Raw genomic sequence first — 57,671 nt, forward strand, 5'->3', positions numbered from 1 at the left:
GCTGGAATAGTTTTAAACTGGCTGTATTTCCGCTCTTAATCAATTCCTTGAGAAAAAGCCGGACAATGGGTCTGGCTGTGGAAAGCAAAGGCTTTAGTAAAATGGCATGGAAAGAATACTATCAAGATATGAAGTTAAAAAAAATGGATTGGTTTGCAATCGCCTTCACCATTATCTTCTTTGCTGGTGCCATCTATATTCGATTCATCCTGGGGCTGGGAGGATCAAATTCAATCGTCTACAGCTAAATTCAGGATCCCCTTAAGAAAGGAGTGAATGTATGAATGACAATCCTATTGTTGAAGTAAGCGGGGTCAGTTTTTCTTATTCAGGCACGGAAAAGAAAGCACTACATGATATAAATATGAAGATAGGTAAGGGAGAATTTGTCCTTATCTCCGGTACCAGCGGAAGTGGAAAAACGACTTTAGCGAAATGTCTAAACGGAATCATACCCCATCTGGCAGAGGGGAATCTAGCAGGAGAAATCGTTATCAATGGAATGAATACTCAGCGTGTTCCTATGCATGACCTTGCCAGTGAGATTGGTATGGTCTTTCAAAATCCAGAGGATCAAATTTTCTCCATCCGGGTGGAGGATGAAATTGCCTTTGGAGTGGAATGTCAGGGCTGCCAGCAGGAAGTCATTCGGGAAAGAGTTCATTACGCGCTGAAAAAGCTAAAGCTTGAAGACATTAAGAAGCAAATTACCTTCTCATTATCAGGGGGCAAAAGCAAAAGGTCTCCATTGCCAGCAACCTGGCTATGCTCCCATCTATCCTTATATTGGATGATCCTACAACCGATCTGGATCCGGTAAGCAAGCAGGAAGTAATGGACATTCTAATGGAATTGAAAGAAGAAATTGATACAACCTTTATCATTATTGAACATGATTTAAATGATTTGATTGAAGCCGTTGACAGAGTAATCATAATGCACGAAGGATCTATTCTTTATAATGGGAGCCCAAGTGAAATCTTTTATACTTATTTTGATGAACTGAACAAGCTCGGAATCAGAATACCAGATCATATCAGGCTGGCTAAGTACCTCATAGAAAATGGAAACCAATGTGATTTTTATCCCATCTCAAAGAAAGAAGCATATGAATGGGCTAAAAAACTGCTTGTATCGGGAAAATTAAACCTGCCAAAACACAAGGTAGAAATAAATGATATGAATGAAGAGACTGTTGCTAAACTGGAAGCTGTAAATTTTAGTTACCAGAAAGGCAAGCAAATTCTATATGATATCAATCTTGAAGTTCAGAAAGGCGAATTCCTTGCAATTGTCGGGCACAATGGTTGTGGGAAGTCCACCTTAATGAAAAACTTAATTGGTTTGCTAAAGCCCCATCAAGGATCGGTTATCATCAATCATAAGAATACGAAAGAGCATAGAGTCCAGGATATCATATTGGATATCGGATATGTTTTCCAGAACCCCGACAACCAGCTTTTTTGCAACTCTGTGGAAGAGGAAGTGGCATTTGGACTGATAAACAGGGGCTACAGCAAAGAATTGGTCGAGGAGCAAGTCGAATTGGCCATCAGTACGGTAGGATTACAGAAAAAAGAAAAGATCATCCGTTTTCGCTTAGCAGGGGTGAAAGACAGCGGTTGGCTGTTGCCACGATGCTTGTATCGAACCCCAAAATAATTCTGCTTGATGAACCAACGACAGGTCAGGATGAGCAAAGCCTTAAAGCCCTGTTAACGCTAATGAAAAAACTTATTGAAGAGAAGGATGCAACGATTATCATGATTACACATGATATGGAGGTTGTTGCGCAATATGCAAGTAGAGTAGTTGTCATTGATGACGGTAAAATCGTTCTGGATGGGCATCCGAGTGACGTATTTTTCAACAGCTGCCAAAAGCTGTATTCACTTAAATTAAAGCCGCCGATCATCTCGCAGTTTGCTGCAGATTTATCAGAAGAGGGGTTTCCAAAGGTTACAAATTGGAATATGTTCAGCAGCAATTTTATTAACAGTAAATCTGATAAATTCGGGAAGAAATCAATAATTTAAAAGTTGTAATGTTATGAAGGACACTGCGGAGTTAACGGTGTCCTTTTTAGTGTAAAAAAACAATTAGAAGAAAAGTGGCTTAGTGAACTGCAGCCGTTTGGAGATAAAGGATATATCAAAAGTCAAAAGAGCTGGCAAAAAGCGGGATGATTTAGTGAAAAGGATATACACAAATATTTGAAAATAAGTAATAATTCACCGTGAATAAATTGATCGCAGAAGCTATAATCACTGATAGAAATACCCCTTTTTTCGGCAGCAAAATATCAAACAAAGGAGTGGCAGTGTTGGAAAGGAAAAGAATTGCCTATTGGGTTATCCCTCTCATCCTGTTCATTTGCTTTTTGGGAAGTGCTGTCTATACTGCAGGGCAGCCGGAAGCAGCGAGCGGTAAGAACCAATCCGCCCTAAAAGGGCAATATTATCTTGAAGACGTGGTAAAAATTTATGTGCCATCCACCTATGATGTTGATCAGCCAATTGATAATACTCCCTATGTGAACAAAACTTTAGAAAAATTTTCGGGAATGTTTGGAGGGGCAACAGCTGTTGATGGAACAGGTGCATGGCTGTCTGATGACGAGCAGCTTGTAAAGGAGAAAGTGACAATCGTGTACAGCTTTGCAGAGGATCTTGACAAGAAAAAGATTAAGGAAGTAGTTGCCTATGCCAAATCTTTAAAGGAAGAAATGAAACAATCATCCGTATCACTTGAAGTCAACGGAAAGATGTATTTTATTGAATAATATATAAAAAAGAGAGGCTGAAGGTGTGTATCCTTCCAGCCTCTCTGATTGCTATTTCAAGGCTAATGATTCCTTCAGCCAATTCTTTCCCTCGACAAATCGGCTGACCATCATGGCCGAAACCGTATTGCCGGCTGAATTCAGAAGGGTTGCCGGTGCATCAATGATTGTAGAGATGACCGCGATGATCGGAAGTACTTCAGGCGGAAACCCGAATACGCTTAAAATCAGCATCTCGCCAATCATCCCGCCGCCAGGGATTGCCCCCATAACAGCTCCAACAAGGAATGAAACAGCAAGAATGGTTAGAATGCTTGTCATGCTCGACATGTCTTTTCCAAACAAGCTGAACAGGAAAACAATCTTAAACACTCCGCCAAGAACAGAACCATCTTTATGCGTATTAGCCCCAAGCGGGATCATGGTCTCAGCAATATCCTGCGGAACACCCATCTTTCTGACAGCCGCAAGGTTAATCGGAATACATGCTGCACTCGAGCATGTGGCAATCGCACTGACTGAAGGAGTGATGGCATTCTTCCAGAACACCTTGACCCCATCCTTCCCGCCAGCCGCAAAGGCATACAGCGTAAAGAATCCAAAGAAGTAGATTAGCGTTAATACAAGATAAAGGACAAACACACGTACATATCCGCCAAGAATCTGCGGGCCAAGCTCACCAATGATGGTTGCGAAGTAACAGCCAAGACCAATCGGTGCATAGTACATCACAAATCCAACAATCTTCATCATGACAGCTGAACCAGAAGAAAGAAGATTTGCAATCGGCTTGCCTTTTTCACCAGACATCGCAGTTGCCAGTCCGAATAAAATCGAGAACACAATCAGCTGCAGCATATTATTTTTCGAAAACAGCATCTGGAAATCAGGCACCGTGAACGCCTGAACCAGCTGACCCAGGAACGTGACATCTTCTGCTTCAGGATCAACAGCTGCCTCCGTCATAATGCTCTTAATGGCAGAGATATCTGTGTTTTTCAGCGGATCCACAATAGAAATTCCGATGAAGCCCAGAATAGCGGAAATAACAGCCGTAATGAAAAACACAGTGAAAATTCCGGCCATGATTTTCCCGAGCCTTTTCATACCGCCCATATTCGCCAGGCTTGAAGCGATGCTGAAGAAGACGAGCGGGACAATGATCATAAACAATAAATTTAAGAATAAATCCCCAAACGGCTTCACAACCGCTGTCTTCGGGCCAAAAACCACTCCGGCAATTCCGCCGATCAGGATGGAAAGGAGCAGGAAGATGGTTAGTTTGTAATTTGAAAGAACCTTTTTCATAATGTCTCAACCTTTCTATATATTCCAACACTCTATTATATTATCAAATACTGTTATAAAAAAGGCTGTAGAATTATTTTTTTAAATTCTGTCTGATTCGCTTTTTCTGGATAAGTATTTCCATCTTTGACCAAGCACCATTTGACTTGAATCATTAAATATCTTACAGTTAAAACAACCAATAGTCGAAAGGGTGAAGAAAAGCACATGATCCTATAATCCTAGCTTTAGAGAAAATCGATATTTCAGCCTCTGGTTCAGTTCCGAAAATGTGTTGGAATGGGCTTTATTTATCGATTGTTTTTCTGAGATAGGATTAATGTGTGTGCTTTTTGACTTGAAAAGGGGCTGAACTAATCGAAAGCCTATTTAAGTCTATTTATGTGCTGCATTGCCTCCTGTCTCGGAAAAACAAGATAGGGGGCTTTTTGTTTTTGAAAAAAATATTGGTGTTCGGAGGGAACAGTATGGAATTTAAATTACAGGAAATAGATCTTGCCAGTAAAGATACAGGTCCATACGGAATCGCTGTTTCAGACAAGGGAGAGGTCTGGTTTACACAGCATAAAGCCAATAAGATAAGCTGCATTGGGTTGGATGGGGAATTGACAGAATACCCGCTGCCGACACCCGATGCAAAGGTCATGTGTGTAATAGTGTCGTCAAAAGGAGAGGTCTGGTTTACCGAAAATGCAGCCAACAACATTGGGAGAATAACAAAAGAAGGCACTATTCAGGAATATCCCTTGCCCCATCCAGGTTCAGCACCCTATGGAATTACAGAAGGGTCAAACGGAGAGATATGGTTTACTGAAATGAATGGAAATCGTATTGGGCGGATTAAGGATGACGGTTCTATCCATGAATACAATCTTCCTATTCAAGGTTCGTACCCAGCATTTATTACGCTGGGATCTGATGATGCCCTATGGTTCACAGAAAACCAAAATAACGCGATCGGAAGAATTACTGAAAATGGAGAAGTGACAGAGTATACAATTCCAACTCCAGCATCTGGACCGGTTGGGATTACAAAAGGAAACGATGGTGCACTCTGGTTTGTCGAGATTATCGGCAATAAAATTGGACGTATTAACACATCTGGAGAAATAACGGAATATGAAATTCCCACCCCGAATGCCCGCCCGCATGCCATCACAGCTGGGGCAGGCAACGATTTATGGTTCACAGAATGGGGAGCAAATAAGATTGGAAGAATTACAGACAATAATATGATTGAGGAGTATCCGATTGAAACCCCTAATGCTGAACCGCATGGCATTTCAAGCAGTGATGGGAAGACCATATGGTTTGCATTGGAGTGTGACAGGATTGGGAAAATCACTATAATGAATGATTGATCTCATTTTTTAGAGGAAATTTAATGAGTATTCAACCCCGTTATAACTATTATACGGGGTTCTTCTAATTGGGTTTTAAAAACCAAAACTAATACCCTCAAAAAATTTTCATAAGTTATTGTTGTAATTTTGAGAATATTAATTATAATAAAGTTGAGAGGTGATTCAGGTGTCAGTTAAAAATCCGACTGAGGAAAAAGTACTTACTCCAAGAGGAATTGAAACGCGTGAAAAACTGTTAAAAGCAGCTGAAGAGGTTTTTGGGCAGAAGGGATATTTTGAGACTTCCATCGTCAATATTTCACAGGAAGCCAAAGTCGCCCAGGGAACCTTCTATAACTATTTTCCTTCAAAGAAAGATATCTATGATGAATTAATCCGCAGCTACAGCCGGGATCTGCGCATTGCTATTAAGGAAGGAATGGCAGGAAGTTCTACATTTGAAGAAGCACAGCGAAATGGCTTTTTTGCTTTCTTCAGCTGGGTCAAAAATCATCCTAATTTATACAGCATTGTCCAGCAGGCTGTCGTGGTGGATCAGGAGCTGTTCCGCTGGTATTACGGGAAGCTCGCCAATGGATTTTTAAAGAGTTTGTCTCAAGGCGTAGAGGCTGGCGAATTTAAAGACCTTGACCAGGAGACAGTTGCTTATTGTTTAATGTCGATTGGACAGTTCCTCGGTATGAGATGGGTGTATTGGGAAAAGAAAGAAGTCCCTGAAGAGGCATTTGATGCTGCAATGACACTCATCTTTCAAGGACTAAAAAAGTAAAGAGGGGGAGTTCGATGAAAGGGATTGCCTATTGGATTCAGAAATGGGCATACACACATCCAGATCGAACAGCAGTCATAACAGATAACGAAAAGGTGTCCTACAGGCAGCTGGATAGAATGGTCGATTCAGCTGCCGCGAAGATTCAGGAAAAGCTGCAAGGAGGAAAAGGGGAGCGCATCGCCATTCTGTCGCACAACCGGATTGAATACATAGTCCTCCTTTTTGCCATTGCAAAGGCAGAATGTGTGGCGGTCCCGCTCAATATTCGGCTAAGTGCAACGGAACTGGTTTTCCAGCTCAACGATAGCGGTTCAAAGGTGATCTTTGCTGAAAAAGAAAATGCTGAGTTTGCAGCCTCCCTTATTGAACAAAGCGAACTCCAGAGTATGGAGTTTATGGAGGACTTATACCAGGGTACTCAAACAAGCTTTGTGAATGAAAATACGATTAATGAAGAAGCTCCATACATTATCTGCTACACCTCGGGGACCACCGGCAAACCGAAAGGGGCCGTACTGACACAGAGCAATATGTTCTGGAATGCGGTCAATAACAAACTCGCGATTGATTTAACATCAGAGGACCGCAGCATTGTGCTCCTTCCGCTGTTTCATATTGGCGGAATTGGACTATTTGCATTTCCGGCCCTGTTTTCAGGGGGAACGATCGTCATTCCCGGAAAGTTTGAGCCTGAAAAGGCGATGTCGATGATCCAGGAGCATAAGGTGACCATCGTGATGGGTGTTCCGACCATTCATCAGGCACTGCTGACAAGTCCATCATTCCAAACGGCTGATTTAAGCGCAGTCCGCTGGTTCTATAATGGAGGAGCACCATGTCCGCGTGAATTAATAGATGCCTATTTTGATAGAGGATTCCTGTTCGGCCAGGGCTTTGGAATGACCGAAACCTCTCCTACTCTATTTATGCTTACAAAAGAAGACGCACCGCGAAAGAAGGGATCGATCGGCAAGCCGGTATTATTTTCCGAATATAAGCTGATCGATTCTGACGGTAAGGAGGTTGAAAAAGGAGAAGTTGGCGAGCTTGCGGTGAGAGGGCCAAATATTATGAAGGAATATTGGAACCGGCCTGATGCCACGAAGGATTCATTGAAAGATGGCTGGCTTCTGACAGGCGATTTAGCGAAAACGGATGATGAAGGTTTTCTTTACATTGTAGGCAGGAAGAAAGAAATGATCATTTCAGGCGGAGAAAATATATACCCCCTTGAAGTAGAGCAAGTGATCAGCCAATTAAGAGATGTTGTTGAAGTTGCCGTGGTTGGGAATGCTGATCCACTTTGGGGTGAAGTACCTGAAGCGTTTATTGTCAAACGAAATGGAAGCGCTTTAACAGAGGGGGATGTTATTCAATACTGTCAGGGGAAACTCGCAAAATATAAGATTCCGAAGAAGGTTACTTTTTTAAACGGGCTTCCGAAAAATGCCACGGGAAAAATACAGAAAACACAACTTTTAGTAAGAGGGTGAAATGGTGATCAGTTATAGTGTCGGCCAGCAGGCCTCCTGCAGCAAAACCATTACAGAAACAGACTTTGTGATGTTTGCGGGGTTGAGCGGCGACTTTAACCCGGTACACATTGACGGAGAATACGCCAAAAAAACGAGATTTAAAAAGCGCATAGCCCATGGTCTCTTAACATCCAGTCTATTATCCCAGCTATTGGGTGTGCATTTGCCCGGAAAAGGATCCATTTATGTTGAACAGACCATCCGGTTTAAGGCGCCCGTTTTTATAGGCGATACGATTACCGCACAAGGAACGGTTCAGGAGATTGACAGCGAAAGGCGAATATTGACTTTGCTGACAGAATGCTTTAATCAGGATGGGACACTAGTTTTGACGGGCACAGCCAAGATGATGGTGCCTGAAGATGGAGGGGTAATCTGATGGGAATTGGCATTAAAGCAACAGGAGTTTTTTCCTCCTGAAATCGAAACGGCAGCCGATCTGGCTGTAAAGACGGGAATACCCGAACAGGTGATTATCGAAAAGTTCGGTTTAGTTCAAAAGCACGTTGCAGATGACAGCCTGCATGCCTCCGACCTGGCAATTGCTGCGGGAACGCAGGCGATCGAAGGGATCGACCCGCTGTCCATCGATGTCGTGATTTACTTTGGAAGTCCTCATAAGGATTATTATGTCTGGTCAAGTGCTCCGAAAATACAGCATGAATTAGGGGCAAAAAATGCCTATGCGTTTGAAATCATGAATGTCAGCTCCTGTTTTCCGATTGCATTGAAGGTAGCGAAAGATATGATTGCTTCAGACCATTCCATTCAATATATTTTGCTGGTTGGGGGATGCAAGGAATCACAAATTATCGATTATGCTAACCCGCGCTCACGCTTCATGTTCAACTTTGCGGATGGAGGCACTGCTGCTCTGGTCACAAGGGATGCCTCCCAGAATGAAATACTCGAAAGTGCCATCCTGACAGACGGATCCTTTCATGATGATGTCCGAACACCGGCTGGAGGGTCCAAGCACTTTGCAAGCCACGAAACAGTCGAGAAAAACCTCCATTATATTGATGTAAAAGATCCGCAATCCATGAAAGAAAGACTTGATCCTGTATCGATTGCAAATTTTGATCATGTAGTTCGCGAAGCACTCCATAGAAGCGGTTATACTCCTCAAGATATGAAACTCCTATTGCCACTGCACACCAAACGTTCCATGTTCAAAGAACTCTTACAATCACTCGAACTTACAGAAGAAAAAGCCATTTACTTAAATCACCATGGCCACATGTCTTCACTCGACCCATGCATTGGTCTGCACTTTGCACAGGAACGGGGACTTTTAAAACCAGGGGATATTGCCGTAGCTGTCAGTGCGGGAACTGGGTATACGTGGGCTGCGACTGTTGTGAAGTGGAAAGGAGAGAAAAGATGAAAAGGATAAAGGGGATAGTCCTGTTCCTCCTTCTATTTTCACTTTGGGGCGGAAGCAGCGGTTTTGCAGAATCTTCCTATAGCTTTCAGCAGGCCTGGGGAAATGAGACTGATCCCGCCAACAAGTTCAGGACGCCGGTAGCACTGGCCAAAGATAGCTCCGGTAATCTTTACATGGCAGATATGGGGAATCATCGTATAGTAAAAATGGATTCCTCCGGCAAAATCCTGGGTGCATTTGGATCCCTCGGCCATTCACCGGGAGAATTTAATATGCCTTTTGGCATTGCCATTGATCGAGAAGGGAACATTCTGGTTGCTGATACAGGCAACTACCGAATTCAGAAGTTTGATTCCCAATTCAAATTCATTAAGAGCTGGGGAACTAAAGGGGAAGGGAATAATCAATTTGGGTTTCCTAGAGAAATAGCGATAGATCAGCAGAACAATTATTACATTACAGATGAATTTAACCATCGCATTCAAAAATATAATTCCGAGGGACAGTATCTCCTTACGATTGGATCCTATGGAAAAGGCGATGGGCAGATGGCGCTTCCGCAAGGCATTGCCATAAACAATAGTGGCGAAGTTTATGTAGCGGATACGTACAACAATCGAATTCAAGTGTTCGATCAGAACGGCAGCTTCAAGCGAAAAATAGGCGGTCTTGAACCTGGATTAGGCTCTTATCAGTTTTACCATCCAAGGGGAATCAACTTTGAGCCTAATTCCGGAGCTTTATATGTAGCGGACACCTATAATAACCGAATCATGAAATTTGATGCCTCTGACCGTTTTCTCTATACAACTGGTATTTTTCCTAACTTAGTGTATCCGAATCAGGTCCTGCCGGATGAAGATGGAGATTTATTTATTACCGATACAGGCAATAACCGGATTGAAGTCTACAAGGAAATAGGATTGAGCATCTCGTATAAGATGACAATCGGATTAGGCAGGTATGGTGACAAACAATATGCAGGACCTTACGATGTTCAAAGCGATTCAAAGGGAAATGTGTTTGTTTCTGATTCCTTTAATCATAGAATCCTGAAGTATAATACAAACGGAAGTCTGGTAAGTAAATGGGGAAGTATGTACGGGACAGGCGGACCTTTTGGCTACGGCAGTTATGCAGGTCAATTTTTTGTGCCGAGACAAATAGCAGTTGACCGTTATGACAATGTATATGTGGCTGACTCAGTGAATCACCGCATTCAAAAGTTCTCCAATTCAGGAACCTTTCTGGCAGCCTACGGATCTTTAGGAACATTAAGCGGCTTTTTTCAATTCCCAAGCGGTGTGGCAGTTGACAGCAAAGGCAATATCTTTGTGTCAGACTCTGAAAATAACCGAATCCAAAAGTTTAATTCCTTTTTCGTGTATATGAAGGAATGGGGCAGAAAAGGGACTGGCAATGGCGAATTCTCTCAGCCGATGCAGCTGGCGATTGATTCTAAAGACAATGTGTACGCAGTGGACCGAATCAACAATCGTGTTCAGAAATTCGATAACAATGGCCAGTTTATTACGAAATGGGGAACAAACGGAGGAACCGGCCACCTGGATCCATTAGAGAATTGGGGCGAAGAACCGGGTGATTTGTTCCTGCCTACAGGCATTGCCATTGATGAACAGAACCGTGTGTATGTGACAGATACTTCCAACAACCGTATGAATGTCTATGATGAAAATGGCAGATTCATAGAGCAGTTTGGATCTTTCAGCGGTGAGGACGGACATTTCTTTTCACCTCAGGGTCTTGATATAGACAGCAGCGGGAATATCATTGTCGCTGACGGACTGCTCCATAAAATTCAGTTCTTTAGAAAAGAAAATTAAAAAAGGGAAGTGAAGTGTAAGGTGAAAGGCATTAAGTCTGTTTTAACTCTCTTAATCGTACTCACTCTTTTATTCATTACCGGATGTTCCGGAGACACAGCAAGTTCAGAAGAAGATACGGTTAAAATTGGTGTTCTAGCCTCCTTAACCGGTCCTCTCGAGACGTACGGAAAGCAAACAGTTGCCGGATTTGAGCTGGGGCTCGATTATGCAACCGAGGGATCCAATGAAGTAGCCGGCAAAAAGGTTGAGTTCATTGTGGAAGATACAGAAACAAAGCCGGATGTAGCAGTAAGAAAAGCAACGAAGCTGCTGGAAGAGGATGAGGTAGATTTCTTAGTGGGTTCATCAAGCTCTGGAGACACTCTTGCCGTCTTGCCGCTCGCTGAAGAATACGAAAAAATTATGGTGGTTGAGCCTGCTGTAGCAGATAGCATCACTGGACAGAACTGGAACAAGTATATCTTCAGGACAGGAAGAAATTCGTCTCAGGATGCTGTTGCCGGTGCGGCAGCAATCGCTGAAAAAAATGTGAAAATCGCGACCTTCGCACAGGATAATGCCTACGGCCGGGAAGGAATCGCCGCTTTTAAAGAAGGAGCCGAGAAGCTCGGTGCCACTATTGTGAATGAACAGTATGCAGACCCGAATTCCACTGACTTCACAGCGAATATTCAAAGCATCATAAATGAAAAGCCTGATTATCTTTATATCGTCTGGGCAGGATCCAATGCACCATGGAAACAGTTAAAGGATATGCAGCTGGAAGAGCAGGGTATAAAAATTTCCACAGCCGCACAGGACATTGCTTCCCTAAAAACGATGGATTCCTTAATTGGCATGAGCGGTTTTTCCATTTATTATCATACCCTTCCGGATAATGAAGTGAACGACTGGCTGGTGGAGGAGCATAAGAAAAAATTTGACGGTGAAATTCCGGACCTGTTTACAGCAGGCGGAATGACAGCTGCCATTTCCATTGTAGAGGCACTAAAGAAAACTGAAGGCGATAAAGATGTGGATGGGTTGATCAGCACAATGGAAAACATGGAATTTGAGACACCGAAAGGAACGATGAAATTCCGTGCTGAGGATCATCAGGCAATGCAGTCTTTGTATGCAGTAACTCTCGAGGAACAGGAAGGCGTAGATCATCCGGTACCGGTCCTGATGAGGGAATTAAATATGGAAGAAACCGAGCCGCCAGTCCGGAATGGCAAGTAAAAAGTCAAAATAGTTAGGTAAAAAGGAGGGGCCGACAAGTTGGAAAAAATACTGGAAACAAAAAGCCTATCGGTTTCCTTTGGCGAGCATGATGTCATCAAAGATGTGAGCCTGGAAATAGAGCGAGGGAAACTGACGTCGATTATCGGTCCCAATGGGGCAGGCAAGACCACACTCTTTAACCTGCTGAGCGGTCAGATCGCTCCGACAAAAGGAGAGATTTATTTTAAAAAAGATAATGTAACCAAGCTTTCGGTACCCTTACGGGCGAGAAGGGGCATCGGCCGCTCCTTCCAGCTCACCAATATTTTTCCGGAGCTGACGGTCCTGGAAAATATCAGGCTGGCTATCCAGTCATCGAGCAAAGATTATTATTCGATCTTACCAAGGCTATCTTTCATGAGCCGCCAGCAGGAGGAAGCAAAAGCGGCCATGGAGCGGTGCATGCTAAGCGGCAAGGAAGATGTGCTGGCACAGGATCTGGCACATGGAGAAAAACGAAAACTGGAGCTGGCCATGCTGCTGGCTCTTAAAACAGAACTGCTTCTGCTCGATGAGCCGACGGCAGGCATATCGATTGAAGAGATCCCTGCGATTCTGGAAGTGATTGAGAACATTAAGAAGGAAGGCATGTACACGATTGTCTTAATCGAACACAAAATGGAAATGGTCATGCATCTGTCCGATACCCTTGTGGTGCTATTCAATGGAGAGCTCTTGGCCAGTGGCAATCCGAAGGAAATTATTAAGGATCAAAGAGTTCAGACGGCATATTTAGGAGGCTTGCACCGTGAGTCTATTAAAACTGGATAATCTGGAGACCTATTTGGGTCAATATCACATTCTTCAGGGTGTGTCCATGTCTGTGGAAGAGGGAAGCATCACCGTTCTCTTCGGGAGAAATGGCGCAGGCAAAACGACAACACTGCGGACCATCATGGGCTTTAACTCATCCACCACGGGTTCCGTGCATTATCACGATCAGAAGATCAGTGGAATCCCTACCCACCTTATCTCCAGAAAAGGAATCGGCTATGTGCCGGAAAATCAGGGAATGTTCAGTGCGCTGACAGTAGAAGAAACCCTGTATCTGGCCAAGGCAAAGAGCACAGGTGAGACAGAGGAAAAAATGGAGTGGATGTTGGAGCTCTTCCCGGATTTGAAGAAGTTCTGGAGCAAGAAAAGCGGATTGCTTTCCGGCGGACAAAAACAGATGCTTGCCATTGCCAGAGCCTATATCAATGGAGATGGACTCCTGCTGATAGATGAACCTAGCAAAGGACTTTCACCCATTATGGTGGAAAAACTCATGGAATCTATTCTGAAAATGAAGGAAAAAACAACGATACTGCTTGTGGAACAGAATTTCCTAATGGCGAGTGAAATCGGCGATTACTTTTACATTATGGACGACGGAAAAATAGTCCATGATGGCAGCATGCAGGATCTTAAGGAAGACAAGGAATCCTGTCAGAAATACTTGGGCATCGCGTAAGCAGTGAAGGGGGCTGGAAATGGAAGTCTTTATTAATTTATTGGTCAATGGGGTTTCAACAGGGCTTTTGATATTCCTTCTGGCTGCTGGACTTACCTTAATCTTTGGACTGATGAGTGTATTGAACTTCGCCCATGGCGGATTATTCGTCTGGGGCGCTTTCTCAGGAGCGTGGATCTTTAAAGAAACAAACAGTTTTCTATTAGCGATAGTGGGTGCAGTTGCAGTCGGAATGGTCTTGGGCTGGGTATTGGAGAGATTCCTGATCCGTCCTGTCTATGGGAATCATGTGAGACAGCTGCTGATTACATTAGGCGGGATGCTGGTATTATCGGAAAGCATCAAAATCTTCTGGGGGCCAAACCCGATAAGGGTAAACCTGCCAGCGTGGCTTGAAGGGAGCTATCAGTTTGATGGAATCATAATCATAAAATACCGTGTGTTTGTGATTGTGGTTGGATTGCTCCTGTATCTGGCATTATGGCTTTTGCTCAGCCGTACGCAGATTGGACTTATGATCAGGGCTGGAGTGCTTGATAAGGAAATGGTTCAGGCGCTCGGAATCAATGTCAAGGGTCTTTTTACATTCGTATTCCTGCTTGGTGCTGGATTGGCTGCTTTAGGAGGAGCGCTATTGGCGCCGTATTCCGGAGTCGTTTTTGCGGAAATGGGTATGCAGTATGCCATACTGGCTTTTATTGTGGTCATCATTGGCGGAATGGGCAGTCTGCAGGGATCGGCACTGGCTTCCCTGATCGTAGGAGTAGCGGGTGCGTTTATGGCTTATTATATGCCTGATTTGTCACTGGCATTGAATATGCTCCTATTGGCCATTGTATTATTAGTAAAACCAACAGGGCTGCTGGGAGAAAAGGGGAGTGCCGTATGAGAGGGGTATTTCAAAAAATGCCGCTGTACTGGGGGCTTGCGATTCTGCTATTCCTGCTTCTGTTTCCCTTTGTTAATGACTCCCGAAGCACACTGATTTTACTTGCACAAATCTTCATTTTTGCCATATTTGCGATGAGCTTTGATATTCTTTTAGGTTATACCGGCATTGTTTCCTTTGGTCATTGCATGTTCTTTGGGATCGGCGCGTACAGCACGGCTCTCATTTTTAATAAGCTGGATGCAACTCTGCCCAACTTTTTAATAGGATTGGTGATAGGCATCCTTCTGTCCGCTTTGGTTAGCTATATCATCGGGTTGTTATCCCTAAGGCTCAAAAGCCACTTTTATGCGATGCTGACACTGGCTGTATCACAGCTGTTTCTTGTACTGGCAGAGAAGTGGAGGGGACTGACACATGGCGGTGACGGATTTACATTCAGTGTCCCAGATGTATTCAAAGACCGTACTTCCTTCTATTATATTACGCTCTTCAGTGTGGCTGCCGTTTTTATCCTGCTGAAGCTCTTTACGGAATCATCCACAGGCAAGGTATTAAAAGCCATATCCCAGAATGAATATCGTGCAGAGGCATTAGGGTATAAATCGCTTCATTATAAATTGATTGCCAGTGTAACGGCCGGAGTGGCAGCTTCCTTCAGCGGGGCTCTGTATGCTGTATCGTTAAGGTTCATCAATACCAATGTCTTTTCCATTGAAGTCACGCTGGATGCCCTCCTGATGACAATGATCGGAGGACTTGGAACCCTGGCTGGTGCCATTGCAGGAGCGGGGATTATCGAATTCTTAAGACATTATCTTTCAGAGCTTGCAATGACTTACCCCATCTTTGAACGATGGACGATTATCCTTGGGTTCTTATATATAGTGGTGCTCCTTGGGTTCCCTTCCGGCTTGGCAGGAGTTATGAAAAAATTCACATTGAAAAAGAGGAGGAAAGAGAAGAAGAAAAGGGAAATGGAGAGAGCTGCTTAGGGTACTAAAAGCCATTTTGAGCCCTTAAATAATTTAGTAGAGAAAAACGCTCGGTCATCCCAGCGTTTTTCTTTCATATTTGTATTAGATTATAGTGGTAGATTCGCGACACATAAATTAACCCGGTCTTCTTTAGGTGGCCAATTCTAAATGATGGATCAAATGCTTCATCATCATATCGATAGGACTGTTCTTAAAGCAGCTTGTAAAACTTATTTCGGTCACATATCGGTTTTAAGATTATGGGTTCTTCTAAGTGCGTGTTTCAGTTTTGGGACCAGGAGAAATGAAAAAGCCGTAACCGCCAAGTCAAGCGGCAAATAGGCCAGCATCCAGCCCCAGGCCATACTATAGCTAAACCCCTTTGGTGCTTCTGCCCAAAGAATAAGAGCTAAGTACATCCAGTTGGTTCCAATTATGTAATTGCATAATATGCTTAAAAATCCTGCAGTAAAATAGTGCTTTTGTTTAATAATTTGAGAATCCCCCACTAATTTTCCAGAAACATAAGCAACAGCCACAAAAGACAGCACGAAACCGAAAGTAGGGCTTAATAACTGGACAGGTCCCCCTTTAAACTGCGCAAAAACAGGTGCCCCTATTAAACCAACAAACATATAGACAAGCATTGCCAGTGTCCCTTTTCTGCTCCCTAATACCGCCCCGGCCAAAATAGCAAAGAGAAGCTGGAAAGTAATCGGAACACTCCCTATCATTAAAAAAGGGGATAGATTTGCGCCAATTGCCATTAGAGCTGCAAAAAGGCCACAAAGAACTAAATCTTGAGTGCTTAAAGCTTTCATATTAACCTCCTTGAGTTGTGTTAACTTAATTAGTTATTTAGTTAACAATAAGTTGAATATAATAGTCTCATATGTTAACTTTGTTGTAAATGTGGTTAACATATAAAAAGGGGGAATTTATATTAAAAGTCTCTTTATAACAGGTACAGATACAGATGCAGGAAAAACGACCGCTGCCGCTCTCCTAATAGCATTTTTAACAAAGAGAGGTACCCAGGTCGCGGCATATAAGCCTGTGCAAAGTGGAGCTGAAATCATTAATGGCAAGCTTTCAGCACCTGATGTGGAATTTTATAAACTGGCCAATCCGGAATTAACAGCTTCCTATACATATTTATTTAAAAAACCATGTTCCCCGCATCTGGCAGCAAGGGAAGAAGGAAAAGAAATAGATGTCAATAAGATAATTGAACATTATGAGCAGCTGTCAGAGGACAATGATTTTGTATTAATGGAAGGTGCTGGAGGAGTTATCGTTCCTTTAAGGGATGATGGATATAACATGCTTAATTTAATGAAAGATCTGGATGTTCCTGTTGTTATTGTAGCAAGGACAGGGGTAGGCACAATCAACCACACAACTCTTACAGCTGAGAGATTAATACAGGAGGGTGTGGATGTAAAGGGGATTATTATGAATCAGATGTCCATCGGAGATACAAAGATTGAGCAGGACAACATACAGATGATTGAACTTATGACAAAGCTGCCTGTAATTGGCATGATACCATATTTAGAAAATCCATCATCCGCAGTTGGTGATTCGGAATTCCTTGAGAACATATTTTCAAAGCTGGGCAATATAATGGAGGAGGACAGAAATGAGTGAGCAGGCAAATCTATTAGAAAGCAGCACAAAGCATCTATGGCTACCGTTTACACAAATGAAAGATTATGAGAGTGATCCGCTGATCATTGAATGCGGAGAAGGCATCATTCTGAAGGATATTTGCGGGAAGGAATACTTGGATGGCTACTCCTCACTATGGCTAAATGTACACGGCCACCGGAAAAAGGAATTGAATGAGGCTATAATGGAGCAACTTGATTTAATCGCTCATTCAACCTTATTAGGAGCAGCTAATGTTCCTGCGATTCGGCTTGCTGAGAAACTTATTGAAATTACACCGGAGGATTTGCAGCGAGTATTCTATTCTGATTCAGGAGCAACATCAGTAGAAATTGCCATCAAGATGGCCTATCAATATTGGCAAAATAAAGGAAATCAAAAGAAAAAGAAATTCGTAACCCTCACTAACAATTATCATGGAGATACAATTGGTGCAATCAGTATTGGGAGTGTCGATCTATTTCACCGTGTCTATGGATCCTTAATGTTTCCAACGATAAAGGCCCCTTTTCCGCTCCAATACCGCAGTCCTTATTCAGGAGAAGCGGAAGTTAAAGAACGGGCATTAACAGAGCTAAGAGCCATTTTTCTGGAACATCATGAGGAAATTGCAGCCATAACACTGGAACCGCTTATCCAGGGGCAGGAGGCATGAATATCATGCCTGATGGCTATCTTAAAGGAGTAGAAGAGCTGTGCCGGGAATTCAATATCCTTTTAATTGTTGATGAGGTAGCTACTGGTTTTGGCCGGACAGGAAAGATGTTTGCAATCGAGCATGAAGGCGTTCAGCCGGATATTATGACCGTTGCGAAAGGGATAACTGGCGGCTATCTTCCCCTTGCTGCAACACTTACGACAGAGGAAATTTATAAAGAATTTTATGGCGAATATCAAGAAATGAAGACATTCTTTCATGGACATTCATACACGGGCAATCAGCTCGGATGTGCGGTTGCTTTGGCCAATCTGAAAATCTATGAAAAAGAAAAACTCGTGGAACAGGCAGCAAAAAAAGCAGAAGTTATAAAATCCGAACTAGCAGCATTAAAAAGCCTAAAACATGCAGGAGACATCCGCCAATTAGGATTAATGTGCGGTATTGAACTAGTTCAGGATAAAGAAACAGGGAAACCTTTTCCATGGGAAAAGCGAATGGGCTATCATGCCACACTGGAAATGAGAAAAAGGGGGATGCTCACAAGGCCGCTTGGGGATGTAATCGTCTTTATGCCGCCTCTGGCGAGTTCTGATGATCAAATCAGAAAAATGGTTCAAATTATGAGTAATTCAATTGAAGCGGTGACTGAAAAAAGAAGTCAGTGGTTTTAGAGGAGCAATCGTGTTAATTGTAATTGAATTCAGGAGATTTGTTCTCTAAAACTTCATCTCAAATAACAATACAATTAGAACGAAAAAACGCTTGGTAATCCAAGCGTTTTTTCTTTTTACCTTTGTCACTGATTAGTGGTGGGTTATCTGCCCCTAATTTGACCGAGTCTTCTTTAAAGTGGCCCATACACCCCAAAAGGCCGTGAGCCTACCTGGCGGTTCGGCAATGGGGCATGTTTATTGAGGGTGGTTGCAGTTACAATAAACAATCCAATGGTACACATTACCTGAAATATGAACAAACCTCTCCATATTCCTCTTTAAGGAATTACAAGAGAGGTTTGTTTTATAGGCTGCTCTTGGAGAAATATTTCCGGGTATCTTCACGTATTTGATTTGGCAAGACACGATCAAGCTCTTCATTTAACCACGAAAGTGTTTTACTGCGTAGGAAATCACGCATTTTTTCTTCGGCTGAGAGCATAACTAAATTGATGGTACAAGAGGAGGGAGCCGAAGAGCAGGTATTATCTCTATACAAATAACCATTATCTTTAATGTTTTTGCATTGAAAAATCGGCTTGGGACCTTCCACTGCTTCAATTACATCCCAAAAAGATATTTCTTCTGGAGATTTAGCGAGTTTATAGCCACCCTTAACTCCAGGAACTGAACTGACTATACCGTTTTTTGATAATTTACTGAAAATCTTTGAAAGATATGTTTCGGAAATCCCTTGGAAAGTGGAGAGTTCCTTTATTCCAATGGAAGAATCCTCTTCATTATCAATTAAATATACAAGGCAGTGAAGTGCGTATTCAACCCCAATACTATACTGCATTACTAACACCTCTTCATAAATGAGATTCATTTATCTTAAGAATTTTTATTTCTTTGTCAAACAGGGTCATTGGAATCAATTAACATGAAAAGTTGTTTGACATAATAAAGTGTACAATTTATTATAGATAATATCAATCGCTGATTGATGCTATCTACAATTGAAATTTCAAAATGCGGTTCAATTATTTATTGAATCAGCTTATAAGGAGGAATTGATATTGGAACAACGAATTGATTATTACAATTTAGCACCCGAGGCAATGAAAATAATGATGGAAATGGAGAAGTATACGAAAACGACAGGTTTAGACCGTAAACTTCGTGAACTTATAAAAATTAGGGCTTCTCAAATAAATGGCTGTGCCTATTGCATTAACATGCATACAGCTGATGCGAGAAAAATGGGAGAAACAGAACAGCGTTTATATTGCATCAGTGCATGGAGAGAGTGCACATTTTACTCCGAAGCAGAAAAAGCAGCTCTTGAATTAACAGAGCACATAACTTTAATCCCGGCGAAACGTGTGCCAGATGAGCTTTATCAGCGGGTACGTGAACATTATGATGAGAAGCAATATATTGACCTTGTTTTAATCATCAATCAAATCAACAGCTGGAATAGAATTTCAATTGCAATGGGGAATGTCGCAACTGAAAAATAATATCTCCAACAGTTCGTGCCATAATAATATGTCAATTTTTAAACCTTGATTGTCTTTATTTCCTTAGATCGTTTTTTTAAAAATGAACTTACCTTCTAGTAAGTAAAAAACAGTAAGCGTTCTAGACGAAAGATAAGGGCAAAGTGATATGGCGTGATAACTGCTTAATAGGTGTTGAAACTAGCATTACAGAAAAAGTCATTGCCGGGCTCATAAAGTTTGCCCTTAATGCAAAAGCTACTTGTGGAAAAATTGAAGCCAAAAAAATACTAATCCATTATAAAAAGGGAGTTTTAAAAATGATGAAAATAGAAAAGAAATTGTACACGGCTACTGTAAATGTCCAAGGCGGAAGAGATGGGAAAGCCGTATCTGACGATAACAATCTGAATGTAGACTTGAGATATCCAAAGGAATTAGGCGGGGACGGAGCTGGAACTAATCCGGAGCAGCTGTTCGCTGCAGGGTTTGCCGCATGTTTCCAGGGAGCGATGGGCACTGTCCTTAGGAAAAAGAACATTAAAACAGATGGTATAAATATTGCTTCACAAGTTACGCTTGGCAAGGATGCGAACGATGGCTATGTGCTGGCCATTACAATGGATATCACTGTAAAGGGCGTAGAAACCAGCGTGGCAGAAGAAGTCGTTGCGGAAGCTCATAAGGTTTGTCCTTATGCCAAAGCAACTCAAGGTAATATCGAAGTAATATCCAACGTTGTTGGTTAATCAGCACAGGGATCACCTAAAGAGTGCCTATCTTTAAACAAGATAGGCACTCTCTTTTGCAGTGGGAATTAGATTTTGTTTAACTTATTTTTCATAAAATGGCTCTTAATCCATTTTATAATAAGAAGGAGCGGTAGATACACGTATACAAAACCAATTCCCGCGTTAGAAGTAAACTGGACAAGATAATCAATACTCTTAAATTCCTGAAGGTATACAGAAGCTATCATTTCAGCAATAAGCAGGAATAGTAAAGTCGCTTTAGGTGGAATTGAAAAGGTCCTTTTTACGATTCTTGTACATGCCCACAAAGAAATACATATAGGGGATATAATCACTAACAGCCAAATAAAGATAAATACATATTCAAACCTTTCCAGAAAAGAGAATTGAACGATCTTAACCATCATCAGAGTGGGCCAGGGTAAATGCTTCAATACATCCTGATTAAAGTATAAGAATGATATTAAAGTGATAACCAGGTACACAATGAAAGTATATGTATTGCCAAGATAGGCCCATTTAGAAATATCCTTGTTATTCGAACTCCTAATGAAGGGATAATACATCAGTATCCACTCGAAGCCAAGAAAAAGCAGAGCATACTCTTTAGAAGATAAAAATAGCTCTTTGAGGGAATGACTGAAGGCTGGGAGCAGATAAATATAATTCGTGTGCTTTAATGGGAAATAGATTAAAAAGAACAGAAAAGAAGGCAAAATCACTCCCCAGAAACTAAAGCCGGTAAGACTTCGGAAGCCGCTTGAGATAATATAATAAAATGTCAGTCCGAAAATGAAACATAGCTGCCATGTTTTTATGGTAGGATACACCCAAATTTGGATGACCTCAATATAAGCACGAAGGACCGTCAAAGAAGCCAGCCAGAAATAGACCAATGCCATGATAGACATAATGCTGCCAAGTGCTTTTCCAAAGCAATACTGATGAACAGCTACTAAATCATTGGTTTCCCCGCCTAGCAGCTTAAAGATCATGTAGAGTATGATTTGGGTTGTGACCCAAGTAATAATTAAAGAAATCCACGCATCCTGTTCAGCATCTTTGATCACCTGGCTTTGAAAATTCAGGATGCCAATTCCGGTTTGTGAAGAGTGAACGAGAAAAAATGTGAAAAAAGCTGAAATCTGAAATTGTTTTTCTACTTTTACGTTCACCTATTTTCCCACCCCGGTTTGCCTTACTGTAATTTTGGTAGTTACATCACATGTCATACTGGGATAAATTCGATCGTAAAAACTTAGTTCAGAATAATTTCTGTGATTGGCTTTATACCTTCTTCCTATACCTAAAGGATCTACCCCATTTGTTTGAAATTTCTTAAGGAGTGATTCAGCCTCGTTTGAAATGGATTTCTGTAAGGAGTTTTTAAACAGTTTAAGATCCTTTTCTTTTTCCGGATTAATCCACTCAGGCAAAGCATCAAGCTCTACATCTAAATTAAGGCTCACATTTACCTGGTCCCTGAGATTTTCCCTGGTGATTCTGATTTTATGTTTTCCATTGATCGTTCTGACCCCAATATTTGCTTTGTGTCCATTCATGTCGAGGTTAAAACTGTAAACCCCTCTTTTATTTGTGTCCGTCATTAATTTTAATAGGAAGGTTTCTTCTTCCGAAATCCTGAGTGCCAATTTATCATCTTTAAAAATCCCCATTCCTTCGACTTTAATACGATCTTTAGAATCAACAGTGAGATTTGGAAATGACATATCAATTCCGGTTCCAAAAAACTGGTCATACATGACATGAAGATCAGATTCAGGAATTCCCTCATTTTCAATACTTTTTTCTATCAAATCCATTAGAAATAGGGGACTCTCCTTCATGGTTTTACTAAGCAGAAGCTCTGGAGTTCCATCTGTAATGACAATCCTTATTATGCCGATTTTTGGATCCTTGCAGATGGTGTCTAATATAGGTGCCAAACCCTCTCTGCTTAGTTGATCCCCAAATATCATGAGCCTCACCTGACCGATTTCAAAGGGGAATTGAGATTTATGGCTAAGCTCTTCCTGCAGGCTGGATGGATTTTTGGCAGCAGCTGTGATTAAAGCAGGATTATCACTCTCGGCATAATTTGGATAAACAACACTTGCCTTTAGCATCTCATCTTCTTTGTCATATCCTAGATTATGCATCAGAGAGACTTCATTAATAATATTGTGGGGCACACATCCAGTCAGGATTAGAGTTAGAACAACAATACCCATTTTAAAAAATGTGTTATTCGTCATTAATATCTTCCTTCTTTTTGCTTCTCTCTTTTGGTGAATATTTAATTTTATCTTTAGGTCTCAAATAATCCGGCCTCTTGTTTAATTTAGTATAAGGCGGCCTTATGATACTATCCGCAAGACTATTGCTGCGAAACGGGTGCAAAGGAACCATGTAAGGAGTATTAAATGATTTTAATGTAAACAAATGACATAGCAGCACGGCAAAACCTATCATAATACCCAGCCCGCCCAGGAATGATGACATGATGATTAATGGAAATCTTAATATTCGAATGGTGTTGGACATAACGTTAGTGGGTGTAGTAAATGAAGCTAAGGCTGATAAAGCGACAATGATAAGTAAAATATTACTTGTCAGTGCTGCCATTACAGCTGCCTGTCCAATGACAATACCGCCAACAATGCCCAATGTCTGTCCTACTTTAGTAGGCAAACGGGCTCCTGCCTCTCTTAATAATTCAATGGTCAATTCTAAAAAAGAACTTCCAGCAGCGGCGGAAATGGAACGTTTGCTCTGGACTCGATTAGCGGACCCAGTAAATCCGCGGGCACCACCTCATAATGAAACGTTACAACCGCAACATAAATGGATGAAGAAAAGATGGAAAAGATGATCGCAAGTATTCGGGTAAAACGGAAGAAAGACCCAATAATCCAGTTATAATAATAATCTTCAGATGAGAGAAAAAATCGAATATGGTAGTAGGTCCGGATACTGCGTAGGGTGAACCATCACTAAAGATCACGACTTGGCCGGAAGTGAGTGTATATGAGATTCGATCAAGCCTCTCTGAAGAAAAGTAAAGTGGAAAGGGAGTATAAGAATTCTCTTTAATGAGCTGGATTAAAGCAGAAGTATCCCAAATAATATCAAAATCTATTTCAGAGAGCCTTTTCTTTACAAATTTTATGTGGTCTTCATTTGTAATACCATCTAAATAAACAATGACCACCCTTGTTTTTGACAGCGTGCCCAGCACGATCTCTTCAGTGGTTAATAAAGGAGATTTTAACTTAGTTCGAAGTAGAAGAATATTCGTATCAAGACTCTCAACAAATCCTAATTTTGGACCGATAACATTAAATTCATTTTCTGTTTCATTGGATTCTCTTATCCCTTTAGATAAATTATTTACATTTACCAAAAGAAAATCATCTAAGTTATTTTTAAATTGAATTAGGACATATCCCTGATGAATTTTCTCTTCGATTTTTTTAGCTTCCTTTGTTCTGATAACGTCTTCAAGCGGCAGGCTGTTTTTAAATTGATTCATATCAAAGGCTTGGTCAGTCTTTTTTCGCACTCATTAATATATGGAAGAAATACATGTTCCATCGTCTTGTGATCGATTAGTGAAGTAAAGTATAAAATGAATATCTGAATTCCAGAAAAATTTTTTTAATCTCTTTAAAATCAGATGACTTTTTGGCTCTTTTCACTATCTCTGCAGGTGTTTGATTTTCTGCAGGATTCAGATTATTTTTTTCCTTTATCATAAAAAAGTGTACTCCCTAAGATGTGTTAATACTTATTATTATTACTAACAAAAATTGTATGCACTTTATCATTTTTATTATTGCTGAAAGACAAGCAGATATAGGAAATATTTAAATTTATGAAATTAACATGTTGGCTCAGAATTTTTCCGATTTGACACTTACCTATTAGTAAGTTACTATTGAGGCATGGAAAACAGAAAAAAACAAATTGTAGACTTAGCCATTAAATTGATCCAGCAAAAAGGGTATGTAGCCTTCAGCTATGATGACATTTCTAAACAGCTTGGGGTGACCAAAGCAAGCATTCACTATCACTTTGAGAAGAAGGAGGATTTAGGAGTCGCGGTTGCAGAACGCATTTTATTGAGACTGCAGGAATCTTTAATGTCAATTCAAAATTCGCCGGCTTCTGCTGAAGAGAAGCTGAAGCAGTTCATCCAGCAGCAGGCTCAAAGATTTGAGTGTACTGAAATTTGTCCTATTTCTTCGCTGCAGACAGATTATGAATCTTTGCCATCTGCAGTACAAGAAAAGATTGGAGAAGTCAGCAGACTGGAGCTCAGGGTAATGAAAGAATTAGTTGCAGAGGCACAAACTGAAAATATCATAAATAGCTCTGAAGATGTCCATCAAGTAGCGGTTATGATATTATCAAGTGTTAAAGGAGCATTATTATATAGACGTGTTCTGGGTAATGATGTATTAACCGGAGTACTAAATCAGTTGGATCGTTTCTTAAAAAAACCGTAGTAACGGTTTTTTTAACATAAAATACTTACCTTCTAGTAAGTAATTTTATCTTGGAGAATTTATTATAGAAAGTGGGGAAGTCCGCAGTGAAAAGAATGCTATTGGTTTCTCTATTGATGTCATGTGGGGCTACCTTTATTACTCCGTTATTCCCTCTATATAGTGAGGCTTACCGGCTGAACAGTCTGCAAATCACGATCTTGTTTGCCATTTATGCAGCATTCTTGCTGCCGACCTTGTTTATTGCGGGAGAAAAAGGCAGCACGTGGGGATTAAAAAGGGTTGTTCGCATCAGTATATGGATATCCATCGCATCTACCTTGTTATTCTTGGCAGGCAATCATTCCTGGATGCTCTATCTCGCCAGATCATTGGAAGGAATCGCATACGGAGCCTTTACAGGTACAGCTGCTGCTTTTCTTATGAAGCAAACTTCTCCCAGCCAAATGAGTGCAGCTCTCAAATTATCAGGTGTTACGATTCTCATTGGTTTCGGTCTGGGACCAGCTATCGCGGGTTTGATTCTGCAATATATACATTACCTGCCACTCCATTTGCCATTTTGGATTTTGCTCGTCCTGCTCATCATCTCACTATTCGTGCTGGAAACAATTCCTAAAGATTCTGTTTCGATTGAACAAAAACGAGTAAAAAGGAAGATATCGCTTGGTGTGCCAGACAATATTCGTTCTCCATTTTTCTCAATGGCCGGATTGCCTATCTTCACAGTTTTCACAATTCAAGGAATCGCTTTTGCTCTTATTCCTAATTTCGTCCAAAATGTCATTCATACGTCTAACATTGCTGTTTCCGGGTTAATCATTTTCGTGCTTCTCAGTGGAGCAGCTGTGGCTCAGTTCATTCCTTGGCCAAGTCACCCCATTACACGTATGAGATTCGGCATCCTGCTTCTTGCGGTAGGGTCATATATTATTGTTTCTTCCGGGTTAACCTCAAGCTTGCCGCTGCTCTGGACAGGCATTTTCATCCAGTCTATCGGGGGCGGATGGACCTTTCAAATCGCCCTGCGGTTTGCCGGACAGTTACCGGAACCAAAAGAACGGCCACGAGTCATTTCGGTTTTCTATTTATGCGCGTACTCAGGATTTATCGTTCCCGTTATTGGTGTCGGAGCGCTTACTCAATTTTTCAGTTTGAACCATTCGCTGATTGTGCTGAACCTGTTTGCTGCATTTATTGTTATATATGTGCTGCTGTATTCCGTCAGATATAATCGCACTTATTCGGACATGATAAATCCCTAATCTATTACTACGCCCTTCGAACCTAATCAAGAATGCATTAAAATCCAGCTGCCGGTTCGGCAGCTTTTTTCTCCTATTAAAAGGGAGATTAGTTTGAGAAGAGTGCTTACATAATAATAAGTGTCATGCTGAGTAATATTAATTGATATCTTCAGGCAGATGGCAATTAGTTTGCTGCTCATTAAAAGGGGATTACAGGAAGAGAACACCTATAAGAAACATGGTAAGGGGCTTGAATAGAATGGCGACATCTATAGAAAGGCTATTATGGAGTATTGCACTTCCTGGTTTTGGGCAATTTTTAAATGGAAAACTGATAAAGGGATTGGTTATTGTATTTTTAGAGTTCCTTATCAATGTACAAGCGAATTTCAACGGAGTCATTATGTCTAGTTTTCATGGAGATATTGAGAAGGCAATAGCAGAAACCGATTATTTGTGGCTGATGTTTTATCCTTGTTTGTATTTCTTTGCGATGTGGGATTCCTTTAAGGATGCAGGAGGAGGGAAAAACAGTTATTCTTTTCTTCCGTTTGTGTCTTCAGCTTACTTTGTTACAGTGGGGTGTATATATTCCCCTACCTTTAAGCTTTTTGGTGTATTATTAGGGCCTATTTGGCTTCCGATATTGTGCGTAATACCAGGTGTCAGTGTGGGTGTTATTTTAATGAAGATAATAAGTAAGAAACACATCGAGCCAATGTAAACAGGACAGACGTTTTATGGTTAAGCAGCTTAATAATAGTCAATGTAAGATGTTTAGAGACTATTTAATGAATAATTACTATTTTCAATTTACAAACTAAGATAAGAAATAAATTGTGGAGGGGCCTTTTAGATGAATTTAAACGAATTAGGCTTTCTTTGGTACTTACATTCAAGTTCCAATATGGTCAATATTTTTTGGGAAATCTGATGGAGACTGCTGAAGATACTGATTTGAAGGATGTTTTAACGGAAATTAAAACACTTTCTTCATTCCAGGAACAAGAGGCTTTGCAATTCTTAGCTGATAATGGATTACATGTTACACCGTTTTTTAGTGAAAATGATTTACATAGCCCCTCAGAAAAGTTATTTTCTGATCAATTAATGATAGAAATTCTTAAGCATATAACAAGCAACGGATTGGGTGTACTTTCTTTTCAATATACAGACTTGACCATCCCAAAGGTTAAGAATTTTTTTAAAGAAATACTCAATAAGTTAATTCAAATTGACATTTCTATATTAAATTTGCTGGAGCATAAAGGGTTGCTGCAAAACAGGTCCTTTTCATACACAAATGCTGAAGACAGAGAAAACAAATTATTTAAAGTGGCATCAACCCAGCAGAGGCCGCTTAATGCTGTTGAATTAGCAAGTATGTTTGGTTCTTTTCAATGTAATAATGTTGGGGTAGCTCTATGTACTGCTTTTTCGGATGTGGCGAAGGATGAAGATACAAAGAGTTTTTTGCAGGATGGGATCAAATTATCCTATCATCAAGTGGATGTTTTATCCGAAATATATAGAGAAAACGGAGTCCCAACAACGACCGGATTAGAGGCTCACGTTCAAAAGGTGAATAAATCCCCATTTTCAGATAAACTAATGGCTAACTTAATCATGTTCTTAAATCCTATCGCAATCGGCAATCTGCAGACTGCTGTCGTTTCCAGTTATAAAAAAAGTCACGTGAAAGCTCTAAAGGAATTAATTGATCAAGTGGAAGATTATTCAGAGAAAGGGTTTAAGTTATTGGTAAGGAAAGACTGGTTTAATGAGCCGCCGGTAACCAATAGGTCAATTGATAATTAAAAATTAGAACCAAACAATCTAAAGGAAAACCATCAAAATGGAAGATGAAAAAAGCCGATTTGTTCATTATAGAAAATCGGCTTCTTAAAATAATAAAATTTTTGCTGGGTATTAGGAGTTCGTTTTTATTTTTGAAGGAATTCTGTTAACCTTTTATAAGAAAGAACATCGCCATTCGTCATGTGATGAAAGGTCTGGCGGTTTACAATCTCTTCACTGATACTCCGTAAGAATGTTAGGGTAGCTCTGAATGGGACGGATCCACAGCTAAGCCTTTCAATTCCGATCTCAGATAACTCCGATAAAGAAGGCATCTCTGGATCAACCAATAGGTTGATCGGACAAGAAATTTCCTTTCTAATTTTTTTATAATCTTCCTATCAGTTAAACCAGGAATGAAAATGCAATCTGCCCCTGCATCTTGATAGGCTTTTGCCCGCTTTATTGCTTCTTGTAATTGCGTTGAAGAATCCCCAATTTTTAACCAATATAGATCTGTTCGTGCATTGATAAATAACGGCATATTTCTGGATTCTGAAAGTTCTTTCATAGCTGTTATCTTTTCCACTTGGGATGTGATATTAAAGATAGGCCGGTTAGGATCACCTGTACCGTCCTCCAGATTTATCCCGATAGCACCAGCAGCAGCTACTGCTTTTACGGTCTCTAAAACCTCTTCAACCGTCTGTCCATAACCTGCCTCAATGTCTGCGCTCACAGGAACATTCACTGATTTGGCGATATTTTCAATCGTTTCAACCATTTTGTTAAGAGGTATACTTTGCCCATCCAAGTACCCCAAAGAAGCAGCGATGCCAGCACTTGTTGTTCCAATCGCTTTAAAGCCGCATTCTTCAAACATTTTTGCACTGATTACATCCCATGCATTTGGCAGAACAAAGGTGGACGATTGCTGATGTAAGCGGTGAAAGGTTTTTGCCTTTAATGATTGTCCTTTGCTACTCATAATATTAAGCTCCTTTTACTGATTTGGTTTTAGTTTCTTATTGCTTCATTTCTATTATAAGAGCTAAATAATTCGATTTTCATCGAGATATGGAATGCATTTTGTTTTTTCAAATAGGATGCCATCTTAATGACGATAATCGGAGGATTCGAAACCCTGGATGGTGTCTTTGCAGGAGCGGGATCATCGAATCCTAAAGAAATTATGCTTCAGAGCTTGCGATGACGAAGTGAAGAGGGCTGCTTAGTAAAAACCCTTTCCATTTGAAGGGTTTTTTATCTGTTTACCACAATTTTTTTCGCTAATAATGATTCCTTCAGGCGTTTCCTGAATCAAATCACGCTATACAGATTTTTAATAGAGCTATCTATACAGGAATTAAATTTCTTTTTTTATTCTTCCTCATTTGCACTGAACCTCGCACTTCCTATTGAATAGTATATGGGCAGAGAGTGTGTACGCATTTAATACACAATGGAAATTTTATTCATTGGGAAGTGAAGATCATGCAAATTTTTTATACAGTACGTTCAGGTGATACGCTGTACGGGATATCAAGGAGATGGGAAATTCCGGCCGATTCCCTTATTGCGGCAAATAATTTGAAGCCCCCTTACACGATTTATATAGGTCAGCAGCTGTCCTTTCCACCTGGAGTTGATGCTGTGCGTGTTAGGCAAGGAGATTCAGTGTATCGAATTTCACAATTTTACAACGTTCCGCCTTCAGTTATCATAGAGGCGAATCAGCTTCAGCCACCCTATGTCATTCAGCCCGGTCAATTATTAAAGGTTCCGCCAGGTGTTCCATATTATACCGTCCAGCCAGGGGAAACACTTTATCGGCTTGCCCTGCGTTTTAATGTCATGACGAATGGGGAGCCAAATACTGAGCTTATTCGGTTTGTAAACCAGCTTTCATCCTCACAGCTATTTCCCGGAATGAAATTAAGGATTCCATACGCCCCTCCTGGTGGCCAAGGCCTGATTGCCTATACTGCTGATCGGGGAGGGCAATATGATATTTGGTTATATAATCCCCGGACAGGAGAGATCGTGCAGCTCACCAGTGGATTGGGTGACTCTTTTTCAAGTCCAGAATGGTCACCTAACAGCAGGAGAATTGCGTTTATTGGAAAGAACAGAATTATATATGTTGTGGATGTGGCATCTGGTGCGATCGCTCAAATCGACCAGATGGAAGGAGGTGCTGAATTGGATTGGTCGCCTGACAGCAGCCAAATTGCTTATACGAAGCAAGGTCGCATTATTATGTACAACGTTCTGTCTTATCAAGCGCAAAGCATTCAACAGTCTGACTCAACGGATGTTCAATGGTTTCCAAGCGGCAGGGAGCTGCTTTTTCAGGCACCGGATGCATCAGGAATTAGCCAGCTTTTCCGAATTCAAACCGATGGTTCCGAGAAACAGCAAATTACACGTAACACAGGAGGGCGGCTTAATAATGCCCAGCTATCACCCGACGGAAGCTTTGTTCTTTATACAACACCAGGTGTCAGCGTCTCCATTATTCACACCGTTGAGCTTTCAACAGGCAATGTTTTTGAAGTAAAAGGCGGGCCCCTTGCCAAAAATTATTATCCGACATGGTCACCTGATTCTTTGAACATTGCCTATAGCGCTACCGCCTTTGAAGATCGCGGGTATTTTTCACAAATTCGAACGGTGGGGAGGCGAGGAGAAGAGGATCGAATTTGGGCTATTTCCAATTGTTTTGCATCTCCTGTCACTTGGTCAACAGACGGAACAAAAATAGCCTATCTTAGTGGATGCAAGGAACAGGAATTTGCAAGTGAAATGTGGGCTATCGACCTCCGTCACCCCGTCCCGATACGGCTAATTGCAGGAGTTAACATTCAGTCACTTCAATGGTCTCCAACTGCCATAGTGGATGGCACCCAAAAGAACACATATACGAACACTGCCTACAAGATTCGTTTCCAATATCCGTCAAACTGGCGAAAAGTGAACGAGGAACGATACGAAGGTGCTGACGGCTTTTTTCAAATATCAGCGATTTCAGCAGGTGAAAACTTAGATGAGGTGTGCCATGGAGAAGCTTTCCATCCATTAATGCCCTATGGATCCATGCCAAGCATCTTGAAGACTCGAATTCAAAACCAGGAAGCCTGCTACGTTTTTCCCTCTGCGGACCAGCCAGCAGAAATGCTGAATCAATCCGCTTTAATCGTAAGGTATCCAACTCCCATTACAATTCAGGGAGAAACCTACAATTACTTCATCTTATGGGCAGATCAACCGCATTTAAAGGAGATAGCTATAAGTTTAATCTTTTTATAAACATGTGGGCCTGTCCTTCGGTTCGTTGAAGTATTAGCGTACTGTGGAGGCCAGGCTCTTTTTTATGTTCCTATTGATGGCAGCTGCCCTAAAAGACTTATACCATTATGAAAGATGGACCATTATCCTCGGGTTCTTATATAGTGGCGCTGCTTGGATTTTCTTCTGGTTTAACAGAATTTATTAATAAGGTCATTTGAAAAAGGGGAGGAAGGAGAAGAAGAAAAGGGAAATAGAAAGGGCTACTTAGGATAGCCTTTTATTTAGAAACTAAGAAAAACGCCCGGCAATCTCCGAGCGTTTTCCTCTTTCCCTTTTATAGCGGCGGATTCGTGACGCCTAAATTAACCCAATCTTCTTTTGGAGGACCATAAACTCCAAATGGCTTTAAACCTGCTTGGCGGATGAGAATAGTCAATTGCCCCCGATGATGCACAATGTGTTTGATTAAGCCCATCAAAATTTGAGCATTGGTTTCTTCTCTTCCAAATGCATTCTGTGTCTGGCTCAATGAGTCATCTGTCCATTGCTGCTCAATCGCCAGAGCTGCTTCCTCACTCAGCTTTTTAAATGTATCCGCAATTTCTTTTGCCGAAGCGGGGACATTTTCTTCATTTACAGCCTTTTCTATTTTTAACCCGAAATGAGCTAAATAATCTGGAATACTTGCTGTTAAATGCCACGCAATTCTCCCTAATGTGCGTCCTTCTGGGTAAACCTGCTGCTTTAAAGAGTCATCTGTTAATCCGTCCAACACCTTTTGCGTCAGTACTGCCTCTCTTTTCCATTCATTAATAAAGTCTGAAATGGTTACATACATCAATCGTTCCTCCATTCGTTGGATATTATAGGTAAATCATAAAACATTTGTTCGTGTTTTTCAAGTTGAAGTAAATATGGGAGAAATTAGAAGATCTAAGCCACCTATAATGTATGAGATTCGCAACAAAAAATTCATATTTCATTCGACAATATTCGCGCGCAACGGAGGAATGATTTCTATATAGTTGAAAGTGTTCCTGATACATGAGAGATGCGGTGTCAATGCTGGCACCTTTTAATAGAAATGAGGTGTAGGGATGAGGACTTTAAAGATCAAAGACTTAACCCTGGACGAGCTGGACTTGCTTGAACAGGATCTTCACGAAAACGGGGAAAAAAGCGATTACGGCTATTACATGCAGCTGGTGACCGTCTATGAAACCATGTATAAAAAGCTAAAAAGTCTAGCGAGAAATAATGGACCACACTATGATCATTCCCTTCAGCATACTAAAAATGTTTTTATATCTCATCTTATTAAATTCGGTCCCTACATAAAAATGAATCACTTTAAGGATGACGGTGATGCTGTAGAGTCTCTGATCAAGGCCATTGGTTTAGAACAAAAACTTCCCATTGCCTATTATCGTCTTGGTTTTCTGGCTTATAAACATGGCAAGTATGGCTCAGCCGTCCGCTATTTTCAGCAAGCCCTGAATAAGCAGCTGCTGAATGATCCAAGATATGCCCTTAATCAGCAGCAGGAATTCCATGCCCATATGTATCTGGCCAACAGTGCTTTATATGTTGCCAGCCAGACCTTTGAAACTATGGAAAAACTCCCATATTTACCGGAGGAGCAATTGCCCAATCCAGAGCTGTCGCCATTATTTGAAACATTGGCATCGAATGAAAAATACTTACAGACCCATGCTTTCTACAAAATCTCTAAAAATAATACCGAAACCTGTTCAAAGGAAGTATGTGAAGACCTCTACGAAAACAGTGAACCTAATGAACTGGTCCTGTACTTTAATGACCGCGAAAACATTCTCTTATTTAATGGGGAGGAAGCCATAATCACCCCAACCCAGGCCAATATAATCAGACATTTCCTCTTGTCCTCCAGCAAGGAGAATCCATGCACGAGAATCACTATGCGTGATTTTTATGGAAGGACTGGCAGTGATGGAGAGGTGAAGAAGAACACCTTTATCAAATCTATTGAAAGACTGAGAGGAGCTTTAAGATCAATAGAGATACCTGAGATTATTGATAGTACACAGTACAGGGGAGACAGCTTATTATTTTAATGAGTCGGTTCCTTTTACTGTTTTGTTTAGGGTGGATGGGGCTTTTGCTAATGAGTATGTGAACTGAAAATGTACGGATGAGGAGCCTAATCAGCGGTTTTTTAAGCTGCTGATTAGGTTCCTTTGCACGGAATGCCTGTTACAGCTCTATCTTACGTGAATAGAAGTGCAATAAAAACAGCCCCTTATTCATTTAAAATAAGGGGTTGGAAGTGTTGAGGGTTATTTAGTAAATTCTTTAGTGCCAGATCCAGGGTGGCATGATTTTCAGGATCCAGCCAGTTTTCTGGAATGATGAGATAAGAGCAGCTGCCGCTGTGTAAATAACGGTAAATAATATGCGCTGCATCGATTTCTTGTCTGCTAACGTCTCGGGCTGCATTTGCTTCATCTTTTTTAAAATAAGCTAGAATGTCCGTTTTTATTTTCTCCTCAATGTTGCCTGCTGATGCATAGTTGTCGCTGTACAGAATATCCGTCCTTTTAATAAGGAAAAGTTTAATAGTAGAATCTGTTAATCTTTCGATAGCGACGATATTATGATTTTCTTCGGTGAATTCGATCACTTTTTCTTTTTTAGCAGGGAGCTGACTGCCTGTATATGGTCCCGATAGGCGGATGCAGCTTCAAAATCAAATGCTTCAGAGGCATTCAACATCATTTGATTCATGTCCTCTATGATACTCCTGTCAGTGCCTTTCAGAAAACCGATAAACCTGTCCAGGATGTCGTTGTACTGCTGTTCTGCAGGCCCGCCAAGACACCGGCCTAGGCATGAGCCTAAGGAATAATTCAGGCAGGCGGAGTTCTTTCCGTTGGGATTGCTGCAATTCAGCTTAAAGCATTCCTTTAACCCCCGGAGAGCTCTTTCCACATTGCTTCGGCTTGTAAAAGGGCCAAAATAAACCTTGCCGTCATTCTCAATGGGATTAAATGCAATATCAATCTTACGGTGCTTACCGGTAAGGCTGATCGAGATATAAATGAATGACTGCGGACTCTTCATCATTCGATTATATAGCGGCTTAATGCTTTTAATTAATTGGCATTCAAGCATAAAAGCCTCAAATTCAGTATCTGTCAGAATATAATCAAAATCCCTTAAGTGTTTGACCAGCTTTTTAATCTTTGGAGAATGATGTTTAGAGTCCCGGAAATAAGACTGAACCCGATTCTTTAGATTTTTCGCCTTCCCCACATACAGAATTTGACCCTGCGAATCCTTCATCAGATATACGCCTGGGGTTAAGGGCAGGTTTTTCACCTTGTCTGGCAGATTAATAGACATTCATTCCTTTACTAGAAAATATATATTTTGTATTTTATCATGGGAGGGGATTTGGCTGCTATTTTCAAAGCTTCTTTTGGTACCGTAGACCTCCATAAAAAATATCACAGTGACAGGGACCATTTCCTCGAAGCCATTTTGATTCAAACGGTTCAAAACCCCCACAAAATGGTCAATTTGAGTTATAATATACAATATCAAATTTATAGTAAGTCTGTTTATTTTTATGGAGGATTTATGAAAAAGAACATTCATGTAGTTGGTGCAGTTATTATTGAAAATGGAAATATTCTATGTGCTCAAAGGGGTCCATCAAAAGCGCTTCCTTACAAATGGGAATTTCCTGGAGGGAAAATTGAGAGTGGAGAAACGCCGCAGCAAGCCCTAATTCGGGAAATAAATGAAGAAATGAATTGTAAGATCGAAATAGGTGAACAAATTGAACACACTGTCTATGAATATGATTTCGGTATTGTTCATTTAACTACTTTTTATTGTAAATTGGTTGAAGGAAAACCTACATTAACAGAACATGTTTCGATAAATTGGCTGTCACCGTCAGATCTTGAAACTTTGGACTGGGCTCCTGCTGATATCCCAGCCATCAATAAAATTTCAAAAACGCTTTCCTTAAAATGAGTATTTCCAAAAGCTATTTACACACAGTAGATAGCTTTTTTTATATGGGAATTTATTGAATTGACATTACTCTAAGTTTAAAATGGTTATAACAACTGGTAGGGAATGGAGTAAAAATGAATAATTTAATTAGAAATTTAGAAGCTTCTTTACATAGAGGTTTTATTAATCAGCATCATCAGGATTCAGGGAATTATAAACCAAAGTTATTAATTAACAATGCCCAAAAAAGTGAAAATGTTTTAACTACATTAATTGATGAGCTAGAAAGTTGTAAGTCTTTCATTTTTTCAGTGGCGTTTATTACAGAAAGCGGCCTTGCGACTCTGAAATCACATCTTTATGACCTCCACCTAAAAGGTATTAAAGGTCGAATACTCACCTCAACTTTCTTAAACTTTAATCAACCAAAGGTCTTTAGAGAATTAATGAAGTTAACTAATGTGGAAGTGAGGCTAGCAGATCTTAAAGGTTTTCACTCAAAGGGGTATATTTTTAATAAAGACACTCATTATTCACTTATTGTAGGGAGTTCAAACTTAACTGCCCAAGCCTTAAAAGTGAATTATGAGTGGAATGTGAAGTTAACATCTCATGAAAACGGAGAAATAGTTCATCATTTCAAAAATCAATTTGAAGAAGTATGGGAGAAGTCTAGCATATTGACTGAAGAATGGATTGCTGAATATGAAAGGACATATGTTGATGTCAATAACCATGTTATTCAAAACGTTCTAGAAATGCCTAGTCAATATCAAACGAATTCTCTCGAAGAAGCAATCAAGATTGTACCAAACAAAATGCAACAAGCAGCCTTAGAGCAAATTCAATCCCTTAGAGAAGCTGGAAATGATAAGGGTTTAATTATTTCAGCAACCGGAACTGGAAAAACATATCTATCAGCTTTTGATGTTAGAAGATTTAATCCTAATCGCATGCTATTTATTGTCCACCGCGAGCAAATCTTAAAGAAAGCAAAATCAGATTTTAAAAAATTATTTGGTGGATTAGAAGAAGACTTTGGAATTTTATCAGGCTCTCAAAAACAGACAAATGCAAGGTATCTGTTTGCTACTATTCAAACTATTTCTAAGGATGATGTCTTGTCCAGATTTAGTGAAGATGAATTTGACTATATTCTTGTTGATGAAGTACATAAAGCAGGAGCGAGTTCTTACAAGAAGGTAATGAATTATTTTACACCAACATTCTTATTAGGCATGACTGCAACACCTGAGCGGACGGATGACTTTAATATATATGGGTTGTTTGATTACAACATTGCATATGAAATTAGATTACAAGAAGCACTTGAAGAGGACATGCTCTGTTCATTCCACTATTTCGGTGTCACAGACATTGAATATAATGGGAAACTAATTGATGATTCCGCAGTTCTTTCTCATCTGATTACAGAGGAACGTGTAAATCATATTATTGAAAAGATAAATTATTATGGTTATTCCGGAGAAAGTGTTAAAGGATTAATTTTCTGTAGTCGAAAAGAGGAAGCTGGGAAGCTATCAGTAGCTTTAAATGAAAGAGGATTTCGAACAGTCGCTTTAACAGGTGATCATTCACAAGAAGAAAGAGAAATGAGAGTAAATCAACTCGAAAATGGCAGCCTAGATTACATTTTGACTGTTGATATTTTTAATGAGGGTATAGATATTCCATGCATTAATCAAGTTGTCATGCTAAGACAAACTCAATCGAGTATTATATTTATCCAACAACTTGGTAGAGGCTTACGTAAACACACATCAAAAGATTTTGTCACGATAATAGACTTTATTGGTAATTATAAAAACAATTATTTAATACCTATTGCTCTTTCAGGTGATAAATCCCAAAACAAGGATAATATCAGACGTCGTACCAAAGATACAAGCTATATTAAAGGCGTCTCTACAGTTAACTTTGAAGAGATAGCAAAGAAACAAATCTTTAAAGCAATAAATAATAGTAGACTTACAGAATTGAGACTAATTAGGGAAGCCTTTGTTGAGTTAGAAAATAAGATTGGAAAAACACCTTACTTGCATGACTTTATTTTAAATTATTCGATTGACCCTGCGGTATTAGTAGATGGTAGTAAACCATACAAACTTAACTATCATCAGTTCTTGTTGAAAATGAATAAAGAAGTTTCTCCGTTAACTGATTATGAAAATAAAGTCTTAACCATGGTCACACAAGAAATTTTAGAGGGAAAACGCAAGCATGAAATCATTCTAATTGAACAATTAATGAATCACAATAAAGTTAGATGTGAAGACTATATTAACCTTTTAGAAACATTCAACTGTAGTACGGATGAGAAGACCATAAGATCTATACAGAGAATATTTAACTTAACCTTTTATAATCAGGTTAATAGGGAAAAGTATGGACAAAAACCTATAATAATGTTGGAAGAAGGCTACTTCATATTTAACAAGGATATTGAAGGAAGCATCCAGAATAATGAATACTTCAATTTTTTAATGATGGATGTCGTGAAGTGTGCAAAAGAGAAAAACAAAAAGTATTCCGGTGATAGAGAATTAACTTTATATGAAAAATATTCTAGAAAAGATGTATGTAAACTTTTAAACTGGGACAAAGACGAAACAAGTACAATGTTTGGCTATAAAACAAAACATCAAACTTGTCCAATTTTTATAACCTATCACAAAAAAGTAGAATTAGAAACAGGCTTAAGATATGGTGATAAATTCTTAAGTCAAGATGTCATTAAGTGGTATACTACAAAAAATAGGACTTTAAATTCAAATGAAGTTAAAACCATTATTCAAGCTAAAAAAATAATATCGACCTTCACTTTTTTGTGAAAAAAGATGATGATGAAGGTACGGAATTTTATTATTTAGGTAAGGGATTACCAGATGAAGATTCTGTAAAACAGGGTGCAATGGAAGATGGGAAACCGGTTGTTTACATGAATATGATTATGGAAGAAGCTATTGATAGTAAATTATATAATTATATTATTAATGAGAATTTAGAATGAAACAGTTAGTGTCAGTCTCAATTATGCATGTTAATTAGGACTAGGCACTTTTTATTTATTTGCATTGTAACCCTTTGCAATTTTCGAAAGGGCTGTATGGTATTCTTTTTGTAAATGAATAGGTATTTTAGGGGGATTATTGCTATGGGGAATTGGATTTTTCAAGGAAATCCCAAGTATTTTCCAATTGATGAATATATAAAAGAAAATAATATTATTAATTGGAGTATTCGTCAGAAACAATATTTGTCTGTAACCTCATATGGCTCATTAATAATTTCACATAAGGCAATTATCCCACCTGAATTCTTCTCTCCGCCATCCGATCTCCAAATAAACACATTATCTCCTGGCTGAATTTGATATTAAGCTAGACTTAAAAGTTATTGAAAGGCGCCTGACACCAGAAGATGGGATGCTTCTCAGACATGAACTAAAAGATATACCGGATACAATGAATCTGCAGATTTTCAAAATGCGACAGAACACAAATTACAGATTATCTGATGAAGAGTTTAACCGGCTTCACCATTTATGGGAATCACCGGAGGCAATAACCGAAAAGTTAAAAATGTCAACAGTTGAAAAATATATGCATTCTTTCAAGGATCAAGCAGAAGATTGGTTTAGCAGCAATACAGATTATTTGCAGGAAAGCTATCAATTTTTTAAAAGCTTTAAGCAAAGAGGCCTTCTAAGCACAATGGAGTGGGAGGATATACAGAAGCTGGGTGAACACATCAATGCCTTCCGGATGCCTTTAGCAAAGAAACGGGCACTAGGGAATCCCAATGCTGACATTAAGCATTACCGAAGTAGCTTTCAATATCTAATATATGGAGATGATCCACTAAAAAAACGCATGGATCAGTTTGCTCACCATGAAGATTATAAACTATTTGGCTTTGGTTATAGCGTTGTCAGTGAACTGATCGGTAACATTTTTCCTGATGAATATTGCTTTTACAATCAGAGAGATCGAGTAGCTCTGGAGAATATCATAGAGTTAAAACCCAGATATGCGAGAGGGGATACCTTTGGCGAGAAATTCATTAAATTTCAGGAGTGCTTGAAAGAGAATGAAATAGTTGAAAATTACCTTGAAGTAGTTGGGAAGCAAACAAGTCTTCCAATCTATTATGAAATTGATCAATTCTTCAGCTATCTTTTCGAAAACTATGGTAAAAAAGAAGCTATTGATGAAGAGGAAGAGCAACCACAATACTGGTTATTGGCAGCAGGGGAAGGAAGCTTCATGTGGGAAGATTTCCATAAGAATGAGCATATCGGAATTGGCTGGGAAGAGCTTGGTGATCTCAAAAAATACGGAAGCAAACGTGAGGTAATCGATGCTCTCAAGGAAATCTATGGGCTGGATTACAACCCAAATAATGATGCCCTTGCTAACTACCAGTTTGCCAATGAAATGAAGATAGGAGATTATGTTCTCATAAAAAGAGGGACACATCATATAATTGGTTACGGCAAAGTTGTTTCAGATTATAAACATGAACCGTCAAGGGAAAAGTACCATTCACTTCGCAAGGTTGAGTGGATTTCAATGGGTGAATGGGAAGTTGAGAAGCTAAACACAAAAACGTTAACGGATATTACTCAGTATGAAGAATTTGTTGACAAGTTGCTTGCTGCAATTGGTAAAGAAGAAACAACAATTTATCCAACATCAAACGACGGAATGTCAATTGGAAAAGAAGACTCCACTCCTTACACCACAGAACAACTGCTAAGTGAAGTATTTATGAAAGAAGATAAAATCGAAGATATCCTTGAAACGCTTGATTACAAGAAAAATATTATCCTGCAGGGCCCTCCTGGTGTTGGAAAAACTTTTGTGGCGAAGCGGCTTGCCTTTCTCCATATGGGAGCAAAGGATGACAGCAAAGTCGAAATGCTGCAATTCCATCAATCCTATTCATATGAAGACTTCATCCGAGGATACAAACCGAATGTACAGGGACATTTCACCTTGAAAGACGGAATCTTCTATTCGTTTTGTAAAAAAGCGATAGAAGATCAGGAAAACAATTACTATATGATTATTGATGAAATTAACAGGGGTAACTTGTCCAAAATTTTTGGGGAGCTGATGATGCTTATTGAAGCGGATAAACGGGGCAGAAAATTCGCCGTTAAGCTTGCGTATAGTGAAGGGGAGGAAACATTCTATATTCCGAAAAACTTGTACCTGATTGGTACCATGAACACAGCAGACCGATCACTGGCATTGGTTGATTATGCACTTAGAAGAAAGTTTTCCTTCATTAGTGTAGAACCGGCATTTGAAACAGAGCAATTCAATGGGTATTTAATCAGTAAAGGGATTAGCCAGGGCTTTATTGACAAACTTATCGCAGGGATCAATGACATTAATCAGGCGATAACAAATGATGCGGTCAATCTGGGCAAAGGATATGAAATTGGCCACAGCTATTTCTGCCCGACAAATGAACAAGTGGATGATGAACAAAAATGGTATGAGCGAATCATCCGCCTGGAAATCGCCCCACTCCTACGTGAATATTGGTTCGATCAGGAGGACAAAGTAAATGAGCTCCTTGGCAGACTCTAAAATACCGATCAAAAACTTATACTATATGCTTTGTTATGCCTGGGGACATTTGGAAGAAAAAGATATGGCCAACATTGCCCGTGAAGATGAAAAGGATATCAAGCATCTCTTAACTAGAATCCTCCTCGTAAAGCTCCGCTCGCTCATCAAGCGGGGTTTTTACCGGGAGTACAAATCCTACCAGGAGGAAACCGGAACCCTAAAGGGTCGAATTCTTTTTCAGGAATCCATCAACACCTTCTCTTTTAAAAGAGGCAAAATGCACTGTGAGTTCGAAGAAATGACCCATGATATTATTCATAACCAGGTAATTAAATCAACACTTTATGCGCTGCTGCAAACCCAGCAGCTAGAAAGACAGCTAAAGGAAGAAATCCAGCAGCTGTATCCATATTTTGCCGAAGTAACTGTCATAAAGCTAAACCTGAGAATCTTTCAGGAAATTAAACTGCACAGAAGCAGTCAGCACTACCGATTCGTCCTGGACATCTGCCGTTTTCTTTATGAATCATTGCTTTTAAATGAAGAGAAGGGGGAATCTCAATTAGTCGACTTTGAACGAGATCCAAAGGTAATGGCACGCCTATTTGAGGACTTTGTGCGTAACTTTTACAAAAGAGAAATGCCCGAATACAAGGTGCATCGTGAAAATATTTATTGGGATGCTGAAGGAGAAGACACTAGATACCTTCCACTCATGCAGACCGATATTTCTCTTGAAAGTGTGGATCAAAAAATTATAATTGATACAAAATATTATCAGAATGCTTTGACTCAAAATTTTGGATCACAGAAATTGATAAGCGGGAATTTGTATCAGCTGTTTGCTTATTTGAGTAATCATAAGAAGGCGGAGGGGGAGGAAACGGTAGGTATGCTCCTTTATCCTAAGACTGGTAAGGAATTGATGTTAGAATATAGAATTAAGGGGTTTTCAATAAGAATCAATACTATAGATTTGAACCGAGATTGGTTAAGCATTCATACAAGATTAAAAGAAATTGTAAGTTAAGAAGTGTGATAACCTATTTATTTTCATAAATATAAATATCCCAAGGAAGAGTGGCAGAAATGATAAATGTTAATTCCGCTCAAATAATTAGTAATTATACTAAGGACCAAAAAAAATATTATATTGAAATTTTTTATATTGATAATGGTATACAAGCCTTTGCTTCTTTCCAAGAGAACATTAATAAAATTGGAGCTAGCATAGTTGGTTCTGGATACCATACTACTAATAAAAAATTAGCTATTGATAGTGCAATAGCTAATTTGATCCTTCAATTGAATTAAGAAAAGTTTCCTCAGTCTAGTACACGTGGAGGTGACAGTGAAACTTGTTTTGAAAGATACAGTGGAAAAAATGCACCTAACAGTTTAAAGTTTTGCGATGCAAGGCTGAGAGAATGACAATCATTGCTCCTTCAATTATTTTGATCTTTTAATGAGACGCTGAAGAACTTGTTTCATAACTTGTTGGTATTTTATGTCGAGGTTAAAAAAACTTTTGATTAGTTTTTTGAGGCCATGATATATTTATCCTGGTCTTTTTTTCGTATAATTGAGAGTGCAATTACATTTTCCAATTAGCCCAATTTAATTAGATGTTCAGAAAGCAATTTGATCTTTGCTTTGAACTATTTGCTTTTATGTTTTTTTCTGCATGAAGAGAGAGTAGGCTATTAAATTGTTATTAAGTTTCTCAGATTTCTTTCTTAAGATGCTCGTAGAAAAGGTGCTAATGTTTGTTAAGGTCACTTTGAGCATTCCAACAGTTTTGTACCTCACACATTATAGAAGAGAAGTAACAATCAAAGCGATTAGAAAAACATCACTTCTCTGATCAAGTAGAACATGAATTTATATCGACTTTATGGAGTATCAGAGAAAAGAGCATAAACGGTACAGACATCAATACTAACTGCAATTAAAATTTTGGAACAATGTATATCACAATGGCTTCTCCATTAAATGTATATATCTGGATCTCCTAAGGGGCAATGGCATGTCTACTATTATTGCCGCTATATGACTATAATAAACTTGATATCAGTATAACAATTCGTTATCTTATATGTGTATATTGTAGAAATTACGTTCGAATACAGAGGCACTTCAATTCTGATCATTTGGTGTGCGATAATTAATCTTATGAATAAGAAGAACAAGATCTATATAAGAATGATGGCTTATAGTTGATGAAATTTACAAATATCTCAATGTAGAAATGAGGCTGTTTACAAATGGATGGAGCAACGGAATGCCAGGCCACCGAGTAGGACGCCGTTGGTTGTTTAAAAAAACGAGGTAGATGAATGGGTTCGCTTTGGTGGTGCAGCGAACAACCCGAAAAGGATGAACAATAATTAATGGATGATTTTAATAACACAACAGAACTTGGCGTATATGATACCGCAATTAACGTTATTGGTGGGCTAAAGGATATTACAGTCATTTTCAAAGCCATAGATTCTCATTTTAGTCAATCCGACTCACTAAAAGGACTCGTAAATCAGCGGAATGAATTTAATCTTCGTACTGAAAAAAGTCGAGCAAGGATTGAACGCGAGGTAAGAAAAGGATTTTTGCAGTTTAAGAACGAGGATCATCAGGATCTCATTCAGGGGATTTTCAGCGACCGCGTGCCTCTACAGGACAAGCAGTTGGTTCTGGTTTGGCAGTTTGCTTTAAACAACAGATTATTCAGAGAAATCACATCAGGGATTTTTGTGAAAACTTATTATTCTGGACGTGCAAGCATCTCAAAGGATGATATTACTGCCTATCTAAAAGAATTTCTTCTGCAAAATGAATTACAGAAAATCAGTTGGTCAGAAAATACAATTAACACGCTATCCACCAAATATCTCAATTTGATGAGTAAGCTTGGTTTTCTAAGCCCTGGGAGAGTAAAGTCATTCAATCATATACGCCCATCTTCAGAAGCGCTAGTGCTCTTTCTTTACTTTGCGAAATTATGCTCTCCCAGAGCCAATAACATCATGATTAACAAATTGCTTTCCATCAGTTTTGTTCCTTCAGAAGACATGCAGGAGCGGCTCAAGAAGCTGTCAATGAAAGGATTCTTTAATATGAATTTCAACGGTGTTGCTTTGAACATCGAACTAACCCAAAGCTATAAAGGAGTTTGTGATGTCTTATATAACTGACCATCAGCAAAAGTTTACAGATTTAAACTTTCATATAGAAAACCAAGATCAGCTTCGCCGGCAGGCAAATGGCGGGAACAGTATCTTATTCTCATACCCGCCTGATGAAGAACAGCAGTATATTGAAAAAGCGAAAGAACTATATACTGATAAGGCTGTATTTATTGATGTTAGCAAGTTGCTGGTTCAGTTCATTGATGAGGACGGATGGGAGTCATTTAAGGAGTATTATAGTGACTTTAAGAACACTCCCCACCTAATTTTTCGTTCTGATGATCCTTCAATTGATCTGTTTGACCTGATTATTCGCGAAATTGTGAAAGCCTGTCAGAACGACAAGATTCCAATTTTAATAAGAACAGGTTGTCTATTTGGTACAGGAGTCGAGAACGTAAACATCATGGAGAATAAGGCCGTTATGAATTTGCCTCATCCTCTTGTGATATTTTACCCATCAAAAATTGAGAACGACAATATTTACTTTTTGAACTTCAAACCTGCATCGAAATATCGTTGCATGTTAGTTAAATAAGGGGATCTATTATGACAAAAATAAATGAAATACTGACACTGGATCTTCAGGAAGATATAAAAAATGTGATCGATCTTGAGGATCGTTCCGAAACGGAAATCCAGCAGGAAATTGAATCTTACATTGTGACCGAAGGAATCGGCCGGCATCTTTACAATTTTACCAACCTGTTCACCTCCAATATTAAAGAAACTGGGGTTTGGTTGTCCGGCTTCTATGGTTCAGGTAAATCTTACTTCGGCAAGATGATGGGATATATCATCGGCAATCCTATTATTAATGGAACACCTGCCAGAGATCGATTTATCCCACGACTAAAAGGTGTAGAGGACGAAAGCTTAATTGAAAACTCCATCCGCAATCTTGAAGTGGTCAACAGTAGAGTCGTTTTCCTTGACGTCGCCAAACAGAACACAGACAAAGGCCTAGCATTCACTCTTTTTGCCAACTTATTGAAAAATCTCGGTTTCCGCGATGATATCTATGGCTATATGGAGTTTGATTTGTTGATCGATGGTAAACTCGATGAGTTCAAAAGTAAAACCAAATCCCTCGAGGGGCAAGAATGGAATCGGTTAAAAACAAGCAATCGTCAGGTTGCAAGAGTCATGCGGAAAGTATTTGCTGAAATGGGTTATAGCGAAGCCGACTACGCAGACACTCAAAAGGTTTACAGTTCCGCTATTGAGAACTTTTCTGCAAGCAAGTTCAAAACGGAGCTTGAGAAGTACTTGACGTACCGTCCGGAGGAGACGATTGTTTTTGTCTTTGATGAAGCCAGTGAAGCTATCAGCCAGAAGAAATTCACTTTATTGGACCTGGAGGGTATAAGTGAAGCTCTTTCAAGTATCAGCAACAATGTTTGGACCATCGCTATTGCACAGGAAAAACTCGATGATGTTATTAACAATGCCAATGTGAATCGAAGCCAGCTGACCAAGTTAACCGATCGTTTCAAGACCAAGGTTCACCTTGAATCAACCGAGGTTGATGTTATTATCCGAAGCCGTTTACTTCATAAAACGCAAGCAGGATATCAGAAGCTTGTTGATTACCACAAAAGTAATGAAGGACTTGTATCAGATGCAACCAACCTGAAATCATCATTTCCGACTAAAACGGCAAATGCGGATGAGTTTGCAACCTACTATCCATTCCATAAGTATCAGTTCGACATTCTTCAAAAGTTTTTATTTAGCTCTAATGCGTTGGTATCCACTCAGATCGCAGCTCGTGGAATGATCATTACAACTTTTGATATTCTTCGAAAGCAAATGCGGGAAAGGGAACTTTACAGCTTTACCCCGGGTTACGCCATATGTACCGAGGCGCAAACGGCTCCTCCCATTGGACTGGTTAATAAATACGATACTGCAAGAAAAATACTGAAAGAGAATAGCAGTATCATTGACGGTGAAAAACTGTTGAAGACGATTCATCTTATGGCTGATTCAGACGTTATTTCTCCGACAGTGGAGAATATCACAAAGAGCTACATTTCCGACATTACAACCTACTATGATGTGAAGCCGGTCATAGAAGAGGCTCTCGGACTGCTGCTTGAAGCAAAAGTCCTGTTGCTTTCAAACAACAACTACAAGATCACTTCTGACCTTGAGGGCAAGCTCCTTGAAGAGATGAAAGACTTCGATGTTGAGCTATTCAGCAAGAAAAGATCCTTGATCAACTACATTAAGGACTACAAGCTGTTTAACACGGTAGCTACCTTTAATGACGGCACAGACAGTTTCAAATTCAGCGTTCTTTCCGATCAGGAAGACGAGCTAACAGGCTCAGGCAGTAAGCATCTGAAATTGACAGTCTACAGCCTATTTAACATCGATGAAAACCGACAGGATTTTATCGAGAACCTAAGACTGGAAACCCAGTTTCAAAAGGATCTCATCACTCTAGTACCAGACAACAAAGAGTTTCCGCTGATTGATAAACTAATTGGTGAAATTAGCCGATACTCATACATGGAAGAAAAATACTCCAATGAACCTGATCCCGCCAAGCGCCAAATTATTCGGGATTTTTCAATCATCCGGGAGGAAAAGGAGAAAGAGCTCAGAGTAAAGATTGAGAAGGCATATCAGAACTCCTCATTGATCTATATGTTCGACGAGCTTCGGATTAATGCAGATAGCTTCAAAGGCACGATAAGTGAAATTCAGCGCAAAATGATCAAGAATATTTATACAAAGAGATTGGCTTCGGGGCTTTCTGAAGGTCTGGTTCCTAAAATTTTCAGCAGTCGCAAGGAAGACCTAAGCCGACTGTTTTCCGGTGATGACTTTAGGTTTTTCGACAGCCATGGAAACTTCACCGGTGATCACTTAAAGGTAGTTGAAGAGGTCAATTTCAAGATTAAAAGCCGTTATGTAGATGGTCGCACACTGGAGTCAGATCTCTCTGGAGCTCCATGGGGATATTCATTTGGAACCATTGTATCTACCTTGGCATCCCTCTTTCGAGCCGGTCGCCTGTCAGTAAAATACAATGGTGACACATGGTTTTCGCATAAGCAGAACGGTATCCAGGAGGCCTTTACCAATGCCACGAAATTTAGGTCGGCTTCATTTAAGTCCATTACAGCGACGCTAACGGCTGCTCAAAAAAACCAGGCCGTTCAACTACTCATGGACCTTGAAATTGAAACCCATACTGGGCAAAAAGTTGACTGGAACACCAACGACTTCGATCTTGCCGACAGCATTCGGAACATGGCAGATCATTTTATTAAAGCACTGACGACACTGAACGATACAGTTGACGAATTCGAGTCACTGTTTCCAATTGTAGCCGATCAGAAACAGACCTTACTCAGTTTTACTGGGAAGGTCACTGAAAGCAATTATATCGAAAAGGTCGAATACCTCCTTACGGACAGCGACCAGTTCTCAAGCGCGATTCAGACCATCCTGAAAGCGCAAAAATTCATCAAGAAGAACTTTTCCAAAGCAAGAGAGTTTAAGAGATTCATTGAAGAGGTTGCAAGCGAACTCAAAAAAGCAGACCGATCCGACAATGCAATATATGAAGCGAACGAAGAATTTTTCCGACTCTATAAGCAGGATATGGTCAAGAACTTCGGCAACCTGCAGCAGCAGGTGCAAATTGTTAAAGATAGTTACTACAAGCTGATAAAAATCGCCGCTGCCAGAATGAGCCATGAATATCAGCTTCTCAGTGGAAAAGTAGATGCTGCGCTTAGAACACTGAAGGAGTACCCAGCAGAGCTGAATGTGCATAATCAGAAGAAACTGGATGAGATTAAGCGTTACTGTTCGGAAAGGATCATCAAAGAACCGGTACTTGAATATTCTATCAGTTGTAAAAATTGCGGCTATTCGCTCTCGGATATTCTGAACTATACAGCACTGGCTCCCACCAAGGAGAACGAGTTGCTAATTATTCAAAGCAGTTTTGTTGTAGAAGCTCCCCAGCCGGAACCGGAGACCGGTGGTGATCAGTCTACTGTACCCAAAAAACCGCGCAAAGTTCGTTTTCAGGTCACCAGCAAGGTTATGACGGTTCAGGAATACAAATCACTCCTTACAAATCAGCTGGCTTTATTGACTGCTGCCAAACCCGATGAAGAGATCGAACTGGAAATAGAAACTATATGATAGGATGTTAGCCAATGAAATTACCAGAACATGTAGATAAGCTACGGGACCTCATTGAGGCGGCTTTTGATAAATATTTCGCCCGAATGGGTATTGGCAAGAACAAGCAGCTAGACATTGAAAAACTTCCCTCACAAGTAAGACTCAAACGGCTCCGTTTCGAGGAAATGCTCGAAAACTATATCGGTGAAACCGGCAATTACGAACACGCTAGGGAAAAGCTCATTGATGAGCTGACTTTTACACTGTTCAACCGTATGGCTGCTGTCAAAGTTATGGAAGCCGCTGCGTTATTCCCGCCGGTGCTAACCAAACAACCGGAACACGGTGATCGATCATTTGGCCACAAGGCATGGCTAGAAATGAATCCGCACATGCGTTCTGAAGAACTGGAAGGTATCCGTGAATACCTTAAACACGCATTTAACGAGCTGGGGGAAACTCTTCCACTTTATAGTAAAGCCTATCCGTATGCTTTGCTACCTGATGCCATCAGTCTCAATGAGATCATCGACAACTTCAATGCTGTGGAAAAGGACTCTCAGGTGGATAGCGATATTTGGCAAAGCGATGATGTCCTTGGCTGGATGTATGAAAGCTATAACAATAAAAAGAAGAAGGCTCACAAGGACAGCGGTGATAAAACCGAATACCATAAGGTTTCACTTCAGTCGCAGGTCTATACACCGCGCTGGGTCGTGCAGTTTCTGGTGGAAAACTCTCTGGGAAAAATTTATTTGGAAATGTATCCGAATTCCGAGCTCAAGGGGCGTTACAAGATTGCTAACGCTCCCCAGACTCAGGAGCGCAAGTCCAAGCCACTGCATAAATTAAAGGTGATAGACCCTGCTTGCGGATCGGGGAATTTCCTGCTCTACGCATTTGACTTTTTCTATGAACTCTATATCGACCAGATCGAAAACTATGGAGCAATTTATGATGAAAAGGATATTCCCAAGCTGATTATTGAAAACAACCTGCACGGAATCGATCTGGATGACCGGGCGGTTCAACTAGCTCAGCTTGGCCTCTTTATCAAAGCAAAGAAAAAACGGAGATCGATTGGCGAACTCGTTTTTAATGTCGTCTCTTCAGACTTTTATCTGCCGCGATATGAAGCTGTAGAACACATTTTTACCGAAGGAAATAAATTAGATAAAAACCAGCAAGAACTTATGGCGGATGTTTGGTCAGACCTGCAATATGCTTACAAATTTGGTTCGCTTATTCGATTAGACGAAAAACTTAAATCCAGAATACTTAATCTTCAGAATCAGATCAATGACGGTGAATATTCATTATTCACCACAGCTTTTATTGAGGAGGAAAAGAACTTTGCGGCAACCTTTTTCAACAACTTGAAAACAGCTGTCAATCAATACGCACAGGCTAAAGGAGATACCTTCCTGACCAGCAAGACACGGGATGCCATTACTTTCCTTGAATTGCTCACCACTGAGTTCGATGTGGCTACTGCCAACCCTCCATTTACTGACAGTGCCGATTTTGGCCCTGAGTTGAAGAAGTTCGTTGAAGACAATTACAAAAAGCCATACAAGTTTCACGTCAACCTGTATGCAGCGGTTATTAAGCGGTGCTATGAGATGACTGTATCAGATGGCAAAATTGCCATGATCCATCCTCACACTTTTATGTTCATTAAAACCTTTGAGGATGTCCGTAAATTCATGATCGATAAATGCCATGTTGATGTAATGGTAGATTTAGGCCTTGATCGTATAAACTTGTTTGATCCGGGAGTCCGACTGGATGCAACATTCTACGTTTTAACCAAAGGGAAAAGCGACAGAGAGGGGCTTTACTTCCACCTCACTACAAATCTTCAGGAAAAACTCAAAAAAGGTAAATTCCTTGAAGCTTTGAATGACTACATTTCTGGCAAGTCAAATGACCGTGTTTATACTCTTGAGCAAGACAAGCTAAAGATCATCAAATCATGGCCATTCATTTACTGGATCTCGGATGAGTTCCGGGAGAAGTTTGGAGGTGAAGCATTAGGAGATAAAAATAAAGCACTCACAGGCTTAATGACTGGAAACAACAATAAATACCTTCGTTACTATTGGGAAGTTGATCCGGTCAATTTATCAGCGCATTACCCGTCAGACCATAAAAGATGGGTTGGATATCAAAAAGGCGGTCCATTTGTTCGTTGGTATGGAAACAACTGGACTGTTGTAGACTATGATAATAGTGGCTCTAAATTGGCAACAACAGACAACAAGGAGTTTTATTTTAAAGAAGGCATTACCTATTCTGCCGTGGGATCAAAAGGTGTAAGTTTTCGCCATATAGATAACAAATACTCTTTTGATAAGGGCGGTCCTTGTATATTCAACATTCAAAAACAAATGAGTGATGATTATTTATTGGGTTTTTGAACTCGAAACTTTGTAGTTATATTGTTTACTGTCTGAATCCTACAGTAAATCGACAAGTTGGTGATATAAGAAGGATACCTCTTGCTATCCCTTCTAATCTAAAAGACGTGGAAGTCTCAGTGCTTTCAAGAGCGAATGTATTAATCAAAAAAACCTTGGTCAGTTTTCTCTCGATGATTTCAACTTCAGAGAATCTCCATATCACCATTTTACACAAGGTGAATTTAAAAATAGATTAGCATTATTCTTCAACTACGAAAACCATCTTATTGCACAGGTTCTGATCAACGAAGCAATTATCAATGAAAAGATCTTTGAGGTTTACGATCTGACTGAACATGACAAAGACATTGTGCTTGCCAAAGAAGGAGAAAGCATCGGTGGACTACCAGTAATTCCCGAAGCCCGGAATGCCTTTCTTGCCGAAACCGAAGCGACCAAAGAGTTTCCATTGGATGCGATTCGTGATTTCATCGAGTCACTTCCGACCAAAGAATTTACTGCCGAAGAACGTGAGGAGATCGAACGCGGCTTTCCGACTCTTTACCAAAACAACAACGAACTGGAGGATTTCTGTATCCGTCACCAGGTCAACCCTATCAATGTCTGGTATTGGTTCAAACAGAGTAATGTGATTCCGCAGCAACGGATGCACACACTGGCGTTGGAGTTTCTGGCTGACATGATACGAGAAATCCTCATGGAAGATGAAGACGGCATTATCCCGCTGGTGCCTAATTCCGGGGGAAAAATGTTGCTGGATCGAATTGAGGAAAAATTTCTTGAGAAAGGTTTCAGCTCGGCCCAATACTCCAGTTTTGACACGTCCCTTGGTCGGCCAATCCATGAGTACCTGAACAAGTTTTTCTTCGCGGAGCTTTCTGACCACCTAAACTTGTTTATGTACTTGCCGAAGACACCGTTTATTTGGCATCTCTCTAGCGGTCCGGAACAGGGCTTTGATTGTTACATCATCATCTACAAATGGAGCCGTGACAAACTGCTACGCCTGCGCTCTGTTTATATCGAGCACCGGGAACGCTCATTGGTAAATCGTCAAAGCGATCTGGCAGGTAACGAAAGCGCCGAAGCACAGAACGAAAAAGACCGTATCTTCAGACAACTCAAAGAGATCGAAGCCTTCAAAGTCAAGATTGATGAATTGCTTGCTGAAGGATACAATCCCGTTCTCGACGACGGTGTCGGAAAAAATATTGCTCCATTGCAGAAAAAGAGAATGATTCCATATGAGGTTCTTAATGCAGGTCAACTTAAAAAGTACCTTAATGCGGATTGGTAGGGAGAGCTAATTATGATTGATATATGGTTTAAAAATGACCTGCTGAATATTTACGACCGTCATTCGGTGGCGGTGTTCATTGATGAATCCGGCGATGCAGAGTTTTTGCTGAAGACTAATAGAGGTGAGTTTACCATCCATCAGGCAAACTCCGTACTGGAAGAGCTGCATGTGAAGTATCTCATTGAGAAGGCACAGCCAAGTGATGAGAGATTCCTCATCTATACTCGCTTGAAAAAAGATGAGCTACAGTTCATCCGGGAATATTGCGAGACCTGCGGCTGTCTGGAAATACGCTACTTGCAAAACTACATTAAGGACAAGGTCCACCAGACCCTGAATCTAAACATTAATCTCACCAAGGAAGAACTGATTGCCGCCGCAAAAGTCAGCGTTGGTAAAGATCGAACTTACTGGATAGATCTTAGCCATAAGGGTGCAGCAGAAATCTTTGATCTGAACAAAGAGCTTCTCCCATTTGTTCATGATCCCGATACTTACTCAAAAGAAAAATACGATGCGCAACTTCGAGAAACATTTTACCGTAAAGTCAATGAGCTGCTCGGACAGGATTATCTGCTTAAGCCTGCGACTACACTGGCAGGTGAAGTAGTAAAGGCCATGCTTGATGGTTTGGCTGAAGGAAACTGCAACAAGACGCTTGAGTCTGCGTACAAAAATTGGCTTGATTCAGTTTCATATCGGGGTTCATTTAATGAGTATCTTGACAGTTATACACTCTCGTCAGAACTGGATATCTGGAATGTCAGTATCGATCACCCGTTTCGTAAGGTGGACGAAAGATGGCTAGCGGAAATCGGGAAAAATCTTTTAGATAAAGCCTCCATTCCCTTTACCCTTGCCAAATTGCTTCAACGCAATCAGAGCAGACAGGCTAAAGCGCTTGACATTCTATTCTGGAATGATGTGATTGCACTGTTGGAGTTTGACTCCAAGGATATTATCTACCTGAGTTCGTTCAGCGAATGTGTCGAGTTCTATAAAAAACATTTCTTCAAGCTGGATACGGCTATTCGAAATCTGTATGAAGAGTTCCTTAATAAAAAAGAGCTCCTCGAACCATTTCAGGAACTATACAAAGAGCACCTCTCTGTTTTTCTGGATAAATGGTTTAAATACTGGGATGGCTACAAAGAAAACCAGACCGGGACACTGCAGCGAATCATTGATGCAGCTGGCGGTTTGAAGACGGCTGTTATTGTCGGGGATGGCATTGCCTATGAAATTGCTGATCTGGTAGCCAACAAAGTTAAAGGTTCAGTAAATCTTAAAAGAGATTCAATTCTTGCTGATATTCCTTCTGAGACCGAAAACAACATGAGTAGGATCTACATGGATAATGGCGTTACCGAAGCGGATCAGAGCAACCGGGAGAAATATCTTGCAGCGCAGAATCCCGATGTTACAATGGACTTTATTCGCCTTGATGAGGTAAATGAAGAAGCCCGGGCTGGACAGTTTCTGATTTGCACTTACAAAGATATCGATGATATGGGTGAAAAGCTTCAACAGAAAGCCCTCAAGTATTTCCCTGAAACCATCGACTTCTTCGCTGATAAGATTTCACTTCTCCTGGCCAGCGGTTACGATAAAGTTTACCTGATTACAGATCATGGTTTTGTTCTGACCGGGCTTTTAAGTGAAGCGGATAAGATTACAATATCTCCGAAAGGAGAATTTGAGAAGGCAGAACGTTATATCCGGACGGAAATAAAACAAACAGACCTGACTCCCGCATTGATTGAGGCTGAAAAAAGCTATAAGCAATTTGGGTATCTTTACTTTGCCAAGAATATCAATCCTTTCAAGACTCCTGGCTTATACGGATTTTCGCATGGGGGTGTATCACCTCAGGAACTAGTAACTCCTTATTTCTGTTGGGAGCGTTCCGTAGCTGCAACAGGGTCGCTACCTGTTAGAATTGAAAATAAAACAGACTTAAAAGATGTCACCGGCGAATTGTTTTCAATCAAAATTCAGGCCGACAAAGGTGCAGGGGATCTGCTCTCTATGGATCGAAAGGTTTATATGGTCTTCTTTGCGAACAAAAAGCAGGTGAACAGAAGCGATATCTTCATCATTCAACGAGGTGAGCAGATTACCAAAGAATATATGTTTGACGGCTATCCGGAAATAGAAGTCCACCTTCTGGATGCTGCCACGAAACAGCAGTTGGACCGGGCCGTTGCTAAACAAAATAAAGATAGAGATTTAGGCGGGCTTCTCTAGTGAAAAGGAAAAGAGATTCGTGAGAAAGGCCGCCACTAGATCATTGAAATGATCTACGGCTTGGTAAAACAGCACATAAAGTGCTGATGGGAGGCGTCTTTTATGGCAGTATGGAATGACTTAGACATGAAACTTCTGGAGCACTTCAGAGGTTATGTAGTAAAAAAAGATCTTGTCCGCTCCGTAAAAGTTGGAGCCAATGTACCGGTGTTTGTGCTTGAATTCCTGATAGCCAACTCCTGCTCTACTGATGACGAAGAAAAGATTCGCATCGGCATGGAAAATGTAAAAAGGGTGCTTAGCGAGCATTTTGTGAATCCGGAAGAGAGCTCATTGATTCAATCCAAGATTCGTGAGAAAGGTCGCTATAAAATCATTGATAAGATCACCGTGGAACTCGATTCCAAAAAAGATATTTACTGGGCGAAGCTACAAAACAGCAACATCAAAAATGGAAATATCAGCGATGACTTAGTAAAGCAGCATGAAAAAATGCTAATGGGAGGCATCTGGGCTATTATAGATGTGGAGTATGATCCAAACATTAAAGTCGGACAGAATATTTTCCCGTTTGTCATTACAGAGATTAAGCCAATCCAGCTTTCTAGCTTTGATAACACTAAGATAATCAACAAACGTAAGGAATTCACAAAGAGTGAATGGCTCGACATCCTTTTGAGAAGTTGCGGCTATGAACCGAGTGCAGAGGGTGTCACGGATCGAATCAAATTACTATTGCTGTCCAGATTACTCCCGATGGTTGAATCGAACTTCAATTTCATCGAGCTGGGACCACGTTCGACAGGTAAATCCTTTGTCTTTAAGGAACTTACGCCTTATGCCGTGTTGATTTCCGGTGGTCAGGGAACGGTAGCCAAGCTCTTTGTCCATGGCTCAACCGGAAAGGTAGGGGCTGTGGGTCAATGGGATGCAATCTGCTTTGATGAAGCTACGGATAAAATTTTCAAGGACAGAGACGCTGTGCCTCTGATGAAGGACTATATGGAGTCCGGCTCTTTCTCCCGGGCTGGTGCCGGAGGTGAAATCACCGGTGTCGCTTCTATCATTCTTAACGGTAACATCAACCAGCCTGTCGAGACGGTCCTTCAGACTTCGCACCTATTCAGCCCGCTCTCTGAAGAGGTCAACAGCGATACTGCCTTTCTAGATCGTATTCATTTTTACCTTCCAGGCTGGGAAATGATCAAGTTTTCGCCAAACCATTTTACATCCAGCTTTGGGTTCAGTACTGATTACTTCTCTGAATCTCTAAAATCATTAAGGCGGGTTACCTATACAGATGCACTAGAAAAATATTTTTCACTGGGAGCTCATCTGAAACAGCGTGATACCAAACCGGTTAAGAAGACTGTTTCAGGCTTGATCAAGCTTATGCACCCGGATGGCGAGTACACTAAAGAAGACATTAAGGAGTATTTGGAAATCGCGCTCGAGATGCGTCGACGTGTTAAAGAACAACTAAAGCGAATCGGTGGTATGGAGTTCTGGGATACCAATTTCTCTTACATTGACAAGGAAAGCCAGGAAGAGTTTTTTGTCGGCTTACCTGAAGAAAAAGGTTCACACCTCATTGAGAACACTCCTTTGCCACCGGGGATTTGCTACACAAGTACCAGTGATGGTGAGAATGTAGCATTGGTGAGGATTGAAGCCGTTGCAGTTGGAGGAACTGGAAAATTGAATATAACCGGGGTCAACAACACTTTAGTGAAGGAGAATATCAAAAACACTTACCAGTACATAAAGGCTAATGAAAAGATGATCCTTAGCGACAAGCATTCGTTAAAAAATTATGACATCACTATTCAGGTAACTAATCTTATGGGTGCAGCAATCTCATCCGGTATCGGGTCAGCAGTCTATATCGCAATCGTATCGTCCCTTTATAAAAAAATCTGAAGGCCGGCCTTGCAGTCCTTGGCAATATCTCCGTGGGGGTGCCATAGAGCGAGTAAATAACTTTGCTGACAAGGTTACCATGCTATCTGAAAACGGTGCCAAGAGCGTAATTGTTCCGATGGATAACCTCAATGAGCTTTCAAACGTACCGCCTACAGTCCTTGGTAATACGGATGTGCCGTTTTACCAGAACAATCAGATGCTGATGCAAAAAGCGATACTGTTGGACTAATCAACAAAAATTTTGATGACTGAATAATTGGGCCTGTCCCCAGGTACAGTAAATCTTTAAAGTACTGGGGGGCAGGCCTTAAAACTATAATTAAATCAAAACTTTATAAATGTTAGAAATCATATACATGAAGCAAATAGTACAAACACAAATACCAAGAAGCTCCTTTATTTGCATATGACTATTAAAATAGAAATATAATGACCATAGTCATATGGGGTTTTTTACCATAATAAAATTCACAGCTAATTACTGAAAATCTAATTCTTTTTAAAAAGGTGGGTTTAATTTGGCTAAATCTTATAAGGAAATATCAAGTGGATTATCAAAACTTCTTGATGAACTAGTATTTTCACCAAAATATCCAATTAGAGATTTAACAGAGGGAAAAATAAAAAGAGTTTTTGGTGAAAATGATGTACCTATTAAGGGAGTATTCTTAATTAGTAACCATAATGAAAATAATAAACCTTTATATGTCGGTCGCTCTAAAACTTTAGCACAAAGAATTGGGGTTGACTTGAGAGCAATTACTAAAGAACAAGCTACTATATCGTACAAACTAACAACTTTAAAAGAAAAATTTCCTTTCCTTGAAAACATAAGAGATGCCAGACAGTACATGTATGATAATTACTCAGTACAAATGCTTAGGATTGTGGATGAAAATGAACGTGCAATTTTCCAAATTTATGCTGCTATGGAGTTAAAAACAATAAATGAGTTTAATAGTTTTATAGAGAGATGAATTAATGAGGAAAAAGGATGAGATGATTGACTATGAGTCAAAAAGAAATATCGACTCTTGAAGTTGAATTAAAAGATCTAAATAGAGTAAAAAATAAGATTTATGAAGGATACAGACTTAGAAATACTAGTAATTACAGCCTTTATGAATTTTAATTCCTTATAATGTTAAAGTGTTCGATGGGATGCAGTATACATGTT

General features: G+C 40.1%; 44 protein-coding genes and 6 pseudogenes (1 of these 50 running past the window's edge). 39 read left to right on the plus strand and 11 right to left on the minus strand.

The annotated features are described in order from the left end of the window. The 5 genes and pseudogenes from M5V91_RS04725 to M5V91_RS04745 form a co-directional block, all read left to right on the plus strand. A protein-coding gene (locus tag M5V91_RS04725) for an energy-coupling factor transporter transmembrane component T family protein (protein WP_284521770.1) crosses the window boundary here: on the plus strand, window positions 1–248 show its 3' portion. It extends 565 nt beyond the left edge of the window; only the last 248 of its 813 coding nucleotides appear in the window; the start codon falls outside the window, past its left edge; its stop codon occupies window positions 246–248. Between the two features lie 32 nt (window positions 249–280). Further along, complete coding sequence (locus M5V91_RS04730) at window positions 281–820, plus strand: energy-coupling factor ABC transporter ATP-binding protein (protein ID WP_284521771.1); 540 nt, start codon at window positions 281–283, stop codon at window positions 818–820. 359 nt (window positions 821–1,179) lie between these two features. Continuing rightward, window positions 1,180–1,625: pseudogene (locus M5V91_RS31080) on the plus strand (energy-coupling factor ABC transporter ATP-binding protein); the annotation flags it as partial. Between the two features lie 12 nt (window positions 1,626–1,637). Next, window positions 1,638–2,036, plus strand: a complete 399-nt coding sequence (locus M5V91_RS31085) for a hypothetical protein (RefSeq protein WP_500797324.1) — start codon at window positions 1,638–1,640, stop codon at window positions 2,034–2,036. Window positions 2,037–2,320: 284 nt separating this feature from the next. Next, a complete protein-coding gene (locus M5V91_RS04745) occupies window positions 2,321–2,782 on the plus strand; it encodes a DUF3574 domain-containing protein (RefSeq protein ID WP_284521774.1) in 462 nt (153 codons plus the stop codon). Between the two features lie 51 nt (window positions 2,783–2,833). Here the strand turns inward: M5V91_RS04745 and M5V91_RS04750 are convergent, their stop codons facing one another. Next, window positions 2,834–4,090, minus strand: a complete 1,257-nt coding sequence (locus M5V91_RS04750) for a dicarboxylate/amino acid:cation symporter (RefSeq protein WP_009333832.1) — start codon at window positions 4,088–4,090, stop codon at window positions 2,834–2,836. 467 nt (window positions 4,091–4,557) lie between these two features. Between M5V91_RS04750 and M5V91_RS04755 the strand changes: the two genes are divergently transcribed. From M5V91_RS04755 to M5V91_RS04805, 11 genes and pseudogenes are all read left to right on the plus strand, one after another. Then, a complete protein-coding gene (locus M5V91_RS04755; RefSeq protein WP_284521775.1) occupies window positions 4,558–5,451 on the plus strand; it encodes a Vgb family protein in 894 nt (297 codons plus the stop codon). A 169-nt stretch (window positions 5,452–5,620) separates the two neighbouring features. Then, window positions 5,621–6,223, plus strand: coding sequence for a TetR/AcrR family transcriptional regulator (locus M5V91_RS04760; protein ID WP_192908826.1), 603 nt, complete (start codon window positions 5,621–5,623; stop codon window positions 6,221–6,223). A gap of 14 nt (window positions 6,224–6,237) precedes the next feature. Then, entirely contained in the window at window positions 6,238–7,719 is a 1,482-nt protein-coding gene (locus M5V91_RS04765) for an o-succinylbenzoate--CoA ligase (protein ID WP_009333835.1), read from the plus strand. Window positions 7,720–7,723: 4 nt separating this feature from the next. After that, window positions 7,724–8,140, plus strand: a complete 417-nt coding sequence (locus M5V91_RS04770; RefSeq protein ID WP_071155537.1) for a MaoC family dehydratase — start codon at window positions 7,724–7,726, stop codon at window positions 8,138–8,140. Continuing rightward, window positions 8,140–9,148, plus strand: a pseudogene (locus M5V91_RS04775) (3-oxoacyl-ACP synthase). Before M5V91_RS04770 ends, M5V91_RS04775 begins: the two are co-directional and overlap by 1 nt. Continuing rightward, window positions 9,145–10,992, plus strand: a complete 1,848-nt coding sequence (locus tag M5V91_RS04780; protein ID WP_284521776.1) for a 6-bladed beta-propeller — start codon at window positions 9,145–9,147, stop codon at window positions 10,990–10,992. Before M5V91_RS04775 ends, M5V91_RS04780 begins: the two are co-directional and overlap by 4 nt. 21 nt (window positions 10,993–11,013) lie before the next feature. Next, a complete protein-coding gene (locus M5V91_RS04785) occupies window positions 11,014–12,216 on the plus strand; it encodes a substrate-binding domain-containing protein (RefSeq protein WP_413227176.1) in 1,203 nt (400 codons plus the stop codon). Between the two features lie 39 nt (window positions 12,217–12,255). After that, window positions 12,256–13,029, plus strand: coding sequence for an ABC transporter ATP-binding protein (locus tag M5V91_RS04790; RefSeq protein ID WP_284521777.1), 774 nt, complete (start codon window positions 12,256–12,258; stop codon window positions 13,027–13,029). Beyond that, window positions 13,007–13,711 carry an ABC transporter ATP-binding protein gene (locus M5V91_RS04795; protein WP_284521778.1) on the plus strand — a complete coding sequence of 235 codons (705 nt, stop codon included), beginning with the start codon at window positions 13,007–13,009 and terminating at the stop codon, window positions 13,709–13,711. Before M5V91_RS04790 ends, M5V91_RS04795 begins: the two co-directional genes overlap by 23 nt. A gap of 19 nt (window positions 13,712–13,730) precedes the next feature. Continuing rightward, window positions 13,731–14,600 carry a branched-chain amino acid ABC transporter permease gene (locus M5V91_RS04800; protein WP_071155527.1) on the plus strand — a complete coding sequence of 290 codons (870 nt, stop codon included), beginning with the start codon at window positions 13,731–13,733 and terminating at the stop codon, window positions 14,598–14,600. A gap of 41 nt (window positions 14,601–14,641) precedes the next feature. Further along, window positions 14,642–15,595: a branched-chain amino acid ABC transporter permease gene (locus M5V91_RS04805; RefSeq protein ID WP_284522243.1), complete on the plus strand. Its 954-nt coding sequence runs from the start codon at window positions 14,642–14,644 to the stop codon at window positions 15,593–15,595. Between the two features lie 221 nt (window positions 15,596–15,816). Here the strand turns inward: M5V91_RS04805 and M5V91_RS04810 are convergent, their stop codons facing one another. Then, window positions 15,817–16,398 (minus strand): biotin transporter BioY, encoded by a 582-nt coding sequence (locus M5V91_RS04810; RefSeq protein ID WP_284521779.1) that lies wholly within the window; start codon window positions 16,396–16,398, stop codon window positions 15,817–15,819. Window positions 16,399–16,534: 136 nt separating this feature from the next. On the opposite strand from M5V91_RS04810, the gene bioD reads away from it, so the two are divergent. Beyond that, on the plus strand, window positions 16,535–17,227 hold the full coding sequence (gene bioD / locus M5V91_RS04815) for a dethiobiotin synthase (protein WP_284522244.1): 693 nt from the start codon (window positions 16,535–16,537) through the stop codon (window positions 17,225–17,227). Next, window positions 17,220–18,580: pseudogene (gene bioA / locus M5V91_RS04820) on the plus strand (adenosylmethionine--8-amino-7-oxononanoate transaminase). The gene bioD and the pseudogene bioA overlap by 8 nt, the downstream one beginning before the upstream one ends. A 346-nt stretch (window positions 18,581–18,926) precedes the next feature. Here the strand turns inward: bioA and M5V91_RS04825 are convergent. Next, window positions 18,927–19,421 carry an RrF2 family transcriptional regulator gene (locus tag M5V91_RS04825; protein ID WP_284521780.1) on the minus strand — a complete coding sequence of 165 codons (495 nt, stop codon included), beginning with the start codon at window positions 19,419–19,421 and terminating at the stop codon, window positions 18,927–18,929. A gap of 220 nt (window positions 19,422–19,641) precedes the next feature. On the opposite strand from M5V91_RS04825, the gene M5V91_RS04830 reads away from it, so the two are divergent. Further along, on the plus strand, window positions 19,642–20,085 hold the full coding sequence (locus M5V91_RS04830) for a carboxymuconolactone decarboxylase family protein (protein ID WP_217025600.1): 444 nt from the start codon (window positions 19,642–19,644) through the stop codon (window positions 20,083–20,085). A gap of 299 nt (window positions 20,086–20,384) precedes the next feature. Next, window positions 20,385–20,813: an organic hydroperoxide resistance protein gene (locus M5V91_RS04835; RefSeq protein WP_144539362.1), complete on the plus strand. Its 429-nt coding sequence runs from the start codon at window positions 20,385–20,387 to the stop codon at window positions 20,811–20,813. Window positions 20,814–20,881: 68 nt separating this feature from the next. Here M5V91_RS04835 and M5V91_RS04840 read toward each other — a convergent pair whose 3' ends face one another. The 3 genes and pseudogenes from M5V91_RS04840 to M5V91_RS30285 form a co-directional block, all read right to left on the minus strand. After that, the gene (locus M5V91_RS04840; protein WP_284521781.1) at window positions 20,882–21,991 is read right to left on the minus strand and encodes a GerAB/ArcD/ProY family transporter; all 1,110 of its coding nucleotides are present in this window, start codon (window positions 21,989–21,991) and stop codon (window positions 20,882–20,884) included. Further along, window positions 21,992–23,071, minus strand: coding sequence for a Ger(x)C family spore germination protein (locus M5V91_RS04845; protein ID WP_284521782.1), 1,080 nt, complete (start codon window positions 23,069–23,071; stop codon window positions 21,992–21,994). Further along, window positions 23,061–24,348: pseudogene (locus M5V91_RS30285) on the minus strand (spore germination protein). The gene M5V91_RS04845 and the pseudogene M5V91_RS30285 overlap by 11 nt, the downstream one beginning before the upstream one ends. A 412-nt stretch (window positions 24,349–24,760) precedes the next feature. On the opposite strand from M5V91_RS30285, the gene M5V91_RS04865 reads away from it, so the two are divergent. From M5V91_RS04865 to M5V91_RS04880, 4 genes are all read left to right on the plus strand, one after another. Continuing rightward, window positions 24,761–25,324, plus strand: a complete 564-nt coding sequence (locus M5V91_RS04865) for a TetR/AcrR family transcriptional regulator (protein ID WP_284521785.1) — start codon at window positions 24,761–24,763, stop codon at window positions 25,322–25,324. Between the two features lie 95 nt (window positions 25,325–25,419). Continuing rightward, complete coding sequence (locus M5V91_RS04870) at window positions 25,420–26,589, plus strand: MFS transporter (RefSeq protein WP_284522246.1); 1,170 nt, start codon at window positions 25,420–25,422, stop codon at window positions 26,587–26,589. A gap of 241 nt (window positions 26,590–26,830) precedes the next feature. Continuing rightward, entirely contained in the window at window positions 26,831–27,295 is a 465-nt protein-coding gene (locus M5V91_RS04875; protein WP_284521786.1) for a hypothetical protein, read from the plus strand. Between the two features lie 209 nt (window positions 27,296–27,504). Further along, a complete protein-coding gene (locus M5V91_RS04880) occupies window positions 27,505–28,389 on the plus strand; it encodes a DUF3231 family protein (protein ID WP_284521787.1) in 885 nt (294 codons plus the stop codon). A 125-nt stretch (window positions 28,390–28,514) separates the two neighbouring features. Here M5V91_RS04880 and M5V91_RS04885 read toward each other — a convergent pair. Further along, window positions 28,515–29,356: pseudogene (locus M5V91_RS04885) on the minus strand (isocitrate lyase/PEP mutase family protein). Between the two features lie 506 nt (window positions 29,357–29,862). Here M5V91_RS04885 and M5V91_RS04890 point away from each other — a divergent pair. Beyond that, window positions 29,863–31,677, plus strand: coding sequence for a LysM peptidoglycan-binding domain-containing protein (locus tag M5V91_RS04890; RefSeq protein ID WP_284521788.1), 1,815 nt, complete (start codon window positions 29,863–29,865; stop codon window positions 31,675–31,677). 316 nt (window positions 31,678–31,993) lie between these two features. Here the strand turns inward: M5V91_RS04890 and M5V91_RS04895 are convergent, their stop codons facing one another. Continuing rightward, window positions 31,994–32,497: a DinB family protein gene (locus tag M5V91_RS04895; RefSeq protein ID WP_252245094.1), complete on the minus strand. Its 504-nt coding sequence runs from the start codon at window positions 32,495–32,497 to the stop codon at window positions 31,994–31,996. 259 nt (window positions 32,498–32,756) lie between these two features. Here M5V91_RS04895 and M5V91_RS04900 point away from each other — a divergent pair, with 259 nt between their 5' ends. Then, window positions 32,757–33,752, plus strand: a complete 996-nt coding sequence (locus M5V91_RS04900; protein ID WP_284521789.1) for a tetratricopeptide repeat protein — start codon at window positions 32,757–32,759, stop codon at window positions 33,750–33,752. 185 nt (window positions 33,753–33,937) lie between these two features. On the opposite strand, the gene M5V91_RS04905 is transcribed toward M5V91_RS04900, so the two are convergent. Together M5V91_RS04905 and M5V91_RS04910 are read right to left on the minus strand one after the other, a co-directional pair. Next, complete coding sequence (locus tag M5V91_RS04905; RefSeq protein ID WP_284521790.1) at window positions 33,938–34,318, minus strand: hypothetical protein; 381 nt, start codon at window positions 34,316–34,318, stop codon at window positions 33,938–33,940. Next, entirely contained in the window at window positions 34,315–34,980 is a 666-nt protein-coding gene (locus M5V91_RS04910) for a UvrB/UvrC motif-containing protein (protein ID WP_284521791.1), read from the minus strand. The genes M5V91_RS04905 and M5V91_RS04910 overlap by 4 nt, the downstream gene beginning before the upstream one ends. A gap of 297 nt (window positions 34,981–35,277) precedes the next feature. Here M5V91_RS04910 and M5V91_RS04915 point away from each other — a divergent pair, with 297 nt between their 5' ends. Beyond that, window positions 35,278–35,679 carry a (deoxy)nucleoside triphosphate pyrophosphohydrolase gene (locus tag M5V91_RS04915; protein WP_284522247.1) on the plus strand — a complete coding sequence of 134 codons (402 nt, stop codon included), beginning with the start codon at window positions 35,278–35,280 and terminating at the stop codon, window positions 35,677–35,679. 116 nt (window positions 35,680–35,795) lie between these two features. Continuing rightward, a pseudogene (locus M5V91_RS04920) lies at window positions 35,796–38,692 on the plus strand (DEAD/DEAH box helicase). A 233-nt stretch (window positions 38,693–38,925) separates the two neighbouring features. On the opposite strand, the gene M5V91_RS30290 reads toward M5V91_RS04920, so the two are convergent. Then, a complete protein-coding gene (locus tag M5V91_RS30290) occupies window positions 38,926–39,033 on the minus strand; it encodes a hypothetical protein (RefSeq protein ID WP_369425936.1) in 108 nt (35 codons plus the stop codon). A 134-nt stretch (window positions 39,034–39,167) separates the two neighbouring features. Between M5V91_RS30290 and M5V91_RS04930 the strand changes: the two genes are divergently transcribed. The 11 genes from M5V91_RS04930 (at window position 39,168) to M5V91_RS04980 (ending at window position 57,471) form a co-directional block, all read left to right on the plus strand. Then, a complete protein-coding gene (locus M5V91_RS04930) occupies window positions 39,168–41,282 on the plus strand; it encodes a DUF8426 domain-containing protein (protein ID WP_284521793.1) in 2,115 nt (704 codons plus the stop codon). Beyond that, window positions 41,260–42,294, plus strand: coding sequence for a 5-methylcytosine-specific restriction endonuclease system specificity protein McrC (mcrC, locus tag M5V91_RS04935; protein WP_284521794.1), 1,035 nt, complete (start codon window positions 41,260–41,262; stop codon window positions 42,292–42,294). Before M5V91_RS04930 ends, mcrC begins: the two co-directional genes overlap by 23 nt. 50 nt (window positions 42,295–42,344) lie before the next feature. Further along, on the plus strand, window positions 42,345–42,578 hold the full coding sequence (locus tag M5V91_RS04940) for a hypothetical protein (RefSeq protein WP_284521795.1): 234 nt from the start codon (window positions 42,345–42,347) through the stop codon (window positions 42,576–42,578). Between the two features lie 1,076 nt (window positions 42,579–43,654). Continuing rightward, window positions 43,655–44,455 carry a BrxA family protein gene (locus M5V91_RS04945; protein WP_284521796.1) on the plus strand — a complete coding sequence of 267 codons (801 nt, stop codon included), beginning with the start codon at window positions 43,655–43,657 and terminating at the stop codon, window positions 44,453–44,455. Further along, a complete protein-coding gene (locus M5V91_RS04950; RefSeq protein ID WP_284521797.1) occupies window positions 44,439–44,987 on the plus strand; it encodes a hypothetical protein in 549 nt (182 codons plus the stop codon). The genes M5V91_RS04945 and M5V91_RS04950 overlap by 17 nt, the downstream gene beginning before the upstream one ends. 11 nt (window positions 44,988–44,998) lie before the next feature. Continuing rightward, entirely contained in the window at window positions 44,999–48,619 is a 3,621-nt protein-coding gene (brxC, locus tag M5V91_RS04955) for a BREX system P-loop protein BrxC (protein ID WP_284521798.1), read from the plus strand. Window positions 48,620–48,633: 14 nt separating this feature from the next. Next, window positions 48,634–51,021: an Eco57I restriction-modification methylase domain-containing protein gene (locus M5V91_RS04960; protein WP_284521799.1), complete on the plus strand. Its 2,388-nt coding sequence runs from the start codon at window positions 48,634–48,636 to the stop codon at window positions 51,019–51,021. A gap of 352 nt (window positions 51,022–51,373) precedes the next feature. Next, on the plus strand, window positions 51,374–52,321 hold the full coding sequence (locus M5V91_RS04965; RefSeq protein WP_284521800.1) for a hypothetical protein: 948 nt from the start codon (window positions 51,374–51,376) through the stop codon (window positions 52,319–52,321). Between the two features lie 12 nt (window positions 52,322–52,333). Beyond that, window positions 52,334–54,571 carry a PglZ domain-containing protein gene (locus M5V91_RS04970; RefSeq protein ID WP_284521801.1) on the plus strand — a complete coding sequence of 746 codons (2,238 nt, stop codon included), beginning with the start codon at window positions 52,334–52,336 and terminating at the stop codon, window positions 54,569–54,571. A 102-nt stretch (window positions 54,572–54,673) separates the two neighbouring features. Further along, window positions 54,674–56,491 carry a protease Lon-related BREX system protein BrxL gene (gene brxL / locus M5V91_RS04975; RefSeq protein WP_284521802.1) on the plus strand — a complete coding sequence of 606 codons (1,818 nt, stop codon included), beginning with the start codon at window positions 54,674–54,676 and terminating at the stop codon, window positions 56,489–56,491. 521 nt (window positions 56,492–57,012) lie between these two features. Beyond that, window positions 57,013–57,471 carry a hypothetical protein gene (locus M5V91_RS04980; RefSeq protein ID WP_284521803.1) on the plus strand — a complete coding sequence of 153 codons (459 nt, stop codon included), beginning with the start codon at window positions 57,013–57,015 and terminating at the stop codon, window positions 57,469–57,471. The last annotated feature ends 200 nt before the right edge of the window (window positions 57,472–57,671 follow it).

The organism is Cytobacillus pseudoceanisediminis, from assembly GCF_023516215.1.
GTDB classification, from domain to species: Bacteria; Bacillota; Bacilli; order Bacillales; family Cytobacillaceae; genus Cytobacillus; species Cytobacillus pseudoceanisediminis.

What these genes read in the sequence shown, in the direction of transcription:
- M5V91_RS04730 (WP_284521771.1), top strand. Translation starts at nt 281, where the DNA reads ATGAATGACAATCCTATTGTTGAAGTAAGCGGGGTCAGTTTTTCTTAT.
- M5V91_RS31085 (WP_500797324.1), top strand. Translation starts at nt 1,638, where the DNA reads ATGCTTGTATCGAACCCCAAAATAATTCTGCTTGATGAACCAACGACA.
- M5V91_RS04750 (WP_009333832.1), bottom strand. Translation starts at nt 4,090, where the DNA reads ATGAAAAAGGTTCTTTCAAATTACAAACTAACCATCTTCCTGCTCCTT.
- M5V91_RS04755 (WP_284521775.1), top strand. Translation starts at nt 4,558, where the DNA reads ATGGAATTTAAATTACAGGAAATAGATCTTGCCAGTAAAGATACAGGT.
- M5V91_RS04765 (WP_009333835.1), top strand. Translation starts at nt 6,238, where the DNA reads ATGAAAGGGATTGCCTATTGGATTCAGAAATGGGCATACACACATCCA.
- M5V91_RS04780 (WP_284521776.1), top strand. Translation starts at nt 9,145, where the DNA reads ATGAAAAGGATAAAGGGGATAGTCCTGTTCCTCCTTCTATTTTCACTT.
- M5V91_RS04800 (WP_071155527.1), top strand. Translation starts at nt 13,731, where the DNA reads ATGGAAGTCTTTATTAATTTATTGGTCAATGGGGTTTCAACAGGGCTT.
- M5V91_RS04810 (WP_284521779.1), bottom strand. Translation starts at nt 16,398, where the DNA reads ATGAAAGCTTTAAGCACTCAAGATTTAGTTCTTTGTGGCCTTTTTGCA.
- M5V91_RS04825 (WP_284521780.1), bottom strand. Translation starts at nt 19,421, where the DNA reads ATGCAGTATAGTATTGGGGTTGAATACGCACTTCACTGCCTTGTATAT.
- M5V91_RS04835 (WP_144539362.1), top strand. Translation starts at nt 20,385, where the DNA reads ATGATGAAAATAGAAAAGAAATTGTACACGGCTACTGTAAATGTCCAA.
- M5V91_RS04845 (WP_284521782.1), bottom strand. Translation starts at nt 23,071, where the DNA reads ATGACGAATAACACATTTTTTAAAATGGGTATTGTTGTTCTAACTCTA.
- M5V91_RS04865 (WP_284521785.1), top strand. Translation starts at nt 24,761, where the DNA reads ATGGAAAACAGAAAAAAACAAATTGTAGACTTAGCCATTAAATTGATC.
- M5V91_RS04870 (WP_284522246.1), top strand. Translation starts at nt 25,420, where the DNA reads ATGCTATTGGTTTCTCTATTGATGTCATGTGGGGCTACCTTTATTACT.
- M5V91_RS04875 (WP_284521786.1), top strand. Translation starts at nt 26,831, where the DNA reads ATGGCGACATCTATAGAAAGGCTATTATGGAGTATTGCACTTCCTGGT.
- M5V91_RS04880 (WP_284521787.1), top strand. Translation starts at nt 27,505, where the DNA reads ATGGAGACTGCTGAAGATACTGATTTGAAGGATGTTTTAACGGAAATT.
- M5V91_RS04890 (WP_284521788.1), top strand. Translation starts at nt 29,863, where the DNA reads ATGCAAATTTTTTATACAGTACGTTCAGGTGATACGCTGTACGGGATA.
- M5V91_RS04895 (WP_252245094.1), bottom strand. Translation starts at nt 32,497, where the DNA reads ATGTATGTAACCATTTCAGACTTTATTAATGAATGGAAAAGAGAGGCA.
- M5V91_RS04900 (WP_284521789.1), top strand. Translation starts at nt 32,757, where the DNA reads ATGAGGACTTTAAAGATCAAAGACTTAACCCTGGACGAGCTGGACTTG.
- M5V91_RS04910 (WP_284521791.1), bottom strand. Translation starts at nt 34,980, where the DNA reads ATGAAGGATTCGCAGGGTCAAATTCTGTATGTGGGGAAGGCGAAAAAT.
- M5V91_RS04915 (WP_284522247.1), top strand. Translation starts at nt 35,278, where the DNA reads ATGAAAAAGAACATTCATGTAGTTGGTGCAGTTATTATTGAAAATGGA.
- M5V91_RS04930 (WP_284521793.1), top strand. Translation starts at nt 39,168, where the DNA reads ATGCGACAGAACACAAATTACAGATTATCTGATGAAGAGTTTAACCGG.
- mcrC (WP_284521794.1), top strand. Translation starts at nt 41,260, where the DNA reads ATGAGCTCCTTGGCAGACTCTAAAATACCGATCAAAAACTTATACTAT.
- M5V91_RS04945 (WP_284521796.1), top strand. Translation starts at nt 43,655, where the DNA reads ATGGATGATTTTAATAACACAACAGAACTTGGCGTATATGATACCGCA.
- M5V91_RS04950 (WP_284521797.1), top strand. Translation starts at nt 44,439, where the DNA reads ATGTCTTATATAACTGACCATCAGCAAAAGTTTACAGATTTAAACTTT.
- brxC (WP_284521798.1), top strand. Translation starts at nt 44,999, where the DNA reads ATGACAAAAATAAATGAAATACTGACACTGGATCTTCAGGAAGATATA.
- M5V91_RS04960 (WP_284521799.1), top strand. Translation starts at nt 48,634, where the DNA reads ATGAAATTACCAGAACATGTAGATAAGCTACGGGACCTCATTGAGGCG.
- M5V91_RS04970 (WP_284521801.1), top strand. Translation starts at nt 52,334, where the DNA reads ATGATTGATATATGGTTTAAAAATGACCTGCTGAATATTTACGACCGT.
- brxL (WP_284521802.1), top strand. Translation starts at nt 54,674, where the DNA reads ATGGCAGTATGGAATGACTTAGACATGAAACTTCTGGAGCACTTCAGA.